The organism is Nitrospirota bacterium (assembly GCA_020851375.1).
In the GTDB taxonomy this organism is placed as follows: domain Bacteria; phylum Nitrospirota; class 9FT-COMBO-42-15; order HDB-SIOI813; family HDB-SIOI813; genus RBG-16-43-11.
This window is the reverse complement of sequence record JADZCV010000010.1, coordinates 1-57,671: the sequence shown is the minus strand read 5'-3', so window position 1 is coordinate 57,671 and position 57,671 is coordinate 1. Positions and strand designations below refer to the sequence as shown.

Below are 57,671 nucleotides of genomic sequence, written 5' to 3'. Positions count from 1 at the left end.
GTATGAAAATATCAGGTATATTGAAACCATTAAAAGATGTAAGGCCTGTCACAGAGCTTATCAGGACTCTGGACATGCTTTCTTCCAGTTGCCAGGAACCAAAGGCCACAGTATTGCCATCAGGCAATGCAAAAGATGCTGTAAACTCAAGCGATGAAATAATTGCAGATCTCAGGCTAACCAATAAGCTGCTCTACTACCAGGTCAGTAAGATTGAAACTGTACTGAATAATCTTAATGACGGGATAATGCTCCTCGATTCTTCCAACCGTGTTTTTGCAATTAACCACATTATGGAGCAGATTGTAAATTTAAAGAGAGGTGACATAAAGGGAAAGCATATCAAAGAGTGTCAGAACAATAATGAAATTCTTTCCTTCGTCCTTGAGAATACTGAATCAGCAGACAAACTGGTGGAAAAAACCATAGAACTTAATACAGGTTCAAGCAGCCTGCGGGTGTCGTTTAAGACGCTTATCAGGGATGATGGCAATACAGGCGGAAGTCTTCTGGTTGCCAAGGATGTAACTGCACATAAGCTGGCGGACAATGCAAAAGTAGAGTTTCTTTCGTATTTATCCGGGGAGATAACAACCCCTTTGAATCTGATAAGATCCTATTCAGCCAGGCTGCACGATGACAATAATAATTTCAGAGAGCTTACAGATGAATTCCTCCGCAATCTTGAAGGAGAGGCGGCAAGACTGTCAGTCCTTGTTAACAATGTCCTGCGGCTTTCAAAGATAGAGATGGGAGAGCTGGTTATTTCAAGGACTATGACAAGGACCAGGGACTTTATTGAAAATGTCTTTAACAAGGCAGTGGCTGAAAGTAATAAAAAGATTATTACAGGGACTCAGATACCGGAAGATCTGACTCCCGTAAGCATTGATAAGGAACTTATTGGGCTTGCTATAGAAAGTGTCTTAAGCAATGCAATCAAATATACGCCTGAAAACGGTGCAGTAAGGCTGCGTGCAGAAGAAGATTCAGAGAATGTCCTGATACATATTATTGATACCGGCATTGGCATCTCTGAAGATGACATAACTCACATATTTGAAAAATTTTACCGTTCATCTGATGAGATGGTCAGGAAACACAGGGGGGATGGACTTGGGCTTTCTATTGCCAGACAGATAGTGGAACTTCATGAGGGCGAGATAAGGGTAAGCAGTAAAAAGGGAGAGGGAAGTCACTTCACAATAGTACTGCCCGTGGGACAAGGCTATCTCCTCGGTTAGGAATCGCCTGAGTTTTCAGATGAACCGTCATGAGCCCTTCGACTGTTCGACAAGCTCACAGCTCAGGGCTCACCAGGGTTCATGAAAACGTCATTCCCGCGTAAGCGGGAATCCAGACCGGGGCCTGGTTCTGGATTCCCACTCCCCGCTTAAATCATGCGGGGACAGGTTCTGCGGGAATGACGGGTACACAGGAGCATTTTCAGGTGAAAATAAAGAAAACCAAGATAGGCGTCATAAGCTATATTGAGCCTGATACCCCTGTTGCAGATGAAGGGGTCAGTCAATTGAGGCAGGCCGTGGAAGAATGTTTTAAGGAAAGTGAATACAAGCTTGTTATAAACTTCCGTTCAGTTCCCTATATAGACAGCGAAGGGATAGAAACCCTTCTTGACATACTTGCCGAGGTCAGAAAGAAAGGCGGCAGCATAAAACTGGCGGATCCCAATCCCGTGTGCACTGATATACTCACTGCGACCAGACTCGATTCAATCTTCGAAATCTACACAAGTGCAGACAAGGCAGGCCGGAGTTTCCTATGATCACCTCACACCGAACCAGGTCAAAAAAACTTGGAGAACTGCTTGTCGAGAACGGACTTCTGTCAGAAGAGCAGTGTAAGAATGCCCTTGATGTGCAGAAAAAGACCGGGAAGCGTCTTGGCCAGGCAGTAATTGATCTCGGCTATGTTAAAGAAGAAGACCTGCTGCAGGTTTTGAGCAGGCAGATGTCCATACCGCATATATGGCTTAGAAAGGGGCTGGTGGATCCAAGGATTGTAAATGTAATACCAGGTGACAAGGCAAGGCTCTATAAGATTATGCCTATGTTCAGGATCAAAGACACCCTTATCGTGGCTACGTCTGACCCCCAGGCGATATTTGTTTTTGATGAGATCGAAAAGACCACAGGTCTTGCCGTACAGCCTGTACTTACCCGTTCAGGAGACATAGAAAAGGCTATTGCAGAGCACTACAAGGACAGTATTGAGATTGGTGATTTTGGTGCTGCATCCGGCGACGGCAGCAGGCAGCCGGATATTCAGCGTGGGAGGGACTTCCAGAAGATTGAAGAGCCGGAAGAGGGAAGCCCTATCATCAATGTCGTCAATAATATTATTCTTCGTGCCATCAGGGATAAGGCGAGCGATATCCATATTGAACCGGATAAGTCAAAGCTGCGTATCCGTTACAGGGTTGACGGCATGCTGTATGAGGTAATGACCCACACTATGGATGCTTATCCTGCAATAATTTCAAGACTGAAGGTAATGGCCAATCTTGATATTGCTGAGAGGCGTCTTCCCCAGGATGGAAGGATACAGGTTATGGTCGAGGGCAGGTCTGTTGATCTAAGGTTTTCATCCATGCCTGGTATTCTTGGAGAGAAGATTGTCCTCCGAATCCTCGACAAAAAAAATGTCATCCTTGACTTAAATCAGCTCGGTTTTTCAGGAGACACATTATCAAATTTCAAAAGGCTCCTGAAACGCCCATATGGACTCATCCTTGTTACGGGCCCTACCGGAAGCGGCAAGACAACGACCCTTTATGCAGCCATGAGTTTCCTGAATTCAATCGAGAAAAATATAGTTACTATTGAGGACCCTGTTGAATATCAGATGGAGATAATAAATCAGAATCAGGTAAGAGATGCCATAGGTCTTACCTTCTCAGTTATATTGAGGCACACTCTCCGCCAGGACCCGGATATAATAATGGTTGGTGAGATAAGGGACAGGGAGACGGCAGAGATAGCTATTCAGTCATCTCTTACAGGCCACCTCGTCCTTTCAACACTTCATACCAATGACAGTCCAAGTGCGATTACGAGATTGCTTGATATGGGCATAGAGCCGTACATGATATCTTCAGCCCTGACGGGTGTTATTGCACAGCGGCTTATCAGGACGATATGCCCGGAATGCAAGACCCTGATTTATCCCCCTTCTGCGGTGCTCGAAAGATATAACCTTGAGGCGGAAAAGGACATGCAGATCGCAAAGGGTAAGGGATGCCCTGCATGTTATGGTTCCGGCTACAAGGGACGTGCCGGGTTATATGAGTTATTGGAGGTAAATGAGTCCTTGCAGACAATGATATTATCCAATCCTTCCCTTGAAGAGATACGGAAGAGGCTGAGGGAGTGGAATCATTCAAACATGGAGACGGAGGGGCTAAACAAGGTCAGAGACCGTATAACCACCTTTGAAGAGGTGACGCGGGCGGTAAGTACAGGTATATAACATGGCAATATCAACCATAGAAGACAAGGACACAGTGAGGCAGCGGCATCCGGTGGATATATTCAGGAACCTGGACTTCTCTGCAATGAGGCTGAGAAAATCAGGGAGGGTGCCCTCAAGAGAAATCATATTTTTTGCGGATCAGCTCTCACTGATGCTTGCCACAGGGACGCCGTTAAATAAGAGCATTAATATAATCAGTACACAGATAAGGAATAGTGAATTAAGAATAATACTGCAGGGAATTGTAAGGGATATAGAAGATGGGAGGTTGTTGTCTGAGGCTATGAACAGGCATCCTGAGGTCTTTTCATCAGTTTACATCAGCATGATAAAGGCCGGGGAGAGCGGTGGTTTTCTCAAAGAGATGCTCGGGCAGATTGTATCGCTGGAGACGAAGAATCAGGAGTTTCTTTCTACAGTCAGGGCGGCAATGTATTATCCTGTCTTCCTGAGTGTATTTGCGTTGTCAGTTGTCTTGTTCATAGTAGTCTATGTGTTTCCAAAATTCGGCAGCATGTTTGATGAGATATATGACAGCCTTCCGCTGACCACCAAAGTGCTGATGGCATCAAGCAAATTTCTTGTATCATATTGGTATTTCATAATCATATTTATTGCCCTTTCGTGGTATGCGGCAGTTAAATTCATCTCAGGCGAGAAGGGGGGCATGTATTTGGATACTGTCAGGTTGAGGATGCCTGTGATAAGAGAGTTCTTTATCAAGTTGTACGTCTCGAGGCTTATGAGGACACTGGGCGCCCTCGTGAACGGTAATGTACCCCTTCTGGACTCCCTCTGCATCTCATCCGGTGTGGTCGGAAACAGGGTATTTGCTGAGTTGATTGGGAAGATATCGAAGAGCGTCGAAGACGGCAAGACCATATCTCAGCCTGTCTCAGAGAGTCCATATTTCCCGGAAACCGTAAAGCAGATGATAAGCACAGGGGAGGATACAGGCACACTCGATAAGGTTATGCCGAGACTTGCCGATTATTATGACAAGGATATAGAAAGGACGCTTAAAAGGATTACAACAATAATGGAGCCTGTCCTGCTCGTTGTAATGGGCGGCGTTATAGGGGTTATTGTGATCTCACTAATACTCCCTATTTTCAGGCTTACAAGGAGCATACACTGATTTTAACACGTAACCAAAGGAGGATATGCAATGTTTAAGAGGTTGAGCAATAAAAAGGGATTTACACTGGTTGAACTGCTTGTCGTGGTAATCATACTTGCCATACTTGCTGCAGTTGTAATACCACAGCTGAGGTCATCCTCTCAGGATGCAAAGCTTTCAGCCCTTGATTCAGACCTGAGCACGGCAAGGAGCGCCATTGAGCTTTACTACCACCAGCATAACAGTGTCTACCCTGGAGTTATCAAGCAGCACAAGGGAGTAGCACATACAAGCACTGAGGATGCCTTTGCAAAACAGCTTATTTACTGCTCTGATTCAGCCGGTAATACAACCGATACTTGTGACTCAACCACGTATAAGTTCGGTCCGTATTTAAAAAAGAGTGTTCCAAAGAATCCTCTGCCGAACAGCAATACGACTGAGGTACAGTCAACAGGCATAAAGGTGGATATTGTGACAGCTGCTATTGGTACAGCAACAGCCGATGATACTGCAAGCAAAGGGTGGTTGTTTGTACAGCAGACAGGGGAGTTCTTTGCAAACAATTCAACTTATGCAAGCAGGTAGGAGGACCGGAAGTACACACTTATCTGAAGGCTGGTAAAAGGGAGAAGGTGTGAGAAGGGGAGAAAAAGGATTCACCCTTATAGAGCTTGTCCTGGTCATAGTGATTCTTGGCATTGTAGCCAGCGTTGCAATACCATCCGTAAAGGGTGTTATGGATGAGGCGCTGCTCGATGAGGCAGTACAGGAAGTAGTCAATATGCTCAGATATGGAAGAGACCTTGCGATGCATAACAACACCTCAAGGATTATTGACTTTGATCCTGCCCAGGAGTCCTGCACCCTGTTAACAGGTTATGTCTCATCAGGGAATAATCTTCTGAGGTTCGACAATGAACAGAATCCCCCTGCGAGTGAGACGTGGGGCGTAAGAAATATAAGGGTGTCAAACGGAGACACAGTATTATTAGCAGACAATAATGGGTACGGCAATATCCCCGGAGGTGATACATCACATGTGGATCGCGTTGATTATAACTTTAATGGTTCTGGTGAGAATATTAAACTTGCCTACAGTCTGTATGATTCCGATACGGCGGAAGAAATAGCAATATATTTTAACGGCGCCAGGATTACTGACGCAGGCAAAGGAATAAACAGTAACTGGACAAAGACCAGGACGATAGACCTTCCGGTAGTGGTAACAGGGGATGCGTCTGTAATCAATGAGCTGGATAAGAAAGCCGCTTCTATCAATTTTAATACTTCTCCGAGGCTCAGTGGTGTGGATATAGTTTCGGCGCTGTTTGGAATGGGTGACGATATTATATTCCATTCCGACGGCTCACCATCTCAGGGAGGTACGGTTGTATTATTATTCAGGGGAAGGTCAAAGACCATCACTGTTGAATCAGTTACAGGCAGAATATCGGTCCAGTAAAAATCCTTGTCTCAACAATATTGGAATAACGCTGCTTGAAGTCCTGATAGCAACCCTTATCATCTCTGTCATTGTATTCCCTCTGTTTATTTCTTATACATCAGCATCCCGTTCAAATAGCAGCGCTGAAAAGGCTGCTGCTTCGGCCTATTACGCACAGGGCAGGCTCGAAGAGGTTGTTGCAATGAACTTTAGTGACATAAGTGTAAGCAGTCCGCAGGGAACCCCTGTGCCTGCATTATCCGATACCGTCACCATACAGGGGAGGACAGTGAACAGAAATGTTTATGTGGATTTGTATGACGGGGATGGTGATGCCGTCCCTGATGCAGATTTGAAAAAGATTACCGTAACTGTTGATGAAACATCCCTTGATACACTAATGGCAGATTATCCATATGATACATTTTAATAACGTCCCCCTTAATCTGTCTTTTTCAAAGGGTAAAATCAGCTTCCCCCTTTTGGAAAAGGGGGGTAAGGGGGGATTTGAAAGAATATTTTCAAGCGAAAAAGGAGTAACCCTGATTGAACTTGTTATCGTTATCCTTATCGTCTCCATTATTGCCGCAGGTTTAAGTGAATTGCTTTCAATCGGCCTTCTGTCATCAAGAGAAAACAGGGTCAAATCAGAGCTCCTTGATTCTGCCAATTATGCGATGAACAGGATGCTAAGCGCTGTACGGGAGACAGACGTCGTCCTTATACCAACGAATGCAAATGCAGTCCGGGATATCCTTGCAATCAGCGCCATGGTTGACAATGACAACGATGGCCGGATAGATGAGGATGGTAGCGGCGACATTGGCAATGACGGCCAGCCTGGACTTGCCGGTTTTGATGATGACGGCGACGGCAATACTGATGAAGGAGGGGCAGGGGCAAAACTTGATGACGACGAGGATGGGAGCACTGATGAAGATACCCAGGGAGATGGCCTCGATAATGATTCCGACAGCAATTATGATGAAGAATTAATTGCTGACATGAATAGCGACGGATGTCCTGGTGTCTGTTCACAGGATGATGATGGTGACGGCTCTGTTGACGAAGGGAGTGTAGCTGATGATGATGAGGATGGCGCCGTTGATGAAGACCCTGTTGACCCGCTTATATATTATGTAAGCAGTGGTTCACTATATGAAAGGAAGGTCGTCTGGAACCCATCTGCAGGGACTAATGTCATAACCAATAATAAGCTTACAGACAATGTTTCACAATTCAGGGTGGAACGCCTCCTCGGCGTGAACGGAAAGACTGTAATTAAGATAAGGATAGAACTGTCTTCCGGAAAAAGCGGCAATGTTGTATTTGAATCAGAGGCATATCCAAGAATGATGAGGGCAGTAACGCCATAAAAATCCCCCTTAATCCCCCTTTTTCAAAGGGGGAAAGTATTATCTATCTGTCTAAAAGGGGGACAGTATTCTCTATCTGTGTAAAATGGGGAAAGTAATTCTTCTCTGTATAAAAGGGGTAAATCAGTTCCCCCCTTTACTAAAGGGGGGAGAGGGGGGATTTGAACGGGGATTTTCAGGTGCACCGTCATGAGCCCTTCGACTGTCCGGCACGCTCACAGCTCAGGGCTCACAAAGGGTCATGAAAACGTCATTCCCGCGTAAGCGGGAATCCAGACCGGGGCCTGGTTCTGGATTCCCACTCCCCGCTTAAATCCTGCGGGGACAGGTTCCGTGGGAATGACGGGTACTTAGGAGTATTTTCAGGTGAAACAGGAAGGTTTTTCATTAGTCATAGTAGTTTTGCTGATAGCCATGCTCTCCTCGCTTGCCATAGTTGCAACGAAGATCGGCGGGTTAAGGGTTGCTTCCATGTACGGCGCTGTCAGGGAAAAACAGGCGTATTACATGGCTGATGCCGCATTTCAGCATGCACTGTTCAAGCTGAATCAGGACAGCACCTGGAGGGGTGACATTAATGATAAGCCTTTTGCCGGCGGCACATACAGCCTCAATGTAAGTCAGACGAGCTCTAATGATGATATCACTATCACTGCAACAGGTTCAGCAGGCGGGACTGAACGCACTATTGTCAGAACTATACCACCGCCGGACAAGCCATTTATAATTATCGCCTTTGCAGGAACAGGGACTCAGGGTTGGTCAGGTAATAACGGCCCGGCGCTGAATGCCAGGCTTAACAGGCCAAGGGGAGTTCACAGGAATGCTGCCGGCGATGTCTACATTGCAGACAGGAGCAATCATCAGATCAGATATATAAATGCCGTTTCAGATAATATACATGCCATGGCAGGGGTCGGGACAGTCTCAGGATATAATTGTAATAATTGTAATCCATTGACTGCCCGTTTGAATGCTCCGGAAGGTGTGTTCATTGATAGTACAGGCAATGTGTATATTGCTGACACAAGAAACCATATAATACGTAAGGTTGTGGCAGGAGGAAACATCATTAATGTGGCAGGCACCCCCGGCACACAAGGGTCAAGTGGCGACGGAGGCCTGGCTGCAAATGCGAGACTAAGGAGTCCTAAGGATGCGGTGTCTGACAGCAACGGTAATATTTATATAGCTGACACAGGCAATTGCCGAATAAGAAAGGTAAATGCGGCGACCTCGGTTATTACTAATTTTGCCGGAACAGGCACCTGTGGTTATAACGGAGATGGTGCAGCAGCGACATCAAGGCGGCTTAACAGTCCGGCACAGATTGTATTTGACAGTAATGAAAACCTCTATGTTGCTGACACAGGCAATAACAGGATAAGGAGGATTGATAAGATAACCGGGATAATTACAACAGTGGCAGGCGGCGGGGCCGGAGGCGATGGCGGAATGGCAGTTAATGCGCAGCTAAACGCCCCTGAAGGGATAACGATAAATAGCTTTGATACCATGTATATTGCTGATTCGGGCAACAACAGGATAAGAAGGGTGGATGGGGCAACCGGCATAATTACTGCTCATGCAGGGACAGGCACGCAGGGAAATACCGGAGATGGCGGGCTTGCGATAAATGCAAGGCTCAACAGGCCAAGAAGGGTAACCGCCTTTGATGATGTGGATGGCCACTTAATTATTGCCGATACCAATAATAACAGGATTCGTGAGGTTTCGAATGCGTATTAATAAGTACCACAGGCCTCAATATTCGCCAATAGGGATTGATATTGGGACACGGTCTATAAACATCGTGCAGTTGGCCGGTACATCAGACACTATTGTCATGCATGACGCTGACTCATTACTTCTCCCTCCGGATGAACTGGTCAGGGAAGATGTAATAATAAGTGTATTGTCTGACATGATGAAGCGCAATGACTTCAGGGGAAAGGATGTCGTATATCGTATGCACCCCTCCCTGGTCAGTATTGCACCTGTGAAGATATCAAAGAGGGATAACGAGACCATTGAGCAGTCAATATTGCGTGAAGCCAGGGAATATATTCCGTATCCGGTTTCTGAGGCTGTAATTGATTATCTGCAGTTAAAGAGCACGGAGGAAGCTGAGGGAAAATCCTTCAAGGTATTGCTTGTATTTGCCAGGAGGAGCGACATAATCAATCACATGAACATGCTCAGAAAGGCAGGTTTCCGTGTTCTGGCCATTGATATAGGTCCCAATGCATTGAACAGGACTATAAAAAGATTTAAATCATCGTCTGATAAGCGCATCCTGGTAATCAATATAGGTCATGCAAGCAGTTTCTCAACAATCCTGTGGGATGAGTCAATCCTGATAGACAGAAAAATGGGGTGGGGATTGAACAACATCACGGAAAAGCTTGCCTTGAATCTTGATGCAGGCAGCGATGAATCTGCAAGGATGCTCTATAAGTATGGGATTGACTGTATTTCTGTGCCTGCTGTTACGCTTGATCAAAACAGTTGTCTGATCCCTGACAGTGACATCCCGGCCCATTTATACGAAATAGTAATGCCGGCGCTTTCTGAACTTAACAGAGAGATTGAGAAGGTGCTCGTATATTGCACATCAGAGATGAAGGGGGCCATGATTGACACGATCTATCTTATGGGAAGCGGCGGACTACTCAAGCAACTTACAGAATATGTACACAAGATATTTGGTATTACAGTGAGTGTGTTCGAGCCTGCCGGGCTTTTTGGCGATCCAGGGAGATTAAAGGATATAGTGCGGGATAATTTCCCCGTATTTATGGTTCCCATAGGCCTGGCTCTAAGGGGTTACGATGCGTGAATATGACATTAACCTGATCCCGGATGATATACTCCGGCGAGAAGCGCTTATGCAGAGGATGAAGTCCTGGGTGTTTCTTGCAGCAGGAGTCGTGCTGTTTCTGATTGCACTAAACCTGGGTATTAAGATCATGAATAACCATGCATTAAAAAAGATTACTGCGCTTGAGTCAGCAGGTGAAATGGTTTCAGGAAAGATGATACAGGAAAATGAAGTGCAGGCCAGGGAATTAGAGTTATTAAAACTTAAGGATACGGTTGGCCATCTCTCGAAGCATAGCCCTGTAATGGCCGTATTCGCTTCTGTTGACAGGGCAATTAATTATAATACTGTATTGACACACTTAGAGTTCAGTTCACAGTTTCCAGCTTTGCAAAAGAGTGGCAAAGGGGCGGCTGGCAGCGGGAGTTATTTCAGCAATACAGCACCTGTCAGGGTGTCTGGCGGGAATGATAATATGCTGATAATGAGAGGTATGTCGCTGTCCAATTCTGATCTTGCGGTGATGCTGGCAAAGTTATCGGATAACAATATCTATTCATCGGTAAATCTCAAATATTCGCGTTCAGGTGATCTGGAGGATGGGATGCCCATAAGCTTTGAGATAGAATGCATGTTGAACGATATGATTTATGTGAGCCAGTAAAGATGCGAATACTGAAATACTTGAATATAAAGATACTGGATCTGACATCAGCGGGTGTAATATTAGTCGTCTGCCTCTTGTTTTTCTCACTATTTCTGAAAGATGACATCTCGAAATATATTTTACTGCGGCATAAGTTATCTTCACTCAGGAGCGCCGCAGAGCTGAGTCCGTCAATGTTAGAGGAGCAAATGAAGAAATTATCTGATGTCGCCTCCCTTGAATCTGAGATGAATGATTATATCCGAATATTCGACACGAAAAACAGGACGCCGGAAGTCCTCAGGTATATAACTGATATTAGCCGCCGGTACAGGATTGAGGTCTCCTCAGTAGAACCGGGTGAGGTTGTAAGAGGTGATAAGTTTACCAGGAGGATGTATACGACAATACTGTCCGGCGGATTCTATGATGTCTACAATTATATGTATCGGATAGAGGAGGACTGGAAGGCTGTAAAGATTGAGCGTGTTGTTATGGATAAAAACAGTGACAACAGAAGGATACAGGTCGTATTAACCATGGCAGTGTTATCAATATGAAAAGGGTGATTTTTATAATAGCGGCTTTTCTTCTGGTTTGTCCGGCATACCTGCAGACACACACCTGCGCAGAAGAGATTAAACCCGGGAATGCCCCGCAGATTTCCAGGAATCCCTTTGTCCTTACGCCATACAGGCCTGCAGAGCGGGATGATGCAGGGATGCAAAAAGAGACAAATGAGGGCAGTGTAATAAACATGAAGGTTAAGGGCATAATGATCGGCAGTGATTATGCTGTTGCCCTTATAGGTCACAGGCTTTTAAAGACCGGGGATGTTATCGGCGAGTTTACAGTTTCAGAAATATCACGTTCCGGTGTTACGTTGTTAAATGGAGACAGGGTTATTAATATCTATATGGAGTAAATAAATGGATAATTTCTTTAAAAGTGCTGTAATCATAGTATTCGCAGTCACATTTCTCCTTCCAGGGATATCAGAGGCAGTCTACAGTGAAGATGTGCTGACTGAGATACGCTTCCATGAAGCTGACCTTCAGGATGTAATCAGGACACTGTCGGAGCGGGGAGGCTTCAATATTGTTTCCGGTCCCAAAGTATCCGGCAGGGTCACGTATGACCTGAAGAATGTGACGGCCAGGCAGGCACTTGACGCAGCCCTCAGGATTAACGGGTATGGGATTGAGCGTATAGGAGATATTATGTTTGTAAGGCCTTTGGATATGTCCGGCGGTCAGCAGGAGACAAAAGCGGATAGCAGGGAATTACCGTCAGAGCAACAGGTATCCGGAATGCTTTACAGCAAGAGTTACAGGATAGTGTACAGTGATGTTTCCGAGATGGCATCTGCCGTGGGGGGGAACGTTTCGAGGTACGGTAAGGTCACAGTCAACAAGGCAAATAATGTTATTGTCGTTGAGGATACAGCTGAAAGGATGAAAAAGATTGATGAACTCATCAGGAACCTTGATGTTATTCCGCGGCAGGTCCTGATTGAGGCCAGGATCCTTGAGGTGCGTCTTGGAGATGATATGCAGCTTGGTGTGGACTGGAGCAATGTCTTTAAAGGCGGGGATGCCACATATAATCTTAGTGTCGAAAACTTTGCCCGCCGGCCTGCTACTTCAGGTTCTTCCGGCCTTTTTTTTGAGATAGTAACACCGCACTTTGATATGTTTCTGAACGCGCTTCAGGAAAAGGGTGACCTCAAGACCCTTGCCACCCCAAGGCTGCTTGCCCTCGACAACAGAGAGGCAGAAATAATTATCGGCGGAAGACTCGGGTTCAGGGTCACGACAACTGTGAATCAGGTCACGACTGAAAGCATAGAGTTTCTTGACGTTGGCACAATGCTGAAACTTACCCCCAGGATAAGCGATGACGGTTACATCCTTTTAAGCATACATCCTGAGGTGAGTGAAGGTGTTGTTGATCAGGGATTGCCGTCTGAAACAACGACAGAAGTTACTACAAGGGTCATAATAAAGGATGGGGAGTCCATCTTTATAGGCGGGCTGATAAGGGACAGAAAAGAAAAGACGATCCAGCAGGTGCCGCTGCTTGGAGCCATCCCATTTTTAGGGCCACTTTTCAGAAATACAACTGACAGCGTCTCAAGAACAGAAACGGTAGTAATGATTACACCGCATATTGTAGATGCAGGGAATTCTGCCATTATTCGGATGGACAAAGACAAGCTTGAGTCATTTGAACCAGACGGAATCCCTCAGTTGAAATAGAGAAACATAAAATATGTTGTCGCCGATGCAGCAACCGGTATAGTTAGATTATCATTTATCCTCACCGGAATTAGTTCTATTACAGCCCCTGTCACTGCCCCTGTAATTATTGCATAGACTGACAGTTTATCCCACAGTACATGAAGAAACAGACCGGCAATTACTGCTGCTGTAAGGAAGGCCAAACTTCCTTCAAGGCTCTTTTTCCCGATCCTGAGCCTCCCGAAATTGTATCCGATTATATAAGCAGAGGGATCGCCGACTGCAAGCACCGTCATCGAAAAAAGCGCTATCTCCTTTGGAAACAGGAGCAGGGCAATCATGGCCCCAAGCAGGTAGTAGAGTGAACCCGTGGGCCCGTGTCTCTCTTCACTCCTCATCATAATTCCAAAGAAGTGAATAAACATCCTGTTGATCTCTGGCAGAAATAGCCTGGACGATTCTATAGCAGCGGCTAAAAACAAGAGGATTAATACCAAATAGACATCTGCAGGTTCAGGAAGATATGAGACAACAAAAACAAGGGTGAGGCCTGCCAGTGAATGATAAAGCTGTCTTAAACCGGATATCCCTGCCATGTTCTGCATACTGTAAATTACTTGTTGAAAATTGACAAGACATTATTGTTGTTGCTATAGTGTCAACACGTCAACTGCAGGAGGTATGAAGAATGCTCAAAGCGTCTGAAAAGATCTGGATGGATGGGAAGCTTGTGAACTGGGGAGATGCCAATGTCCATGTCCTGACCCATACACTTCATTATGGAGTAGGCGCCTTCGAGGGCATAAGATGTTACAAGACAGGGGCAGGACCGGCCATTTTCCGCCTTGACGAGCACGTTGACAGGCTTTTTGCATCCGCCCATATCCTGCAGATAGATATACCGTATACGGCAGAGCAGATAGCGGATGCGATAAAGGATACCGTAAGGGTAAACAGGCTTGAGTCATGTTATATAAGGCCAATAGTCTTTATTGGTTATGGTTCAATGGGGTTGTATGTAGAGGATAATCCAATAAGTGTAGCCGTAGCTGTCTGGGATTGGGGCGCTTATCTTGGTGAAGAAGGGCTTGAGAAGGGTATCAGGGCCAAGATATCCTCTTTTACGAGACATCACGTCAATATATCCATGACCAGGGCCAAGGTGCCGGGTTATTATGTAAATTCGATACTTGCAAAAAAAGAGGTTAAGGCAGCAGGATATGATGAGGCCATTTTGCTGGATCCAGATGGTTATGTTGCAGAGGGGAGTGGTGAGAATATTTTTATAGCCCGGAAGGGAATACTGAAGACCACGCCGCTGACTTCTATTCTGGCAGGCATTACAAGGGAGTCCATTATAAAGGTCGCAGGGGATATGGGGATTAAAGTTATCGAAGAAAGGTTTTCGAGGGATGACCTCTACATAGCTGATGAGGCGTTCCTTACAGGCACGGCAGCAGAGCTCACACCCCTTCGTGAGGTTGATAATAGAGTTATAGGCAGTGGCAAGCCCGGTCTCCTTACAAAAAAACTACAGGATGCCTTTTTTGCCATAGTTCAGGGGAGGGACAGCCGGTATAAAGAATGGCTGACGCCTGTGTAGCATAAGGTTCATCCGCCACTTTAAGCCGGTCATAAAGGCCGGCGCTGCATTTGTTTACACCATTTTATAATCCTATCCATAATCAGCGTATTGCAGTTTGCCCTCTGCAGTGTTAGACTAAATTTACCCTTGGGAGTGTACCATGAAAGAGGCATTCCTCTACGAAAAGCTTGAAAATAAAAAAGTTGTCTGCAATCTCTGCGCACACAGATGCCGCCTCCCGGAGGGCAAAACCGGCATATGCGGCGTCAGAAAGAACATTGAAGGGGAACTTTATACACTTGTTTACGACAAACTAATATCCGCGCACACTGATCCCATAGAAAAAAAGCCACTATTCCATTTTCTCCCAGGTTCAACATCCTTCTCTGTAGCAACAGTGGGGTGTAATTTCAGATGCCTGCACTGCCAGAATCATGAAATATCACAGAAGCCCAGGGATGAGCATATTATACAGGGGAGTGATACGCCTCCTGCGGATATTGTTGAAACCGCAGTGAGGTACGGCTGCAGAAGTATTTCATACACTTATACAGAGCCTACCATTTTTTTTGAATTGGCATATGATACAGCCAGGATAGCCAGGGAAAAGGGGCTGAAGAATGTCTTTGTAACAAACGGCTATATGACAGGTGAGGCCCTTGAGATGATCTCTCCATATCTTGATGCCGCCAATGTAGATCTTAAATTCTTTAATGAAAAGATGCACAAAAGGATTTGCGGAGCATCAAGGGACCCTGTCCTGTACAGTATCAGGAAGATGAAGGAGCTTGGGATATGGGTAGAGGTAACCACACTCATAATTCCTGCAAAGAATGATTCTGATGAGGAATTACGGCAGATAGCGGAATTTATTAAGGGGGTCGGCCCTGAAATCCCGTGGCATGTGAGCGCATTTCATCCAGTATATAAAATGACTGACATCCCGCGCACCCCGGCTTCAACCCTCTACAGGGCACGAAACATAGGCTTGAACACAGGATTAAAATACGTATACACAGGCAACATACCCGGTGATGAGGGGGAGCATACATTATGTTATAACTGTAAGGCTGTTCTGATCCACCGTTTTGGTTTTGAACTTGTTGAAAATCATATTGTTGATTCGCGCTGTCCATTCTGCGGGGCCATCATAGATGGTGTGGATATGGACCGGAGAGAATATGAAGGCATACGAAACATTTGAACACAGGGCGGACATAGGGATAAGGGGTTTCGGCAAAAGGGTCGAAACAGCGTTTGAAAATGGGGCCAGGGCGATGTTTTCTGTGATCGTTGACATAGCTGATGTAAAGGCTCAGGAGAGAAAGGAAGTGTACTGTGAGGCCCCTGATAATGATTACCTGTTTGTCGAATGGTTAAACAGCCTTCTCTCAGTGGCTCATCTCAGCCGCATGGTATTCAGCAATTTCGAAGTTGAGTTAAGCGGCAATCAGCTAAAAGGCACTGCATGGGGTGAGCTGATAGACCCTGCGAGGCATAAGTTGATGACAGAGGTGAAGGCGGCAACATACAGTATGCTGAAGGTTGGCAGGGAAGATGATATGTATGTTGCCCAGTGTATTGTAGATGTTTAGACTTTAATCTCATGGTTCAGATATGGAAATAAAATCGCTTGTAAAGATTACTGATTTTATCTGGGAGATCCCTGCCGAAGGCGCGATGCGCGTCCCGGGCAGGATTTTTGCCAGCGAGACACTTGTTGAAGAATTGGATGACAACGTCGTGAAACAGATCAGGAATGTCGCATGTCTTCCCGGAATACAAGAGGCTTCTCTGGCAATGCCTGATGCCCACTGGGGGTACGGGTTTCCTATAGGCGGAGTCGGCGCTTTCGACCCAAATGAGGGTGGAATAATCTCAATGGGAGGCATAGGGTTTGATATCTCCTGCGGTGTAAGGACAATGCGTACAGGAATGACGCGGGAGGATATTCAGCCTCATCTGGAAAAGCTAAGCGACAGGCTCTTTGCAATAGTCCCTGCCGGTGTCGGCTCTGAGGGTAAAATCAGGTTGAGCCAGCAGCAGATAGATGAAGTGCTCGTCGGAGGGGCAGGGTGGGCAGTATCCAGGGGTTATGGCCGTAAAGAAGACCTTCTGTACATAGAGGAAGGGGGTGTAATGGATGGGGCTGACCCGTCCCATGTTTCCTCTACTGCCAAACAGAGACAGTTCAGGGAGGTGGGGACGCTTGGCTCAGGCAATCACTATCTGGAGATCCAGTATGTTGCAGAGGTATATGATGAGAAAATCGCCTCTGCGTTTGGATTATACAAAGACGACGTCGTTGTATCAGTGCATTGTGGTTCCCGGGCACTTGGACATCAGATTGGCACAGATTACCTGAAGACGCTTGCAGAGGCGTCACGAAAATATAACATACCCATCATTGACCGGGAGCTTGTTTGCGCGCCTATTGATTCTCCTGAAGGGCGCAGGTATTTTTCTGCGGTATGTGCAGGCATCAACTGTGCCCTTGCAAACAGGCAGGTCATCTCTCACCTTGTACGCGAGGCCTTTTCTGATGTTCTACCCAGGGCTCGGATTTCCATGCTCTACGATGTGAGCCATAATACATGCAAGGTTGAAGAGCATGTTGTCGGCAGTAAGATGAAGCGGTTATATATACACAGAAAGGGTTCAACGAGGGCATTCGGACCTGGACGGAAGGAGATCCCGGAGGATTACAGGTCAGTTGGACAGCCTGTCCTGATCGGCGGCACTATGGGCACATGTTCTTATATCCTTGCCGGAACAGAGGCAGGGATGTCTAAGGCCTTTGGTTCAGCCTGTCATGGTGCAGGAAGGGCGCTCAGCCGGACGCAGGCTAAAAAGAAATGGAGGGGCGATGCACTTCTAAGAGACCTGGCAGGCAGGGGTATCATCATAAGGGTGCATTCCTACTCAGGCGCAGCAGAAGAGGCCCCGGGCGCCTACAAAGACGTCACAGCCGTAGTTGACGCCACCCACAAGGCAGGTCTGGCAAGAAAAGTGGCGATGGTAAGACCAATGGCCTGCATCAAAGGCTGAGATAAATGGAGATAAATAGGGACAGCGACTATTTATTTGAAACAAATAAATAGTCGCTGTCCCTATTTATCTCAAATCCCCACAGTTGGTTTGGCAGGGTCTCCCTTGATATGCAGTGTATAATATCCTTCCCTGTCCCTTGTTGATGAAATAAAGGATAGTATCCCCTGATATTGAGCCTTCATCTTCTCACCTACTGAAAACCTGATTGCCAGGTCGAGACTGCCCTGTTCACTTCCTGATGCAAGTTTCACGCTGCCTGTTATTGAACCTTTGATGTCGCTGTTCTTGAATCGTATCTCTTTAAGTGAGATGGTGTTCTCTTTAATATTAACAGTCCCGTTAATTTCATCGAGTGGGATTTCCGGAATGGCAAAGCCCATGACCCTGAGTTTGCCAAACTTGCCGTCCCTTATCAAAATCCTGATCTGTCCCTCTGGTCTGTTTCCGGCAAGCCTTAAAACCAGGTCTCCATTTGCCTTCCCTTCAAGCGTCACAGGAACTGTCTTAAGAATGTCAACCCTCGACATATCAATGTTTGACCAGTCAGCCTTAAGAAGCCTGTTGCTGCTCCTCATAGTTATGGTTCCCCGGACAGTCCCTCCATATAGAGAAGCTGAGACGTTGGATACCGGGCTCATAGATGCGATACTCCCTAAAGGTATTTCCACTCCAAGGTTGTCAATCCGGACGATGGGATACGCTGTCGCAGCCCCTCTCTTCCTCAGTTCCATGCCCGTGAACCTGAGGCCGGCCGGAAACCGCCAGTTATAGCCTGAAGACCTGATATCCGTTGCCGTGGCCTTTTCAATCTCATAGATAATGCGTTTCCTTATCGTGTCCCTCGGAAACAGGATTATAAAAAAGAGTAGGAATGAAGCAAGACAAAAGAGGGTGTAAAGGACAATGCCCCTGATATTCCTTTTTATAAACAGTCCGGTATTATTTAATATTTTCAAGCTTGTCCCCTGCTACTTAACCTTTTCGTAGAATGAAACTACAACTGATGCATCCATCAGCCCAGGATCATCAAACCTGCTTTTCAAATGCATAGTCCTTACCTTCAGAGGATAGGCAGAGCCCTCAATGAGATAAAGATATGCAGTCATCTGTTCCAGCACAACGCGCTCTATCTTTACCTCAATAGATGACTCCCGGAAATTCTCTCCGATAGGAATGACGCGCGGTTTCATGGACACCACCCTGTCCCGAATCTTTGCCTGCGTGGACACATTTTCCATAAAGGTAAGAGGTGAGAACCCCTCTTTTGTCCGTGACGCCCCCTTTTCCAGGTCCGTATATTCCTTTTTAAGTACAGTATATTCTTCCTTCAATTGAAGCATATTCTTATATTGCTCTTCCTTCTGCTTTGTCATTCTGAGCAATGTTGAATACCTGTCCGACAAAGGTCCTACAACAGCCCCGTAAATGATTATGGCTATTGCCCCGATAGTACCGAAAAACAGGATAGCCCTTTCCCGGTGGTTTAATCTTGAATTAAGTTTTGTCAGATACTGGATTGAATTTTTCATAATTACATATCTGCAATTATCCTGAACTTTACCTTCTGTTGATCAGCTGATAATTTTGCGTCTGAGACATCCACCTTTTTAAAGAAACTCACTGATTCAAACTCTTTTTTTATCTTCTCGACTGATTCAAAACTGTCCGTCTCACCCTGGATCCTGACCTTGCTCTTGTCAATCATAATATCGTCAACATTGACCTGCAGATCTTTGGGCACCTTCTCAGATAATGTATTGAGGATGTCAAGGGAGGTAATTACGCCTTTTGTGCCGCCCCCAAGGGCTTCAACCTTCTTTCTCAATTCATCAACAGAACTTCTGAATTGCTGGTTCTCATCCACTATGTTCCTCGCTTCCGGGAATGTCTCTGTGAACACCCTTCGCATCTCAGCGCGAATTTCGTTATATCTTGCCTCCCTGTAACGGAAGTTTAAGTAGAAATCGGCAAGGCCGAGGATTGTTACTGCTATAACTGCAGCTATAATGTAGATGATGCGTCCTGTATTTACGGCGGACTCTTTTCTACTGACATGTTCACCCTTTTTGAAATTGATGCCGGAAGTGTGCTTCCTGCGGGTGCCGCACAGGGCCAGCCCAATGCCTGTGGACAGGGACAAACCAGCGTCCTCATCTGCCTGAAGCCTCTGAATAAAATCTCCTGGTATGCTGAATCTTTCCACATCCATGTGGAGTTCCAGAGAAAGGAACTTGTCCAGATTGCGAAGCCGCGCCCCTCCGCCTGATATATAAAGTTTTGATACCGTCTCATCGCTATTGATTTCATAGGCATGAAGACTCTGTATCAGTTCAGTGACAAGCGGCGCCAGCCCGCCCATGATGGCTGAAGAGAGGTCAGGGACAGAATTAGTCCCTGTTCCCACAGATGACTGCGAACCATTATTTCCGGAATCTTCCCCTGAAACGACCCTCGACAGTGATACTTCTGAACCAAGCTTCCTGCCCTCAGCCTCCTCAGTACTGCCTCCGCACGCATCCTTTATCGCTGCAGTGACATTATTTCCGCCCCTCAGGAATGTCCTTACAAGCGCGGGCTTGCCTTTAGAAACTATGCACAGATTGCTTCGTTCAGCGCCTATATCAAGCAGTGCCACGGTATCTTCCGTCCTGTACCACTGCATGAATGCGTGATACAGGGCAAGAGATTCCAGCTCTATTATCTTTGCATCAACAGATGCATCTTTCAATGTATCAATATGGTCCTGCAGGGTTTGCTTCTTCATAAGCGCTACGCATACAGATGTCCCGTTGCCGGGACTGGCGCCATTCCCTTTTGACAGGATTATCTGGTCTATGACCATTTCATCAAGGTGGAAGGGGGTCAGATTTTCAATTTCGTTTGGTATGACCCTGCTGATTTTTGATTCATCAGAGAACGGGAGCTGAAGATAGTGTACAGAGACGGTATTGCCCGGCACAGAGCTTACAACCATGTCAGGATTGAGGTTGCCTTCCTGAAAGATTGACCGGATAAGACCGCGGACATCTCCGTTAGCGAGGTTTTTATCAATATACGTGACAGGCTCAATCCTGCCGAATCCTTCCCTGAGAAGCACGGCCTTTATTGAGTGACTGCCTATGTCTAACCCTAAGATTTTACGGGACATAATTTTTTAACAGGGTTCCGGCCTTAAGTCCTGATATGATCATTAAAAATGCAATGATGATCATTTCGCCTGACGAAAGCTTAAGCATAACCCAACTAATTATTATAGCAGGAATTAATAATATCTTCACTATCACTTTTAATGCAGGGTTTCCGGATATTATCTCTGCTATCGGCGGACTGATCTGATAATATGAAGATACAAACCATCTGCCTGGTTTATTTGTAAGCAGGTACGCATCCCTGAAATCTCTCAGAATGCCCACATATGGATGGATAGATGTGCCGAATGCAGCCGTTGCAATGAAACACCTTGAATCGCCTGATACTCTGCATCCTCTTGGTTTTCCGGCAGCTGCAATCGCCGGACTTACAGCAGACAGGGTGGCATAACCTGGCGGTGTCAGGGCTGGGAGTGAAGCAGAAATTGTTCCACCGGTCACGGTATTGGTCAATACAGCAAGACCGCTTGCGTTGATTATTATGTCCGGAGGATCACTGCCCCATGCAGTTCCTGACTTTAGAACATATTTGCCATTGTCATCCTTCATAATGAGACGATACTGCTGTTTGCCGTTGATGCCATTATCTCCTGTTACTACAGTTGATGTGCTGGGCTTTATATCAATTGAAATAATATCTCCATTGTAAGCCGCCGTATAGGATACCGTGAGGTTAAAGTCCTCCTGAGTCGTAAATGAGTGGTTAATGGGGATGACAACGACGTTTTCGTATGGACCTCCTGCACCAAATCCGTTGACTGTTACAGAACCGGCGTTATTTGTATCCGTCACTATTTCAGTTATATCATATGCAGTTTTATCTGCATTAAAGCCCGTAACCATGACGCCAACATCACTGCCTCCATTAAAATCTATTGACAGATTCCCGCTGCCATGTGGCGCAGAAAAGGAATAATATTTCGAGGCAAGCTTTGGTAATGAGACACCTGTATAGGCTTTGGAAGCAGAAAAGCCGGGGATATCATCTTCGTAATAAACTTCAATCTTCCCGAGATTTGGGTCGGGATTTACTGTTTGCCATGACTTATACCACAGGGCATCTTCATAAGTCATAGTGGCATTGGCAACCCTTAGCTCCCCCAGTTCCTCCTCAAGCGTCACACCCCTGTCATTCAGTGCACTGATAACAGCTGAGAGGGCATTGACAGCCGGACCACTGTTCTTCATCCTGTTCCAGACATCATATACAAACTCAGAACCATATTTCTCTGTCAGGTGTTTTATCCAGATGGCTGTGCCGTAAGCATATAAGGACTGTGAGGGATCACCCGCGCATCCTGATCCTGAGTAGGTATCAAGCGGCAGATACGGGTGCTGAAACCAGTAGTATATATAATTGATATAGTCATTGACATCCGGGTATACATGGTCTTCCATCCAGGTGGCAGATGCCTCCATCCACCAGCCATTGGTGCATATGTCATCGCTTATCTGGAACTGGACAGTGTGGAAGAATTCATGTGCTGCAACAGCCTTCATGTCACCCGGGATATCACCATCAGGGTCAGTGTTAGGAGGGAAATACAGGGCGAAATCATTCTCAAAGATCATATAGACCCTGGCTGCGGTGTCGCCTTCGTCAATCTGTGTGTATCCATATGCATCTATATCCGCCAGATATACGTCAAGCAGGCAGTCACCCCCTTCTGTCCCGTCTGACGGGGGGGCGTCATAACCCATGACTTCTATTTCAGTTGTCCACACATGGTCAAGTATGTCTGCAAACCTCTCCACATAATCCGGTACCCCGTCTGCATCTGTGTCGTTTGCAGGGACAGCGTCCCCGCCCGAATTATCCGTTGTATAGTGGATCCTGAAACGTCCCTGAGGGCTTGCATAACTCTGAAGTGTTATGCCGGTTCCGTACAAGTCTGTCAGAGTAGCACTTCTTCCCTTTGCCAGAATCCTGCTGTTTTCACTGGACAGGAGGTGCCTGTTCTGCCTGGCCTCCATCAGGATAGTGGTCGCAGACTTGATTATTCCCCTTGACCTGTAAATTGAAGGGAGTGATTCAGGCCGCAGAATAGCATCAATCTTGTAATTCAGGGCCTCCTGTTGATTTATCTGCCCGGTCTTGTATGCCCTGTTAATAAGGTCAATGCTGTTTAAATCCCTTGCTGAGCCATAAGCCGGGGAGAAGACGAGCAGCAGCATAATTGCAGGCACCAGGGTCAACCCCTGTATTATCCGGGACCTGTTTCGCGATTTCCTAATGCTACATTTCACCCGAAAATCTCCGTTATTTACCACAAAGACACAAAGGACACAAAGATTTATATGTTAGACACGTCATCCAAACATACTCCTGTGTACCCGTCATTCCCGCGGAACCTGTCCCCGCAGGATTTAAGCGGGGAGTGGGAATCCAGAATCAGGCCGGTGTCTGGACTTCCGCTTACGCGGGAATGACGGGTACTTAAACCTTTGTGAGCCTGAGGCTCATTGCGGCCCACCCGAAAATGATCCTGCTCAATCAATCAGGACGATCCCTGACCTTATGTTCCTTATGACTGTCTTTCCAGCTACAGCCTCAACAACCTGTTTCTCCCCCGCGCCTTCTGCACGAAGCACATATCTTCCTGCAGGGACCTCAAGGATAAATTGACCGTCCTTATTAGTCCTTGATTCTGCCGCTATCCCGTCTCCTTCCAGCCAAATGCTTCTTTCCTGGCCGAAGCGGTTAATCCCGCTTTGATATCTTATCTTGCCTCCCTTTACAGGTTGATATACGACACCTGCGATATAGCCACTCTTCTCTGACTCAGCCCTTTTCATAGTGACCGGATACTCCCTGCTATCAAGCCTGTTCTTTTTGACATTAATAATTGACGGTACAAAACCGTCCCTGGTGAAGAAGAGTACTGCATAGAGTCCGTCAGAGACCGGCAATCGTGATATACTATACGCCCCTTTATCGTCACTCCTGATCCGCTGGATGGTAAAGCCGTCAAATATGCCGATTTCTGCATCGCTGACCGGCATATCATGTGTATCTTTAATTACCCCTGAAATAGTATACGGTGCTACGGGCGCCGCGAATCCTGCAAATAACAGCAGGCTCAGCAGCGCTGTCAGACTCCATCGCAGTTTAATCATTCAACCCTCCAGTAGATAATATCAGTTTTTTTATTATCCCTTTTTACTATGGCATTTATCTTTTTTCTGATATTGTTGACCTCTCCGGTTGATGTAATGGAAAAAAAGCTGCTCTTTAATGTTATGAATTGTCTTATGTGGCCAAGCGCCTCATCGCTCATCAGACCTCTCCCGTTTGTCCCGAAGCCCAGATCATTTACGTCCTCAAAGGGATTTTCCATCCTTGAATTTATTACATCATCAACTGTGCTGTCTGAAAGCAGGTGAGACAGTGCAAACACTGACCTCAGCACCTCTTTCTTCGCAGTATTGACATTTATCTTTCCGTCAGATGGTACGACTGTTACGAAGTTTTTCATTTTATCGAATGCCTCATTATCTGCATCCTTTATCAATCTTAATTCCTGCAATGAGTCAGGCAGGTTGTTTTTTGCCTCGTAAGGGTCTTCGAGGCTTTCATAATAACTGCTTTCTGCGCCTCCGCCAGGCCGGTCATTATTATTTGCATCAATCCAGTCGGATATGGCTTCAGTTATATCCTCTTTTAATTCGAGGCGATCAAGAAAATTATTCATCAATTCGTGCCATTTATCACCCGAATCACCGGCTAATTTATTTACGTTGATCTTACTGCTTTCATCTTCAATTTCAACCGAAACAAAACCATCCCCAAGCGGGATGGGCGGCAGCTTCTGTGCCCATGTTTCATTGAGGTTATCAACGTTTGGATTTTCCTTCAGATCCTCCTCAAGCACCGCAATTGCAAAAGTTACACCTGACTTCGCCAGATAATATGCCTTAATATCATCTCTGAAGTTTGCGGCTGCACGCGCTTCAATACGCATGCCTGAACTAAACTCCAGGATCAGCACTATAAGGAGTGTCAGTACAAGGAGCGTTATGACGAGGGCAATGCCCTTGTTATTTCTGAGCTGATATTCCACTCAGCGGTATCTCCATGATGGTTCTGAATGACTTCTCGATGCCATTTCCGTCTTTGGTGATCAGTGTGATCTCTACAGCCTCCGGCAATTTCTTTGTGACTCTTGAGTCCCAGCTCTCAAACCATACCCCTTCATCGAGATACCTGAAATCAAGCCCGGCAATCTCTTCGCACAACTCATATGTCCTTCCCCCGAAAGTGGGGTTGGGATCTATGCGGTTCTTCTCCCTTTTCATCAGGACAGAGGCGCCCTCATAGTCCTTTCTCAGAAAATATCCCACCTCCATCTGATCAGATTCCCTTGCATCACTGCTGCGCCGTATGTGTGAAAAAGATGTGAATTCAATCTGGTCGCTCGGATAGCTGGCCTCATAATCATCTGTCCCCACAAAAAATGTGTTGTCATTTGCGGCTGACAGGAATGCCATGCCAATGTCACTGGTTATCCTGCTGAATGCCGCACGTACGCCCCGAAGTCCTTCAACAGCAGATTCAGTTCGTCCTATGACACGCCGGGTCTGCACAAAACTTCCATATATAGTAACCATGATGATGCCAAGAATAGCGGTGGCTATCAGCACTTCCATCAATGTAAAACCGCTGTTACTTCTTTTCCCTGACATAATTGACTAATCCGATGCTCCTCTCTGAGCCCCCTTCTCCCCAAAGGACTTCAACTTTAACCTCTCTGATATTTTCATATGGAGTTTCTGAAACAGACGTCCTCCATCTGTATTGAGAATAATTATCCCCGAAATCACCGGTCTCTTCGCCTGTGTCTGGAAAAACTTCCTGTCCGGCCTCGCTGATCTTTTCAGACGCCAGCAAAGTGGCTATCGTTGCCTGTTTTGCATAATCAGCGCTAAGAACGCTCTGATTCCTTGAGTGCAGGAGGACTACAAAAGAGGTTGCGATGATTAGCAATGCAACCATGACCTCAAGCAAAGTGAAGCCATTATTTTCTAATGTTGAGTTTTGTTTCACTCGAAAATACTCCTAAGTACCCGTCAATCCCACGGAACCTGTCCCCGCAGGATTTAAGCGGGGAGTTGGAATCCAGAATCATGCCCACGGTCTGGATTCCCGCTTACGCGGGAATGACGTTTTCATGAACCCTGGTGAGCCTGAGTCTCATGACTGTTCACCTGGAAATGCTCCTATTCACCCGTCCTAAGTACCCGTCAATCCCACGGAACCTGTCCCCGCATGATTTAAGCGGGGAGTGGGAATCCAGAACCAGGCCTCGTTCTGGATTCCCGCCAACGCGGGAATGACATTTTCATGACCCTTTGTGAGCCCTGAGCTGTGAGCGTGCCGAACAGTCGAAGGGCTCATGACGGTTCACCTGAAAAGAACCGTTCAAATCCCCCCTACCCCCCTTTATTAAAGGGGGGGAACTAATTTCCCCCTTTGGAAAAGGGGGATTAAGGGGGATTTTCATGATCTTTTCACTCATCCGTCACTTCCACGTATCCTTCACTTATCCGTACCTTTCCTGTAAGCGGCGCTGTTACAAGGGTATAGTCTTTTTTCCCGTCTGATATATGTATGGTATTTTTTTCAACATATCCGTCAGGGAAAAACCTTATATACACTTTATCTTCTGTAATTTTCCCTCCAGTCTCCAGTATGATATCTTTTATATATATCCTGTCAGGCAAACTGATCTCTCCGGCTGATTCCGATATAATTGATGTGTCTTCATCTCTTATTTCAGCATAAGAGTATTTCCGGTTGGCAATATCAAAGACAATCTGATATGGCCTTTTTTTCATGATTGATTCATCATAGACTGATTGTATTGTGCCTGAGATTTTTCTTGCAGTTGTACGCAGTCTTGAATCTCCCAGATTATCCAGTCTGGGAACGACAAATACCAGAATGACGCCTATCAGCAGAATAATGATGGAAAGCTCGATAAGGGTATAGCCTCTATTCGATGTTCCAGCTCTGAATATCGGCATTCTTTCCTTCTCCCCCCTCCTCTCCGTCTGCAGCATATGAATAAAGATCAAAATCACCATGCACGCCAGGGCTTATGTATACATAGTTGTTGCCCCATGCGTCTTTGGGTATCTTGTCTATGTAGCCCCCTTCCTTCCAGTTCCTGGGGATCTCTCCAATCGCAGGTTTCTCTACCAGCGCCTGAAGACCCTGATCCGTAGTAGGGTAGTTGCCGCTGTCAAGTTTATACAGGTCAAGCGCAGACTGAAGGTTTTTTATCTGCACCGCTGTTTTGGTGCGCTTTGCCTCCTCAGTGCGTCCCATCAGCCTTGGCACGACAATGCCGGCAAGCAGGCCGATAATGATCAACACAACCATAATCTCAATGAGCGTAAAACCCTCATTCCTTCGTAAAATCCTTTTCATCCTGTCTCCTTTCACCTTAAAATTCCGTTTCAAATCCCCCCTTTCCCCCCTTTACTAAAGGGGGGAGCTGACATCCCCCTTTTATACAGAGAAGAATTACTTTCCCCCCCTTTGTAAACTGGGGTAACTGGTTTCCCCCTTTGAAAAAGGGGGATTTTTCATCTTACCACCTGGCTCATCTCAAAAATCGGCAATAGTATAGATAGCACTACAAAAAGCACAACCACTCCCATGAACAGCACCATTATGGGTTCCAGCAGGGCAGTGAGTCCGGATACTGTAGTATCAACCTCATTATCATACGCGTCGGACACCTTGGCCAGCATCCCTTCAAGCTCTCCGCTCTTCTCGCCTGCTGTCATCATCTGTATAACCATGGATGGGAATGCACCGCTCCTTTTGAGTGGTTCTGACAGTGGTTCTCCTTCTTTAACCCGGTCTTTTGCGTCTTCTATTATTTTTGACAATACTGTGTTGTTCACTACCGCCTTGACAATATCCATTGAGTTAATGAGGGGTATTCCGCTTGCGAGGAGCGTACTGAGTGTCCTTGTAAATCTTGATATTGCTATCAGCCGGACGATCTTGCCAAACAGCGGCATTCGCAGGATAAACCTGTCATAAGCAGTCCTTCCCCCCGGTGTCTTTACATACCTGACGAGTGAAAATATCAGAATGAATATCCCGCTTCCTGCGGCCCACCAGTATGACCTGAAGAAGCTGCTGATCGAAATAAGTATGAGGGTCGGGAGCGGCAGCGCCTGTCCTGTATCCTCGAATACCTTTGTGACCTGCGGTATGACATAGCTGAAAAGGAATCCGAGGACGCAGGTGCCAATAAACAGCATCATGACAGGGTATGTCATGGTCGCCCAGATCTTGTTCCTGAGCCTTACCTGGCTTTCCTGAAAATCAGCAAGGCGTGCGAGGACGACATCAAGCGCCCCGCTTGCCTCGCCTGCCTGTATCATATTGGTATAGAGGTCTGAAAAGACCTTAGGATGAGTCCTCATTGCCTCTGCAAGAGATTTTCCTTCCCTGACATCCTCACGTATCTTGGTTATAGTCCTTTTGAGTAATGGATCGTCAACATGGTCTATAGTGGCTGACAGGCCCTCCATAAGCGGAAGTCCTGCGGTAAGTAATGTGGCGAGCTGGCGGGTAAAGACCGTAACCTCCTGTTTCTTCACCCGTTTAAGTATACTTAGGGCTGCGGATCGTCCTTCCTCTGCCTTTCTGGCTGACTCCTCAGATACCTCTGTTGGGAAGATGCCTGATTTTCTTAATTTGAGTTTTGCACCCTGGCTGTTATCCGCATCAATAAAACCGTGGGTATCTTTACCGTCAGTTGTAAGTCCTTTATATTCGAATACAGGCATAGTAATAACAAAAGCAACTTAAGGTGATATAGACTGAAGGCTGAAGGTCATTCTTTCCTTCAGCCTTCAGTCTTCGGTCTTCAGTCTTCAGTCTTCAGTCTTCAATCTCTATCTACCTCTATTATTCAACAATATCTTCCTGAGTCACCCTTGACACCTCTTCAATGCTTGTGAGTCCTGCAAGCACCTTTGAAGCGCCGTCCCGTCTGAGGGTTATCATACCCCCTTCTATAGCCTTATTCTTGATTATCTGGGAGTTGACGTTTTGCTGAATAAGTCCCCTGATCTCATCATTTACAAGAAGTATCTCGTATATACCTGTGCGTCCTCTGTAGCCGGTGTGCATACACTTGTCACATCCTTCAGCAGCATAAATATGGCGTCCGGATAACTGATGTGAATCAATCCCCAGCTCTTCGAGCTCCGGCCTGGAAGGGGTGTATTCCTTTTTGCAGACCGGACAGAGAAGCCTTATGAGCCTCTGGGCAGCTATAGCAACAACTGATGATGAAACAAGGAACGGCTCAATTCCCATATCAATAAGCCTTGTGACTGCCCCGGCCGAGTCATTCGTATGCAGCGTGCTGAAGACAAGGTGTCCGGTCAGTGAGGCCTGAATTGCTATTTCAGATGTCTCAAGGTCCCTGATCTCACCTACCATGATTACATCAGGGTCCTGACGGAGTATGGACCTTAATCCTTTTGCAAACGTCAGTTCTATCTTGGGGTTTACCTGCATCTGGCCAATACCCTTTATCTGATATTCCACGGGGTCCTCGATAGTAATTATATTCTTGTCCGGAGAATTGATTTCCATGAGGGCGGCATAGAGAGTAGTGGTCTTGCCGCTGCCTGTAGGCCCTGTGACGAGAATGATACCGTGAGACAGGTGAATCAGTTTTTCAAATTTGTGCAGTATGTCATTGGAAAGGCCGATATCCCTGAGCCTGAGGAGATAGCCTGACTTATCCAGAAGCCTCATTACAATCCGTTCTCCAAAGGATGTGGGGATAATGGAGACGCGCACATCAATGTCCTTGCCTGCAATCTTCAGGCCGATCCTTCCATCCTGCGGAAGGCGTTTTTCTGCAATGTTCAAAGAGGCCATAATCTTTATTCTTGAGGCCACACTGGGTTGAAATCTCTTTGGCAGTGAAAGGATATTATGGAGGACTCCGTCAATCCTGAACCGTACTGCTATGTCCCGCTCAAAAGGTTCAAAATGGATATCACTCGCCCTGTCCTTTACCGACCTGAAGAGCAGTGAATTAATGAGTTTGATAATCGGGGCTTCATCAACTGCGTCAATGAGATCTATAGGCTCATCCAGACCTGCAGCGAGAGCTTCATCACCGAGATCTTCGATAACCTGCTCTGCCGCTTCCTTGTGTGTTTCGTATGCCATGTTTATGGCATTCAGGATCGTGATAGATTCGGTCAGGAACAATTCGATATCAGATCCCAGATATGTCCTTATGTCGTCTATCGGAGTAATATTCAATGGGTCGGATATGGCTACTCTTACCGTACTGTTCTCTTTGCGGAAGGGGATCATGACATGCCGTTTAAGGAACGATATTGGCACTGATGAGACCAGCTCCTTATCTATCTCTTCTTCTGTCAGATTCTGCAGATATGGTAAATGGAACTGGAGGCTTAATGCCCGCAGAAGGTCGGTCTCCCGTACATGTTTTGTATGAACGAGTATTTCGCCGATCCGGCCGCCTTTTTCACGCTGGATATTAAGGCATTCCTCTATCTCGCCATCCCCGATAGAGGATATGTTCCGCAAGATGTCTCCTAACAGTTCCCTCTTTCTTGTCATGACTATTCCGGCGGATTTAGGATGAAATTATCTTTGATATCAAATTTATATTTTTTCCTGAATGCCTCGCCTGTCTTTCTCTTATCCCGGCTTATCTCCTCCAGTGTCTCAACTTCTTTGATTATGTGAGGGGTGAGGAAGATCATAAGGTTTGTCTTTGACTTTTTCCTGCCCTCATACTTGAAGAGATAGCCGAGGAGCGGTATATCGCCAAGGAGCGGAACTTTTCTTTCCGTTATCGTGACATCGTCTTTAATGAGACCCGCTATCACTATGGTTTCCTGATCCCGTATCATAACAGAGGTCTCGGCAGACCTCTTGTTTGTTATCGGTACCTCCTGATCTGTACCGACCGGGATACTGCCGCTCAGGCTTGATATTTCCTGATATATATCGAGTTTAACAAGGTCGCTCTCTGTTGTGTGCGGGGTAATCTTCAGCTGGATACCGACATCCTTCCTTTCAATCGTGGCCTGGACATTGCCTCCTGCTGTCTGGCTCACCCCTGTTATAAATGGAACATTCTGACCGACGATGATCTTCGCCTCCTGATTATCCAGTGTGAGTATATTTGGGGTTGAGAGGACATTTACATCAGAGTCAGCCTGAAAGAGCCTTACAAGGGCGCCCACATTCAGGGTAGTTCCGTCAGGAAGGAAGCCATGCACACCGGCAGCCACGAGGCCGCTGACGCTGAGCGGGTTTACGGAAAAACTGGTTATTCCAGCCCCTGGCGGCGCAAGGGCAGTACCTCCCACAAACATAGTCTCTCCGGATTTTACATTCGCCGTGCTTCTCCACTCCATTCCGATTTCACGCGCCTTGTCAACTCCCATCTCTACTATGGCAGCTTCGACATAGACCTGTTTGCGCCTGATATCAAGCCGTTCTATGATAGACTTAATGCGTTCGTAGTCCTCGGGTGATGCCATTATTATCAGGGAGTTGGTCGCCTTGTCAGCAGTGACGGATATCCCGCCCTCGAAGTGGACAGTGGTATCCTGCGGCGTTTGTGCAGCCGCAGCAGCCCGTGGCGGGGCCTTGCTCGTCAGGGTAGCGAGCACCTTTGACATCTCCTCTGCGCTTGCATTCTGGAGGTAGTACACATATATACCGCCCTTTCCCTTTGGAGGCTCCTTGTCCAGCTCAGTAATTAACTCCAGGACCTTTGCCATATTGCTCTTGATATCAGTAAGTATCAGTGTATTAGTCTGCGGGTAGGGGATGCTTGAACCATCTTTGGATATAAGGGGCGCAATCAGCCTTGATATCTCGGAGGCGCTGATGTAATTAAGCCGCATTACACGCGTCTCATAATTTTCGTCCTGAGGTAGCGGTTTATCAGCGGTAACTATGCTTACACCGCTCTGTTTGGCTTCTCGTGACGGAAATAACTTTATTACCTTGTTTTCACCTACTGCTGTAAATCCCTTCATATCAAGGACAGTAAGAAATACCTGATAAGCCTCATCAACTGATATCTTCGTCGGTGATATTACAGTAACCTTTCCCTGCACCTTTTCATCCAGCACAAAGTTCTTGCCCGTAAGTTCACTGATAAATTTCACGAACGTCTGAAGGTCAACGTTGTTGAAGTCGAGGGTTACCATCCTGTCGCCGCCCTTTGCAGCAGAGCGTTTGCCTGAAGGCAATTGCGGGGGGGCTGCTGGTGATGCGATATCCTCTGTACCCGGGGCTTCAGCCTCCGGCGCTTTGGCTGCCCCCATGTCCCGGCCCTTTATTAATACAGGAGGTTTCAGGCTGTACGGGCTGCCGGACTGACCGTCAGGCGCAGGCGGCTCAGCAGCTGGAGAAGGGGCTGATGCAGGTGGGGGGAGGGCTCGGGGCGCTATTGCACGCGGCATGATCCGCTGCTGGACAGCCGAGGTCCCCTCAGACCCCTGCAAAATGGTCCCCTCTGTACCTGCTGTCTGTTCTTCAAGAAACATAGGAGGGAAAGGAGGGCTCATCTGAGCATGCAATGTCTGGGATGCAATAAGCAACAATGCGGGAACAATAGAGCACGTCAACAGCCGAAATTGCAAAATTTTCAGATTACACCTCCTACCTGATCTCGTAGTTTAAAGTCATCTTCTGTCCGGCTCGTACGAGGTCAATTACAAAACGGTCATTATCCTTAAGCATCTGATATACCTGAAATGCCTTTTCCGGGTCTTTGAGTTCTGTTCCGTTAATCCCATACAAAATGTCGCCGTTTCTGAGACCTGCCTTGTCGAATATACTGCCGGGAACTATAGAGAAAATCCTGAATCCGTCGGCTGCCCCTCCCGTAAAATTTGGCACGAGGCGTGCCTGGGTAAGCAGTTTGTTCATATCTTCTGTTGCCGCTGCTACGGCCTCCCTCTCAATAAGCATGGTGCCCTGCTGTGGCGTGTCCTGAGGGGCCGCAGGGAAAGCAGGACGTGGAGCCGGTGGTGAAGCTGTCCGCTGTGAGGCCATGGCATCCGGCGATGCAATTTCAACATCCTCTCTCTGCCCGTCTCGTTCTATTGTAATCCTGCTCCTGCTGATATCTGCAAGCCTGACGCCCGGGGTAATCGTATCGTTTATCCTGAATATCTTGTGTGCCTTTTGAAACGGGTCTTCAATAATGGCATAGGCAAAGTTGTCATCGCCGGCTACTGTGCCAATGAGGCGTATCGGGACTACCTGTTTTTCTTCCTTTGTTATGCCTGATGATCTTGAGGAAGGCGCCAGAAGCTCGGCTAAGGTCTTTGATTTAAAAATGTTCCTGTCAAGGATAGCCTTATACATCTCAATGGATTTGGTTTCCTTTACACCGGTGACAAGGGGCCCTGCTGAATACCCTTTTGAAAAAGGGGGTTCAATCTCCTGCGCTATCCTGAAAATAACTATATGAGTTATAAAGAAAACACCTGTGGCCAGGATAAGTAAGTTAAACGGTATGAAATAGTTTTTCATCTCATATTCCGAGATATTACAATAGAAAAGTGGTGAAAGTCAATAGAACCCCACCCCTTTGTCATCGCTTCTTACCAGCCCATGATCAACTGCAGGGCCTGGCGCTTGTCTTCATCCTGTCCAGCATAAACCCCTATCTCTTCTGTATAATTGGCGTAGCTTACCTTAAGCAGCCATATGTCAACCTCTGCACCGAAGGCCGGATATCCCCCGTTGAGTCCGCCCCGCAGGATGAAATGGTTCTTCAAAAAGCCCAGCTCAGCCCCTGCATGGAGCCTTTTGCCAAAGCTGTCATCCTGTTCAAATGCCTTTGAGATGTCCTGATAGTCAAGGGCCAGGATGCATGAGGAAGCAAGCGGTACCTTTGGTTGAATTGATATGCCGAGATTAACTCTCTGCGGTATCCTGCCTCCATCACCAAAATCGAGGTCAGTAATATCAAGGACTGACAGGCCAACCTGTGGCTTGATTTTCTGAATGACGGGCAGCGGCAGGTTATAGAGGACGCCCAGGTCAAGACTGATGTCAGATTTGTCAATCTTTTCCTTGTCAAAGTCAAAACTCTCACTGGCTATGTCTGCAATGGTAAAATTCTTGTTAAACCATGAGCGTGCTATATATTTTGCCCCGGCGCCAACCCGCAGTCCAGGCACAGGCAGTTCTATTGAAAATCCGGCTACGGGACCATACTCATACCCGCCGTGAAATTCCACGGCCCCTGCAGAAGAGAGCGGGGAGTGCAGCTTTATGTCAGCCCTTCCCTGTCCGAGCACACCAACGGCAAAATTCCTTACAGCGGCATGAGGGAAAAATGATATACGGACGTGAAGGGGTTCCCCCTGATGCCTGTCAATAATGTCAAATAATGCATCAGACCTCTCCTTTTCGGTATCAAGGTCCATCGCATCCAGTACATCCTGCGCCATATCAGTGACACCTGAATCAATCTCTGCAACCGGGTCGAATATATGAAGCTGAAAACCCATGTCATAGAGTGTCGCCGGGTTATAGAATAATGCCTCGGCATCCCGGCCTACTGCCGTATATGTGCTTCCCATTCCAAGGCTGCGCAGGCCTTTATACAGGAATGGATAATCATTAAAAGATGCCGCAGCGCCAAAAGCAGCAGCCCCGCCCATCAGAGTGACAATGAACAGCAGTGATATACATAGAGATAATAATTTCTTTACCATTTGATTTCCCCCTGATAAATATACATGTCCCTTTGCCTGAAACGTCCCTATGGGCCGCTTGTCCCATACTGGTTCTGAAGGTAGCTCTCCAGTTCTGCTGCAGTGACCTGACAGGTTGCGCTTCCGGCAGTGCAGTCTGCCCCGCCAATAGCCTCTATCTGGTCTTCGATGACCTGTCCCAGTTCAGTATCTGCCGTTCCGTCGCCGTCTGTGTCCCCAAAGGGGGAGTCATTGATGTTGTTTATTATGTACAGCGCGTCTCTTTCTATGACATCAAGTATTGGTGTGGGATCAAGGGTGCCGTCACCATCAGTGTCTACCAGGACGGTTGGAGAAGAGGCAATCAAACCGGCTATTGTATCAGCATCAGCAGCGCTTATTCCGTCAGTTACATCCACATCATTTTCGCCAACCTGGGCTAAGGCAATGACTACCTCTGCAACAGATGTAATCACGAGTTGTGAACATGCAGCTTCACTGCCGGCTTCACATTTTTCGGCCAACTGTACATTTGCTTTGTATATCTCATCGAGGTACGAGGGATCAAGGCCGGACAGTGAGCCGATGGCACTAATGTCTCCTGTAGTGGCAGAGTCAATAAGGCCGTTTAGTTGCCGGGCCACATCAAGCGGGTCAAGCCCTGCAGCGCCGAGGGCAGCGGCAGAACAATCCAGAGGATCAGCAGCCCCTTTATCACATGCGCTCAATACTGCCTGAAAATCTCCTGAGTCAAGGGACTTCAGGGCTGCGTATTGTTGTGCGTCATCTGTCTCCTTGTCTTCCATCCCTTTGAGAATATTCTGTCCGCAGCCTGATGCTGCCATCAGAACTATTATCAGGGATGAATATAGAAATGCCCTTTTCATCTTTAAATCCTCCTTTGATTAATAGGCTTCTGTGTGACCTCTCTTTTTGAACAGTCCGACAAGCAGGACCCCGGCAAGGAAGCCTCCTATATGTGCAAACCAGGCGACCCCGCCTCCCCTGCCTCCGGTTATCATCCCATTTAGTATCTGCACGAATATCCACAAACCTAAAACGAATACTGCAGGAACCTTTATTACCTGCATATAGAAACCAAACGGCACAAGTGTCAGCACCTTTGCCCGGGGGAACAGGACGAGGTAGGCGCCAAGGACACCGGAGATGGCTCCGCTTGCCCCAACCATAGGTACCGTAGAATCCGGGTTTACAAAAGTAAAGATATAGACTGCAGCTATTCCGCTGATCAAATAGAAGATTATAAATTTAAAATGCCCCATTGAGTCTTCTATGTTGTTCCCGAAAATCCAGAGGTAGAGCATATTGCCGGCTACATGAAAAAAGCCGCCATGAAGAAACATGGATGAAAATATGGTCAGATAGGGGGGTGGGTGTCCTGGAGGCGCTGACATGTTTATGATATAAAGCGGTTTTGCGCCATACGTATTCAGGAAAGACTCAAGTTGCGGCCCTATAGATATTTCGTAGACGAATATGACGATGTTTAATGCAATCAGACCTATGGTTACAATGGGGAAACTACCGGTTGGGTTATCATCCTTTAAAGGAATCATGTTAGTCTATCGGAAGCATACAGCTTAAAACTTATACTTAAAAATCCCGGCTGTGTAGAGTGGTTGTCCTCCTGTTTTGTTGTCAGCTACTACACTTACAGATGGTAAACTTACTGTTAAGCTGCCTTTGTTGACAGTAGCCACATATCTCACCTCAGATGCGACGCCAAAGATGGCCCCTGCAATTCCACCTATTGCAGCGCCGGTGCCGACATTGCCGCCCCAATCCGGGTCATCCTGCGTCAGCGATACTGCAGAGGCTATAAGGGCCCCGGCAGCCATACCATAGAATGTATCCATGAAGATAGTCCTCATGCCATTTTCTTCTGATCTGGCATCAGAAGGTGCAAATATAAAAGAAGCGAAAGCGATCAATACAGACAATGCAACAGCCCTGGTAATCTTCATCATAATTTCTCCTTAAAAGTCATTATTATTTAGGATTATCCTATATTATTGCAAAACAAGGGTCAAGGGGTATTTATACAACCGGCTGTATAAAAGATATACAGAATTTATTGTTGTAAATTGAGTAGTTATAATGTTCTGTATTCCACGGAACCTTAAGCGTGTATCATCATTACACAAAAAAGGGCGAGCAACGAAGATAAACGAAGGTTTGGTGGGGGTATCTGATATCATAATATTGCAATTAGTTGTGTGCTGGCTTAATATATCGTACAGATAATGTTGTACTTAATGCGGTTTATTCTGAATGACGTTATGTGGGGTTAAGAGCTGGTATAGATATTGCAACGTGAATGGAATAGCTTCAAATACCATATAAAAACGGAATCAAGGAGGTTCCCATGGCCCAGCTAATTGATGCTTTCAATCGTAGAATCACTTATATGAGGATTTCAGTAACTGACCGGTGTAATCTCCGGTGTGTTTACTGTGTCCCTTCCTGCGGTACCATCAGCAGTATGCCCTCCAAAGAACTCCTGACGTTTGATGAAATGCTCAAAATAGTTAAAGTCGCAGCAAAAATGGGACTCACAAAGGTGCGTATTACAGGTGGTGAGCCGCTGGTTCGCAGGGGTGTGGTCGAGTTTATTGCAGCGGTCAACAAGGTTGACGGCATCAGGGATATTGCAATGACTACCAATGGGGTTCTCCTTAAACAATATGCCCAGGCCCTTAAAAAGGCGGGTCTCAGAAGGCTTAATATCAGCCTCGATACTTTTGATCCAAAGAAGTTTATGGAAATAACCAAGGGTGATTGTTTTGACAGGGTGTGGGAAGGTATCCTGGAGGCTGAGCGCGTTGGATTTGATCCCATAAAAATTAATGTTGTCCCTTCAAAGGGATGCAATGATAATGAACTGGTTGATTTTGCAAAGTTGACGCTTACAAAGCCATTCCAGGTCAGATTCATAGAATTTATGCCTGTAGATGATTGGGAAGCGTGGAAGAAAAATTTCATTTCCAAGGCTGAGATGATGGAAAAGATAGAGTCAGCGCTTGGGAAGCTTGAGCCGGTCGTGGAAAAAGAAAGGTCAGGTCCGGCAAAGAATTACAGGCTGCACGGGGCCCCCGGACAGGTAGGCTTTATAAGCGCAATAAGTGAGCATTTCTGCGATACCTGTAACAGGGTTCGGCTTGGCGCTGACGGTAAGATCAAACATTGTCTTTTCTCAGAGTCTTTTATTGATTTCAGGGAGCCTCTCAGAAATGGTTGCGAGGATGCTGAGATTGAAAAGTTGTTATGTTCAGTGATGGAAACCAAACCTGAGGCACACAATATAGACATGAACGCCGAGTCTCAGAAATTCCTCCACTCGATGACACAGATAGGTGGATAGAATAGTCAAGTTGAAAGAAAAAGGGGGACAGATTTATTTTTCCGCTGCAGCGGAAAAATAAATCTGTCCCCCTTTTTCTTGTTGCTGTCCCCCTTTTTTCTGACACTTTATATTTTTTTATAGAAAATTTTCAATGAGTTCTGATATACTGGTATGAAACTTGTATTTTGATATATAAGAATGGTTACTTTTTAAAGGAGGATTCAAAGTGTCAGAGCTTACACATTTCAATGTAGAGGGCAGGGCAAAGATGGTGGATGTAAGTGAAAAGATTGTGACATCGAGGACTGCCATAGCAACAGGTAAGGTATATATGCTTCCTGAGACCTTGAAAAGGATACAGGATGGGAAGATTGCCAAAGGCGATGTCCTTGCAGTGGCCCAGGTCGCGGGTATAATGGGGGCAAAGAGGACACCCGATATAATCCCGATGTGTCATCCCCTTCTGTTATCAGGTGTGGATATATCCTTTACAGAGGATCCTGTTCCTGATGAAAACGGTCTTTGCTCCGTTGGAATTACCGCTACAGTCAGGGTAGGAGGCCAGACAGGCGTTGAGATGGAGGCGCTCACAGCCGCATCAATTGCAGCCCTTACCATATATGATATGTGCAAGGCTATAGATAAAGGGATGATTTTGAGCGAGATTTGCCTTGAGAAGAAGACCGGCGGCAAGTCAGGGACATATATCAGGGAGAAGGCGGTTAACAAATAGCAATGAGTAACTTGAGCAGGAGAGTCAGGCATAATTCATGATAAAGACAGAGAACTTAACCAAGATATTTTCATCAGGTACCAAGGCAGTAGATAACCTCAATATTACTGTCGAAGATGGGGAGATCTTTGGTTTTCTGGGTCCTAACGGTGCAGGCAAGAGCACTACTATAAAAATACTTACGACCCTTTCCCGTCCGACATCAGGACAGGCATGGGTTGGAGGACATAATGTCCTGACTGAACCTGTGAAGGTACGTTGTTCAATCGGATATGTGGCTCAGGAAACAGGAATAGACTATTTCCTGACAGGAAGGGAAAATCTCGTTCTCCAGGGCAGGATGTACAGGATGGACGGGAAGACTATCAGCAGGAGAATAGATGAACTGTTGGAATTGTTCAGCATAAAGGAGTGTGCCGACCAGCTCGTTTCTACTTATTCAGGCGGTATGAGGCGAAAACTTGACATTGCGACCGCCCTTATACACAATCCAAGTCTCGTATTTCTCGATGAACCTACGCTGGGGCTTGATCCGCACAGCAGGTCACAGTTATGGAATTACATCCGCATGCTGAACCGTGAACTGAAGGTCACTATATTCCTTACAACCCACTATCTGGATGAGGCGGATAAGCTCTCAAACAGGATTGGGATACTTCACAAGGGGAGCATCAAGATTGTTGATACCCCGGATAAACTGAAAGACAGTATTCGCGGAGATTCAGTAAATCTCGAACTTAAAGGGAACGCAAAGAGCAAGGCCATCTCCATATTGAAAGGCAACAGCAAGGTCAAGGAGATCCTTCTTGAAAATGAACATGTCAGGGTGTATGTCAACAATGGGAGCGAGGCCGTTCAGTGGATGATGAAGCTCCTTAATGAGAATGGCATAGACATTTCATCTCTTTCCATATCAAGGCCGAGCCTTGACGATGTCTATCTTAAGTACAGCGGCGCCAGCTTTAAAGAGGGTGATAGTGAAGAAGGCGGTGAGCCCTGGTGGGCCAAGTGGCAGAAGGGCGGCTGGGGAAAGAACTGGAAGGGTGGCGGGGATTGGGATCAGCAGGAGGTACAGGAAGGCCAGGAGGGCAGCCAGCAGGAATGGGGTAAAGAATGGGACGGCAGCGCCTCCGGCGGCCATAAAGAGGGTGAAAGCGGAAACGAAAACGGAAACGGTGAATGGGGCAAGTGGTCACCTGAGGAGATGAAGGAGTGGTGGAGCCGGCAGGCAAAAGCGGACAATGATACGCCAACTGAGAATGATTGGGGAAAGGGAGAATGGGAAATGGATAAGGATGATAAAGTTACATCATCAGAAAATGATGAGGTAAAAGATAAAGAAAATAAAGAGGAAGAGAGCAGTGAAGAGCCCTGGAAGAAATGGATGAATACGCCAGGGGCAGCAGAGTGGTGGGCTAAGCAGGGTAAAAAAGAGGGTTAATTATGGTTCAACTCTTTAGTGATACATGGTATCTCTTCAATAAATATTTAAGGATAACCCTTAGAATGCCTATGTGGGCGCTCTTTACTATTATTCAACCTCTCATATGGCTCCTTATTTTCGGCCAGTTATTTAAGAATATGGCATCCCTCCCGGGTTTTCCCCAGGGACGTTATATGGATTTTTTCCTGCCTGGTGCAATTATTATGACGGTGCTTTTTGGCACATCATGGTCCGGCGTCAGCCTTCTGCGAGAGATCAACTTTGGAACAGTTGAGAAGATGCTTGTTACCCCGGTCTCAAGGGTTTCAATAGTTATGAGCCGCGTCATACACACTGCAGTTACGGTTATTATACAATGTCTTATTATCATGATTATAGCGATTATATTTGGGGCAAGCGTGTCAGGGATTAAGGGTGCTTTCCTAAGTCTTGTCATCGTATTTCTCCTGTCGCTCGGTTTTTCAGGTATATCGAATGGCCTTGCCATGTGGTTAAAGAGAGAAGAGCCTTTGGTTATGCTTGGGAACATGATGACCCTGCCGCTGATGTTTTTATCATCTGCGATGGTGCCAAAGAGTTTTATGCCGGAATGGATAAAGGTCATTACCAGGATAAATCCTATAGATTATGCAGTGGAGACGACACGTGCCTTTTACAGCGGCGGGGCTTCGATGCATACGATACTTGTCGGTTTCCTGTTTTTGACGTTATTCGCAGTCTTGTCTATTTCATGGGCAACAGAGATGTTTGTGAATCAGAGTGAATAGGGGGGATCATATGGTAAAGGTTAAATTTTTTGCAATCATAAAAAACCTGGCAGGTAAGGAAGATGCCCAGATTGACGTGGGCGGATCAGTCAAGCTGAAAGACCTTGTTGGATTAATTGAAAAAGATTTTCCCAGGGTTGGTGAGATGTTGAAGACCAAGAGGGTTCTTATATCTGTCAATCAGGAGATAGGAACCGACGATATGCTGGTCAAAGATGGGGATGAGGTCGCCATCCTTCCGCCGTTTGCAGGAGGGGCGCCAGGGTCGCCCATGGTCAGGATACAAAAAGAAGACTTTTCAGTAGATGAAGAGATCAACAGGGTCAAGGCAAAATCCGGCGATGTCGGGGGGATAGTTGTATTCCTCGGTACAGGCAGGGGCACATCCCGCGGACGTTCCATCAGAAAGCTGGACTTTGAACACTATCCTGGAATGGCTGAAAAGAAATTGAATGAGATAAGGGAGAAGGCGCTCAAGGACTTTGATATAATAGAGGTCAACATAGTCCACAGGATAAGTGAAATAAGCATTGGAGAGAACATAGTCCTGATCGTCGTCGGCGCAGCCCACAGGGCTGATGCCTTCAAGGCGTGCAAATGGTGTATTGATGAACTAAAGCGCATTACACCGATCTGGAAGAAAGAGACAACCCCGGAGGGGGAGATATGGGTGGACGAGCATCCATAATGATGAAAACCGGCATGCTAAATACAGCCGTCCTGCTATTCATCTGTCTTTTCGCAGTTGATATGGCCGGCGCAGAGGTAAGCTACAGCATTCAGGCAAGTCCGGACACATATCAGCAGACAGATTCAGGCAAGGGCACTTATTGTGCTAAAGGGATAAATCCCATAACCGGCCTTCCGTGTTCGAATGGATTTGACCCTTCGAATATTACATGCAGCGATCAAAACGGAAATGGCTGGATTGATCAGGGTGAGTGCTCATGGGGAGACACCTCAACGCCGTGGTTTTCAGACTCAGCACTTAATACACAGAAGGGAAACGGGGTAACGCCCGGCGGCAGCGGAGCAGCGCTGGGGCAGACATCCACGACCGAAGTATTGCAGCCGCATTTTTCAGTAAGGTATTATAATGCGCCTTTAGCCCCTGGTACTACGGCTACATCGGGTGTCAGTTCACAGCCATCAGGAAGCCTCAGGAATCAGCACAATGAATTTGGATTTGAGGTGGTTGTAGACAAGAAAACAGACCCTCTTGAGCCTTATTACATGAAGTTCTATATTCCTTATACAACCGTGGATTCTACACAGTCAAATCAGTCAGGGACAGAAGGGAACATGGTGGGTAATGCTACAGGCATCTACTCCAAGGAAGTTACGGAAATGGACCCTAACACCCCGGGTGTTTTCTACAGATATACTGTCACCGGAACATACACAAGCACAGGCAATGCATATTCATCAAGTTCGAATTGCGTGACTGGGTGTACTACGGATGATGAGGCATCGTGGCGTGCTAAATGGCCATAAACGTAACAGTCAGTACGCCCCGGCTCAAATTCGATGTCCTTCCCTGCAACTGGACATTTTTGAGCGTTAACAACGGCAGAGCAGCAGGTAGGCCGGCCTGTCTTAATGGCCGGATTAAAAAGCAAACGTGACAGAATAAAGAGGAGTCAGGATAATGGGTTTTACACTTACAAAGGTCAGGACAAAGGCTGAGTCGTCGCCACTCGATAGTTTACTCAGGAAGACGGCCGCATTTCACGGGCATTTATGTGCAGGTACTGTTATCGGCACAAGGATGGCCCTTGCAGGATTAAGAGAGGTTGGCATTACAGACCCGGAGGGCTCTCAGCAGAAGGATTTTCTGGTGTTCGTTGAGACTGACCGCTGTCCCATTGATGCCATTTCTGTTGTAAGCGGCGCTAGGATCAGCAGGAGAAGCCTGAAGTTCCTTGACTGGGGGAAGGTTGCGGCGACATTTGTCAATACCAATACCGGCAAGGCCGTAAGGATTAGCTGTCCGGATTCAGCAAGAGAGCTGGTAGACAATTACGCATCAGGCGAATATCCGGATGACAAGCATGGAAGGACAGCGCGGGAGGTGGATGCCTACAAGATAATGCCTGAAGGGGAACTCTTTATTATTAAAAATGTAAAGGTAGCCAACTATAAATTCAGTAAAGAGAAGTTTAAGATTAAGTGTGAGCAGTGCGGCGAGATAGTAAATGACCATAAAGAGGTTGTTGTTGATGGCAGGGTAATGTGCAGGTCGTGCGGGGAGGGCAAGAGCTACTATAATGCGCTATAAGGAACCGTCAACAAGTATTATTTTCGTCAGGCACGGAAGCACTGATTATCCTGAAGACAGGATATATAAAGGAGATAACGGTCCGGCACTTAACGAGGGAGGACGCGCCCATGCGGCGAACCTGGGGACATGGGTAAAGGGGAGTGATGTTTCAGCCATTCTGGTAAGTCCTTCAGCGAGGACCAGAGAGACAGCCGCCCCTATTGTCAACTCTCTCGGAATAGAGTATAAGATATTCGATGAGCTGAAGGAAAGGTGCTTTGGGATCTGGGATGGGCTTACCTTTGGTGAAATAGCAGAGAAATACCCTGAAGGGCTGAGTAAGTGGAAGGCGGACCCTGCCAGCTACACCCCTGAAGGCGGTGAGACGATATACGACTTGCAAAAAAGGGTAAACAGTGTGCTACAATTGGCACTACAGGAGTACAGGGGAAAAAAGGTCATCATAGTTTCTCATACAGGCCCGATAAGGGTTGCTGTAACTGAGGCGCTCAATATACCACTGATTTATTACAGGCAGTTACAGATACATCCTGGTTCTGCAACGAGGGTTGACTATGGCAACAGCGCTGTCAACCTGATTTACCTCGGCCACCTGCCGGGAGGAAATAAGGTATAGGTACAGGGTGGACTATCCACCCCAAATGTTAACATCAACAGACGAAAGGAGAAACAACAATGTGCAGTACAGCAGGAGGACACAGTCACGCAGCGCATGGTACGCTTACCAATGAAGAGAAGGCAGCGGCCGATTTAAGGAATGACCTTGGAGAGGTGCTTCAGTTAGTAAACAAACTGGAACATCAGAGGGCGATAATGTCAGGAGCGGAGTTTTCTGCAGCTGATGACATAGTACACACCCTCGAACATATTATAGAAGAGCAGAAAGGCCATGCAGCTCTGCTGATTCAACTTATTAATGAGGTTGATATGGTACAGAGAAGCAAGTTCGAAGGTGAAGAGGAAGGCAATAATGGCCATGAACATGGACACGGACACGAACATCCGCATGGCCATGAGCACGCCCATAAGCATTAATTAAAGAAATTCCGGGAATAGAGGGATTTTCAGGTGAACCTTCATGAGCCAGGGCTCACAAAGGCAGATGAAAATCCCCCTTAGTCCCCCTTTATAAAGGGGGAAATCAGTTTCCACCCCTTACAAAGGGGGAAAGTAATTCTTCTCTTTATAAAAAAGGGAAATCAGCTCCCCCCTTTAATAAAGGGGGGAGAGGGGGGATTTGAACAGGGATTTTCGAGTGAACAAGGAGGGATGATGGGAGAGCAAACCAGGAAAGAGGGTGCATGGGATAGCAGCGGTCCGGATTTCATGGCAGTGATGAAGATTGCCTCTGCCTACTGGAGTTCCAGGGTATTGCATGCCGCAAACCGCCTCGAGCTGTTTACAAAGCTTGAAGGGCGCCAGGTTTCTGCTGAAGAGCTTGCGCGGGACTGCAATGCAGACAGGCGCGGCCTTGAGATATTACTGATAGCATGCACGTCACTTGACCTGTTGAAGAGGATAGATGACAAGTACTCAAACACAGAGGTGTCAAGCGCATTTCTGGTCAGGGGGCGGGAGAGATACCAGGGCGGTATTGTGTCAATGTTTGACGATTGGTATACTGCATGGCTCGGCCTCCCTGAATCAGTAGTCACCGGAAAGCCCTCAGTTCACAAGCCTCACGATATAAATGAAGATACAACAAGAAATTACATAATGGGTATGCACCACCGCGCCGTGGGCCAGGCATACCTGCTTGCAGACACTATTGACCTTGGCGGCAGAAAGCAGCTCTGCGACATTGCCGGCGGCCCGGGCACCTTTACTATTTTCCTATGCAACAAGACACCCGGACTTAAGGGTATCGTATTTGACCTTCCACAGACCCTGAAGATTACAAAAGAGATCATAAAGATGTTTAATGCAGAGGAAAAGGTTACGACCAGTCAGGGGGATTATCTAAAAGACAGCTTTGGTTCAGGGCATGATGCAGTTCTCTTCTCTTCAATGATGAACCAGGAATCACCTGAGGTAAATATAAGGTCTTTTAAGAAGGCATTTGATTCAATGGTAAGCGGAGGACTCCTGATAGTGCAGGAGCAGATGCTAAATGCTGACAAAACAGGTCCTGCGCTTTCAGCCCTGATCGGGGTTAATCAGCTTATCCATACACCTGCAGGCGCAGCATACTCAGACAAGGAGATTGCAGGGTGGCTTCAGGAGGCAGGTTTCAGGAATGTAGCACAAAAACCTCTTGCAGAGTGGAGCCCATTTACTGTAATTACAGCAATTAAGCCATAAAAAAGTAGTGAGCAATGAGAGATGAGCAATGAGTAGGAAATCAGAAGTCAGATAGATTAGTTCAGGCATCTTTGTGAACGGATAGAGGCAGTGTTAATCTATCCGTTTTTTTTGCTGATGAACCGTCATGAGCCCTTCGACTGTTCGGCACGCTCACAGGTCAGGGCTCACCAGGGTTCATGAAAACGTCATTCCCGCGAAAGCGGGAATCCAGACTGATGGCCTGATTCTGGATTCCCACTTGCGTGGGAATGACGGGTGAAAAATCCTGAGGGGACAGGTTCCGCGGGAATGACGGGTACTTAGGAGTATTTTCGAGTGAAAGGAGAACAAAATATGGGTATTAAGAAGGTGTTTGTTGCTGGTGTTTCTCTCATCATTGCGCTGGCAATGGTATGGCCGTCTGCCTCACAGGCGGCGCTTTCCGGCCTTGACATCATGAAAAAGGTGGATGAACTTCCACAGGGTGATGACCAGAAGTCAACTGTAACCCTGCGGCTTATCTCAGCACAGGGACAGGAGAGAAAGATCGTTACTTCCCGCTACTGGAAAAACTACAGAGGAAAGGACGGTTTTTACAGTAAGACACTGTTCTTTACTGATTTTCCTCCGGACGTCAAAGGCACAGGTTTTCTAATCTGGGATTATGCACAGGAAGGGAAAACAGACGGCCTCTGGTTATATCTCCCGTCCCTCAGAAAGGTCAGCACAGTGTCAAGCCGCGACCAGAACGATGCATTCATGGGATCAGACCTCACCTTTGCTGATATGGGACAGAGAAGGATTGATGAGGATGAACATAAGTTTCTCGGAGAGAAACCATGCGACAAGAACACCTGCTACGTTGTTGAAAGTACCCCCAGGGAGGAGGGAGCAGCCTACAGCAAGCGGACATTCTGGATACTGAAAGATGAATGGCGTGCCATCAGGATCGAATATTTTGACCATAAAAAGGAACCTCTTAAGACCCAGACCATACAGTGGCAGAAGAGCGGAGACCTGTGGATATGGAAGGATGCAACTGTAAAGAATTTACAGACAGGCCACTCTACAATATTTGAGATGAGCAATATTAAAATAAATAACGGGCTGCGTGACGACCTCTTTACCGAAAGATTGCTGAGAAGAGGAGAGGGGCCGTAATTTTTTGCTTCACGTGTCATCAATTAAATCAGTTTTAAGGGATAAACACAGGGTATTGTCTCATTGTTTATTTCTCATACTTTGCGTGCTTTTTCTTGTTGTTAATCCTGCTGTAAGCAGTGGTGAAGAGACAGCAGAAAAAGCGCCTGATGTTATTTCACCTGCGCCGGATGTGTCCGTTGAGACTCAGTCAAACCCATCGGACGGGAATACAGCCGGTACTGAAGCGACTAAAGAGACCCCGGTAGAAGGGCCGGAACAGAAGCCCTTAGAGGAAAGTCGTCCGGAAGGTCCTGCAATTTCCGAAATCCCCCCTCCCGTCCCCCCTTTAGAAAAGGGGGGTGAGGGGGGATTTGAAGAAGCGCTTCCCTTGCCTCCTCAGGAAGGGACTATGGTAATACCGGCAGAAGCCCCTCCGCCGTCACGCGGGTTACTTACAAGGATAAATGAAGATTTCCTTAAAAAAATTGAATTAAGGGGATATTTTAAGAGTGAGATTGCATACAGATATGTTACCCCTGCGGTCTTTTCCAAGATACTGAATATCTTACAGCTTGAACCTTCCTATTCATTTAACAGCGATGTCCGGCTGACAGCGAGAATATGGTCTTATTATGACCTTGCGTATGATGTCAACGATGTCGGGACGATAGCCCCCATGAAGGCGTTTGCCTTTATTGAACCTCCTGCTCCCGGCGAACCTGAACCGGATATAAAAAACCTGAGAGAAATTAAGGTTGATAATTACGGCATAGATGTCAGGGAATTATATGTTGATGTCTTTCTGCGTAATATGGACTTCAGGATAGGGAAGCAGATAATAAGATGGGGAATAGTTGAGGGCTGGCGTATTCTTGATGAGGTAAACCCCCTCGACTTTACAGAGCATATATTGCGGGATGTGTCTGACAGGTACATACCGCTCTGGATGGTAAAGGGGGATTATTATTTAGGTCCGCTGACAATCGAGGGCCTCTGGGTGCCGGATGTCAGGGGGCACAAGCCTGCCCCATTGCGGTCTGAGTGGTCACAGTTTCAGACACTTCCTGACCTCAAAAAGGTGCCGAGGAACCTGAAGAACAGCGAAGGCGGGCTCAGGGTTTCCGGCATGGTAAAGGGATATGAATTTGCAGTCGCATACTTCAACCAGTGGGATGACTTCCCTGCTGCCTTCAGGTCTGTCTCAGGTCTCGGTCTTGGGAACCTCGGCATATCGCCTGACGTGACATTTTTCCCTGTATTCAGGCGTCTTCAATCATACGGGGCAGGAGTTGCAAAGAGCTTTGGCAAGATAGTCCTTGAGGGAGAATTTGCATATGTGGATGGCAAATACTGGGGTACCTGCACAGAGTGTACATCGCCGGAGATAAAATTCGGGGAAATACAGCGCGACTATGTCAAGCACGTAGTTGGCGTGAAGACGGTTCTATACGGGACAGATATATCCGTGAACTTTTCACAGGATATAATCTTACATCACACGAAAGAGATACAGCAGGCCAGGCATGAGGACGCGGCATCCATATTTGCGAGGAAAGAGATTCGCTACGGGACTATGGTTCCGCAATTGCTTGCTATATCGCTGTTAAACAGGCATGAATATCTTTTCAGGCCAAAGCTTGAATACAGATATACAGATAAGGTAACATTGCTTTTTGGGGTTGATATATTCTCGGGAGATCCCGGCCCTGATCCTGGCAGGCTTAATTTCTTCGGATACTTTGACGATGACGACAGGGCGTATATGGAGATAAAGTACAGCTTTTAACAAGGAGTGATTACATGCTTCGCAAACACATAGAACGTATTGTCCGTTTCCCGGTGACCACTATCCTGCTGGCTGTGTTCATCACGGTCTTCTTTGCCTTTCAGATATCAGGACTCCATATGGTGCTTGATCCAAAGGCCCTGCTTCCTCAGGACCATCCGTATGTAAAGCTGAATAATGAGATAGAAAAGCAGTTCGGCGGGAGCCGTGTTGTGCTGATCGGGGTTGCGTCCAAAGATGGTGACATATTCAACCCGGCAGATATAGAAAAGATACGGAAGATAACTGAAGAGGTTAAGACACTGCCCGGCATACTGGAAAACAACGTTGTGAGCATTGCAGACCGCAAGGTAAAGGTGGTCAAGGCCGAGGGGGATTCGCTTGAAATCAACAGCCTTCTCGATGGGATAGAATACACACCTGAGGGCATGAAGAAATTAAAAGAGCGAGTCTATTCAAACCCTGCGTTTATTAACAGTCTGATATCCGCGGACGGGACTGTAGCAGCAATAATACTCGACTTCAGGGGGGGAGACAGCAACTGGCAGGAGAAGCAAGGCAAGGCAGAAGATAATACGAACAATGCCGGGAGGCTGACAAAGGTATATGACAGCCCGGTTCGTCACCCTGAACTTGCTTCAGGGTCTCAAACGAAGCAGGGACATGAGCTTCTGAAACAATTTCAGAATAACATGATGGATGATAATGGTAAATTAAGTATCGTGTCTTCTGCCTATGCCCAGGAAGACTGGAAGAAGTGGCAGAAAGGCGGGGGGGGCAAGGGGGGAGAGGGCAGTGCTCCTGCCGGAACCAGGCCGGCAGCAGAACAGCAGGGCGCGTCACCTCCGGTTGAGGATGCCGGACAGGGCGCAGGGACACAACAGGGCCAGGAAGGCAAGTGGCCGGCAGCGGGCGGCGGCGGAGATGCCAAATGGCCTGCCGGAGGTGATAGCGGCTGGCAGGCAGGTCAGGGTGCGGCTGACTGGGAGCAGTGGTATGTCAGCGACTCAAAGATATACAGCAAGGTTCTTGATATAGTAAACAAGTATAAGGATGCCAATACTGAAATATATGTTGGCGGTCTTCCTGTGGCGCTCTCATTCCTTGAGGCTGATTCGCTTAGAATGAGCCATTACATTTATCCTGTGGCTGTTGTCATAATAATGTTCATCCTCTATCTTGCCTTCAGGAGCATACAGGGGATGATACTGCCCATCATATGCGCCCTTCTCAGCGTAGTATGGGCTGTCGGCCTGATGGGGGTATTTAAGATACCACTTGATCCATGGAATATGATGACGCCCATACTTATCCTTGCTGTTGCTGCCGGGCATTCGGTGCAGATCTTGAAGAGATATTATGAAGAATTAGGGAAATATGGTGTGGCAGGTGAAAATCCCCCCATCCCCCCCTTTGAAAAAGGGGGGTTAGGGGGGATTGAAGGCAGCACCCACTGGGGAAGGGATGCCTCAAAACAGGCTGTCGTTGAATCCCTGACAAAGATCGGCCCTGTCATGATTACAGCAGGACTCGTTGCAGCAGCGAGCTTTGCGTCCCTGCTGACATTCAAACTAAAGACCTTCCAGTCCTTCGGTCTTTTTACGGCCTTTGGCATATTGAGCGCCCTTGTCCTTGAGATGACATTTATTCCTGCGGCAAGGTCATTGATGAAGCCGCCAAAGAAGGTCGCAGGCAGCAGGGAGCATACAGTGGAAGACGGGGGGCTTCTTGACAGATTCCTCCTTGCCATCTCGCGGCTGGTAACTACGCGCAGTTGGCTTGTCTGGATTGGCCTGATTGTAGTAGCAGCCATCTCTTTATACGGTATTAACAGGCTTACTGTCACAAACAGCCTTAAAAGCCTCTTCTTTGAGTCCACACAATTCAGGAAGGATGATGCAGCGCTGAACAAATACTTTGGTGGCACAGCGACATTCTACATTTACCTTGAAGGACAGGAGCCTGATTCACTTAAAGACCCGGCTGTTTTGCATGCAATAGAGAACCTGCAGAAGGAGATAGAGTCTGTCCCTGAGGTCGGAAAGACCCAGTCATATGTGGATTATGTAAAGGCCACAAACCAGAGCATGCACGGAGGTGATCCTGCGTACCGCACCATCCCTGACTCACGGGCCACTATTTCTGAATTCCTGTTCCTGTTCTCGCTTTCAGGCTCAAATGGAGAAATGAACCGCTTCCTCGACTATCAGTATCAGAAAAGCGTGATATGGGTGTTTCTGCGGGATGACAGCACTGAGCTTGGTCAGAAGCTGATTTCAATTGTAGATAAATATTCAGGGGGTGATAATGGGGAGGGCTTTCCGCCTGGTATTAAGGTTGGCGTTGCAGGCAGCATACCTGTAATGATGGCGCTTAACCAGACCATGGTAGCCGGAAAGATTTGGAACATACTTCAGATTGCAGGCATCGTATTTGTAATTACATCTATTGTGTTGAGGTCGCCGGTCGGTGGTATCCTCGTCTTACTGCCCCTTGGCATTGCAGTCCTTACTAACTTTGGTGTTCTGGGACTTTTCGGGATAGGGCTTGGTGTAGGCACAGCCGCCATCTCTGCAATGGCAGTCGGCTTCGGCGCTGACTACTCAATTTATCTTATTTACAGGCTCAGGGAAGAGGTCTCAGGACGAAGCAGACAGGAAGCAGGCAGCGCCGGCCCTTATGACCTGAAGGTGCATACTGATGAGGCTATAAGAAGGACCCTTCTGACTGCCGGAAAGGCGATAATATTTGTTGCACTGGCGTTGTCAGCAGGTGGATTGACCCTGCTCTTTACCGGTTACTACCTGCACATGGAAGGCTTCCTTATACCTGTTGCCATGATAACCAGTTCTCTGGCGACACTTATTATCCTGCCTGCAATAGTGAAGGTTATCAGGCCGGGATTTATTTACAAATGAACCGTCATGAGCCCTTCGACTGGTCATGAAAACGTCATTCCCGCGAAAGCGGGAATCCAGACCAGGGCCAGATTCTGGATTCCCACTTACGTGGGAATGACGGGGTAAAAAATCCTGCGGGGACAGGTTGCGTGGGACTGACGGGTGAATAGGAGCATTTTCAGGTGAACCGTATTTTATTCCTTATCTTCTGTATCATTTTTCTTGCGTATTCCCCATCGCCTGCCCTTGCAGACATACAGTGGAGTCTTTCAGTTGTTGATGGTTATTACAAACCGAGCCTGAACGAACTAAACTATGTATTGATACACCCGGAGGTTGAGCTTGGGCCGCGCAATACCGAGGCAAAACCTTCATCCTATCCTGTTATATACCAGGGGGTGAGTCCCGCCATGCCGGAGATGGGAATTGCCGCCCCCAGGATTGGCCTGCAGGTTCAGGCCGATGTCAATCCAAGATATGCCATAATATTTGGCGGGAGCACAGCTACCTTTGACTCTGTAAGCCGGGATGAGAGAAATTTTTTTGTTGGTTTCAACATCCCTTCAGCGAGGGAGACGAGATTTTCACTGTCGCTGAACCAATTCTGGTTAGGGGGAAAGAGATACTGGATATTTGAAAATAAATCAGATGACGCAGAGAAAAAGTCAGTAAAGGTGAAATCCGGAGATGATGGAAGTAAGCTAAAGAAGCCGGATCCAAGGATCTATGCCGGGATGGGCATCCTCGCAATTACAAGGGCCTACCTGACCACTGATGTCTGGCTGCATGTCTATGCCCCGGAGGAGGGGTTTGACTTCTACAAGGTCACGGAGACAGGGATCAGCGGCAGCGGCTATGCGACATATATAGGCGTTGGCGGCGAGTATTACCTCCGAAAGGGGATATCCATAGGCATGGACATAGACTATGTTATAGGAGGTATAGGAAAGTTGAAATTTGTTCGCTACTTTACTGTGGACCCGCTGGAACAGGATATTATCAGGAGTGGAGATGTAGTTACATATACTGACTTCAGGAGAGGCACTATGAAGCCTCTTTTTATTGATCTTGAAGGATGGGACCTGAAAGGGCAGGCAAGATTTTACTTTTAGACAATTCTTGTGTAATGATTGCACAGTACATATGAATTACGAGATTAAAAGGACACGTCGTTTGTTTATCATTATAAAACAATCAGTTAAAGCTGTTGATGTCTTAGGTTATTCCTTTTAATTGTATATAAAAGATACAACTTTTTATGTTTAAGCTGAGATTGTCCCTTGTTTATTGACTCATTTCCCTCTGTTTAGGTTCCCAGGGGTTAATTGCCTCTTTTCTCGTATTATCCTAACCTGTTCATTTTTCAACAATTTTTAATTTGTTGCCATTTATTTCCGGCCTGTTTTCGGAAAATGGTATACCCCTTGCAATATACACATAAACGTGTCTGCTGATTGAGGCTGGAAGGAAATGGCCTCAAATCTGCAAACTGACAATGAAAGGAGGTGAAACGAAATGAGAAAATTTATAGTTCCTCTTTTAGTAGCAGGTATGGTTACACTTTCAGCTTCTGCTTCAATGGCTGCAGCAGCCTTTACAGAGACGATAGCTCCAAGTGGAAACCACTACAAGTCTACTGATCTCGTAGAGCATGGTCATGCCACATGGCAGCTCAGTTCAGCAGTTCTGAAGAGTCTTGGTGATACCTGGGACGGCGATACATCTTTCGGTTATGTAACCGGTACAAACCCATTTAAAGCAGGTTGGTTCATAGATCCATGGACTGGTACTGACAGCAGCTTTGACGATAACACGTCATTCCTGTTGCCAGCTCCTTTATATTCAACTCCATGTCCGGATACTATGGATATAAATGGTGGCGCCTTTAATCCTGGGGATTGTATAGCAAACATCTATGCCTCAGATCCGCAGAGTGAGCACAGCGGTGGAGGTCATGGTTTTGATATGCTGGATGATCTTTATCAGTCTATAGGTGAAGATGACAGCGATGCATCTGCTACCAGGTATTTGGCTCAGGACCTGGATATCCTCGTGTTCGTTGGAAAGAATGCGATTATCCAGACCGCAAACGGCACTGTTGTCGGTGATGCAAACGGCGATGGTTTCCTCGATCCTTATACATGGCCTGTTGACGCAGCCACTGGTGTTGGTGTTTCGACCAGATATCACTATGTTATAGATCAGACCCTGGATCAGGATGTCGCAGACTGGACAAACACAGGCGGCGAGATCATGGGTATCTACGGTAAGTTGACACAGCTCTTCTTCATGGCTGGCCCGGTTAGCTCAACAGCAGCTTGCGCCAGCTCGGCGAGGGTTGGTGTTTACATGAACCCAGGCGAGTGTAACGAAGCTCTGAATGCACCAGCTCCTACAACTGATGCTATTTATGCAAGTATGGGCGGAGCAGCTAATGTATTCGATCAGTGGGTGGTTCAGGATGTTTGGGATTGGTCAGATAACCCGAACATGGATCCTTCCAAGGTTGGCAAGATCGAGTCTGTTGGTATGAAGCAGGGTTATAGCTCATGGTGGATGAGAAACAACCCAACGCCAGATTGGACCTACAACTGGAATTATGACGGCGGTCACGGAGATATTAATAAAACAGTATCAACCGGTCACGATCATATTGACCCGTAAAAGGTTTGATTGGATGGTTGTATCCTAATGGGGCCCCTGGAAACAGGGGCCCTTTTTTTTGTGAGGTCCTTTTATGCGATAGTCTTTGACGTAGCAGGCAAAATCCGATATAGTCATTATCTTTATGGCAAGACCACTAATTTTTCTGATTTTCTATCTCTTACTCCTCTTCCCCACCCTATACTTTCCTTACAGAGAGGGAGGCGCCCTGGATACAGCCTTTGCCCAGGAAACGTCTGCTTCCCCCCTGAATGAGGGAATACAGCTTCTCAATGAAGGGAAGCCTGACGAGGCGCTGAAGGCCTTTGAGAAGGCCTCGGCAGCTGACCCTGAAAATCCACTGCCACACTACTATGCTGGTGTGGCCTACCACCGAAACCGTCAACCCGTGCCTGCAATGAACAGTCTCAACAGGGCGCTGAGCCTGAGGCCGGGGATGCCGGAGGCCATTCTCGAGATAGGTAAGATCATGGAGGAACTTGGTCTTTTTGACAGGGCCAGGGAGGCATACAGGACTGTTGCCAGTGGGAAGGAAAATGCGGAACTGGTGCAGGAGGCTGAGGAGCGTATCAGGAGGCTTACGATCATGGAACATTCCCGTGCTGCTGCGAGGCTGTTCCAGGAAAAGCGATGGGAGGAGGCATTAAAGGAACTGGAGACTGTATTATCCCTTGCACCGGAGGATGCAGAGGCCCGTTATGCTTCAGGCATTGCCTATCAGCGTCTCGGGCAATTCAATAAGGCCGTCGAAGCATTTCAAAAGGTGACGGATATCAATCCTGCACATGTCAATGCCCTCATGCAGCAGGCCGGCACATATGACTTGATTGGAAATTATGAGAAGGCGATGGAAGTCTTCCGTAAGGTCATCTCCCTTAATCCTGACTCCCCGCAGGCGAAGGAGGCCGGAGAGCGGATCAGTGAGGATCAAAAAAAAATTGAGACTCGCCATCATTTTGAGGCGGCAGCTGATATGATACGTAAGGAACAGTGGCAAGAGGCCCTTCAGGAGACACGAGCTGTCCTGACAGTGGAGCCTGCTAACCCGTCTGCCCTATTTAACCTTGGTCTGATCCAGTATAACTTGAAACAAAATGATGATGCCATAGAGGCGCTGAAAAAGGCCATTGAGGCAGACCCCAAACTCCAGAAGGCATACTTCCAGCTGGGTGTAATCTATGACGACCTGGGCAGATTGAGTGATGCGATCAGTGCATACGAACAGGTGCTGACCATTGGTGAACAGGGCACAGAAGCGGAAAAGGCAAAGGCCAGGATAGACATCATCAAACCGCTCCTTGAGGTAGAAGAAAGGGCCGGGGCAGCCAAAGAGCTGATAACTAAGGAGGATGTTTCAGGGGCCATTAAGGAAATGGAGGCCCTTATTGCAATTAAGCGGGATGACGCCAGACTCCACCTGTCTCTGGCTGTACTCTACATCAAGGGAAGCCGTGTCAGGGATGCTGCATTTACACTGGAGAAGGCCGTGACGCTTTCACCGAAGGATCCCGAGATACGCTTTCTCCTTGGCCAGGTATATGATGGATTAAGGGAATATAAAAAATCAATGGAGGCATACAGCGCTGCAATTGACCTGGAAAAGGAGGCCCCCCGCGTGGAAGAGGCCCGCAGCCGCCTTCGCGCAGTTACCATCCGGTTCCATTTTGATCAGGGGAAGAGACTGTTAACCGCAGGTAACTATGAGGCTGCTCTTACAGAGATGCAGGCCATCCTTGAGATGACACCGGATGATCCGGTAGCCCTCTTCAATTCGGGTGTCCTGTATGAGAGACTCAACCGGACGGAAGAGGCTGAGGTTGCCTTGAAGAAGACCATATCGAGGGCCCCGGATTATGTCCAGGCATATCTCCAGCTTGGGGCTGTCCTTGAGAGGCTTAGGAAATTCCAGGAGGCCCGTGAGGCATTTAAAATGGTTATTGAGATACAGAAGGAGGGAACTGAGACCCGCGTTGCCCGGTCAAGACTGGATCAGATGAAGGAGGTGGAGGATTTGTCTGACCGTCTTAAGAAATCGTTTGAGCGTATGGAAAATAAGGACTGGGAAGGGGCGAGGAAGGAGATGGAAACTGTCCTGGCCCTCTATCCTAAAAACTATATCGCATACTATTATCTGGGCGTTATTCTGGAAAACCTTGACATTAAAGATGAAGCCAGAGTTGCACTTAAGAAGGCGATAGAGATAAATCCCGGCTTTACCAAGGCCTACATAGTACTTGGAAACCTTTATGTCAGAGAGGAGGAGTATGAGGAGGCGAGAAAGATATTCAAAGATTTAACAGCCGTTGCAGAGGGATCTCCGGATGCAGAGGTTGCTGAGGAAAGACTCAAACAGCTCCGTGACTGGCATGGGAGTTTTTCCATGACGCACAGCTTTAACTCCAATATTGCCTTCAGGGCTAACGCAGAGTCCACTGTCCAATCAACCTACGGCCTCGGTCTTAACTACACCATCTTTCGCCCGAAAAACGGGAGCCTCTTTGCTGGACTTTCTGGCAATCAGTCAGTCTATTATGATACCCAGTTAGAGGGCAATGGTTACACGCTACAGGTGAATGGGGTGCAAAGGCTCCAGCAGGACAGAACAATCTCCGGTTCTATTTCAAGCAGCAGATCCTTTTTTGAGGGGAGACTGACTTATGTGAATAATGAACTTTCTCTTGTGGCGACTACAGAACCGCGATACATTCCCACTATAGCTGCCCTTAGCTATAAGGGCTCCCGGGGCTGGTCTCCTGTAAATAAGACCAGTAATTCGGAACAGCACAACCTGACGCTCACCGTTTCGCAGAAGCTTTCTGTTCGGGACAATCTGTCCGGGAGTTACAGTTTTAGCGTTTACAAGAACCTTGATGCAATTGCCAGTAATTACGCCAACCGGACAAATGCCATTTCTGTGAGTTACAGCCGGCCAATAGTGGCTCACCTTGGATTGAGTCTCGGCTATTCAATTAGTCTTGTGGATTACAGTAATCCTGATTCAACGACATTCTTTCAACGTTTCCGTCGAAATGTCAACCAGTCATATTCCGGAGGGCTCACCCTTAGTTTTACGGAATATGTCAACTTTTCTCTTGGTTACAACTTCTCTTATGTCCTAAGCCATACCAACCTCGCCCCTCTGACATCCGAGGAACAGCAGAAACTGGAAGATCTCCTGGCCTCCCCTGTTCCAACAGTAGGCGGCGGCGGTGGATATTACCAGCATAATATAGGAATTTCCATCTCAACCCCTTTCTGATTGATCCTTTTCTTTTGCCGGATATCTGTATTATAATGCGATGATGCCGGCGCTATCTTCAGAAAGGACAATGTTATCCGGGGTCTTGTTCTATCCATGGATTACCCTTTTTGTGTTCCTTATCCTGGGCAGTCTGCTCTATTTAAATGCACTGGACAATCCATTCCAGTATGATGATTCTGAAGTTGTTGTGGAAAACCGGAACATCCGGGATACCGCTAATATCCTGAGCTTTTTCGAAGATCCTGGCCTGAGCGCCAATGACCCTAAGGTTGCCGGTCATTACCGCCCGCTTGTGATCTCGAGTTATGCAATAAACTATGCCTTTGGCGGTCTGAGTCCTGTGGGGTATCACCTGGTCAATCTGATTT

Annotated in this window: 54 protein-coding genes; 35 read left to right on the top strand and 19 right to left on the bottom strand. The window is 47.0% G+C overall.

Going from position 1 to position 57,671, the window contains the following annotated elements; translation table 11 throughout:
- Positions 1-2 precede the first annotated feature (2 nt).
- The 14 genes from IT393_02580 to IT393_02515 all read left to right on the top strand — a co-directional run bounded on the left by IT393_02580 (position 3) and on the right by IT393_02515 (position 13,160).
- Entirely contained in the window at positions 3-1,244 is a 1,242-nt protein-coding gene (locus IT393_02580) for a hypothetical protein (GenBank protein MCC7201537.1), read from the top strand.
- A 206-nt stretch (positions 1,245-1,450) separates the two neighbouring features.
- Positions 1,451-1,786 carry an STAS domain-containing protein gene (locus IT393_02575; GenBank protein MCC7201536.1) on the top strand — a complete coding sequence of 112 codons (336 nt, stop codon included), beginning with the start codon at positions 1,451-1,453 and terminating at the stop codon, positions 1,784-1,786.
- Positions 1,783-3,489 carry a Flp pilus assembly complex ATPase component TadA gene (tadA, locus tag IT393_02570; protein MCC7201535.1) on the top strand — a complete coding sequence of 569 codons (1,707 nt, stop codon included), beginning with the start codon at positions 1,783-1,785 and terminating at the stop codon, positions 3,487-3,489. The genes IT393_02575 and tadA overlap by 4 nt, the downstream gene beginning before the upstream one ends.
- Position 3,490: 1 nt before the next feature.
- The gene (locus tag IT393_02565) at positions 3,491-4,630 is read left to right on the top strand and encodes a type II secretion system F family protein (GenBank protein MCC7201534.1); all 1,140 of its coding nucleotides are present in this window, start codon (positions 3,491-3,493) and stop codon (positions 4,628-4,630) included.
- Positions 4,631-4,660: 30 nt separating this feature from the next.
- A complete protein-coding gene (locus IT393_02560) occupies positions 4,661-5,200 on the top strand; it encodes a type II secretion system protein (protein ID MCC7201533.1) in 540 nt (179 codons plus the stop codon).
- Positions 5,201-5,249: 49 nt separating this feature from the next.
- Positions 5,250-6,077: a prepilin-type N-terminal cleavage/methylation domain-containing protein gene (locus tag IT393_02555; GenBank protein ID MCC7201532.1), complete on the top strand. Its 828-nt coding sequence runs from the start codon at positions 5,250-5,252 to the stop codon at positions 6,075-6,077.
- Positions 6,043-6,489, top strand: coding sequence for a hypothetical protein (locus IT393_02550; GenBank protein ID MCC7201531.1), 447 nt, complete (start codon positions 6,043-6,045; stop codon positions 6,487-6,489). The genes IT393_02555 and IT393_02550 overlap by 35 nt, the downstream gene beginning before the upstream one ends.
- Complete coding sequence (locus tag IT393_02545; protein MCC7201530.1) at positions 6,476-7,435, top strand: prepilin-type N-terminal cleavage/methylation domain-containing protein; 960 nt, start codon at positions 6,476-6,478, stop codon at positions 7,433-7,435. The genes IT393_02550 and IT393_02545 overlap by 14 nt, the downstream gene beginning before the upstream one ends.
- A 366-nt stretch (positions 7,436-7,801) precedes the next feature.
- Positions 7,802-9,184 carry a hypothetical protein gene (locus IT393_02540; protein MCC7201529.1) on the top strand — a complete coding sequence of 461 codons (1,383 nt, stop codon included), beginning with the start codon at positions 7,802-7,804 and terminating at the stop codon, positions 9,182-9,184.
- Entirely contained in the window at positions 9,174-10,274 is a 1,101-nt protein-coding gene (gene pilM / locus IT393_02535) for a type IV pilus assembly protein PilM (GenBank protein MCC7201528.1), read from the top strand. The genes IT393_02540 and pilM (IT393_02535) overlap by 11 nt, the downstream gene beginning before the upstream one ends.
- Positions 10,267-10,920, top strand: coding sequence for a hypothetical protein (locus tag IT393_02530; protein MCC7201527.1), 654 nt, complete (start codon positions 10,267-10,269; stop codon positions 10,918-10,920). The genes pilM (IT393_02535) and IT393_02530 overlap by 8 nt, the downstream gene beginning before the upstream one ends.
- Before the next feature lie 2 nt (positions 10,921-10,922).
- Entirely contained in the window at positions 10,923-11,462 is a 540-nt protein-coding gene (locus IT393_02525; protein MCC7201526.1) for a hypothetical protein, read from the top strand.
- On the top strand, positions 11,459-11,827 hold the full coding sequence (locus IT393_02520; GenBank protein MCC7201525.1) for a hypothetical protein: 369 nt from the start codon (positions 11,459-11,461) through the stop codon (positions 11,825-11,827). Before IT393_02525 ends, IT393_02520 begins: the two co-directional genes overlap by 4 nt.
- A 4-nt stretch (positions 11,828-11,831) precedes the next feature.
- Positions 11,832-13,160 carry a hypothetical protein gene (locus tag IT393_02515; protein ID MCC7201524.1) on the top strand — a complete coding sequence of 443 codons (1,329 nt, stop codon included), beginning with the start codon at positions 11,832-11,834 and terminating at the stop codon, positions 13,158-13,160.
- On the opposite strand, the gene IT393_02510 is transcribed toward IT393_02515, so the two are convergent.
- Positions 13,148-13,747: a hypothetical protein gene (locus IT393_02510; GenBank protein ID MCC7201523.1), complete on the bottom strand. Its 600-nt coding sequence runs from the start codon at positions 13,745-13,747 to the stop codon at positions 13,148-13,150. The genes IT393_02515 and IT393_02510 overlap by 13 nt on opposite strands.
- Before the next feature lie 83 nt (positions 13,748-13,830).
- Between IT393_02510 and IT393_02505 the strand changes: the two genes are divergently transcribed.
- The 4 genes from IT393_02505 to IT393_02490 all read left to right on the top strand — a co-directional run bounded on the left by IT393_02505 (position 13,831) and on the right by IT393_02490 (position 17,775).
- Positions 13,831-14,745: a branched-chain amino acid transaminase gene (locus IT393_02505; GenBank protein MCC7201522.1), complete on the top strand. Its 915-nt coding sequence runs from the start codon at positions 13,831-13,833 to the stop codon at positions 14,743-14,745.
- A gap of 142 nt (positions 14,746-14,887) precedes the next feature.
- Positions 14,888-15,931: an AmmeMemoRadiSam system radical SAM enzyme gene (amrS, locus tag IT393_02500; GenBank protein ID MCC7201521.1), complete on the top strand. Its 1,044-nt coding sequence runs from the start codon at positions 14,888-14,890 to the stop codon at positions 15,929-15,931.
- Complete coding sequence (locus tag IT393_02495; GenBank protein ID MCC7201520.1) at positions 15,909-16,322, top strand: archease; 414 nt, start codon at positions 15,909-15,911, stop codon at positions 16,320-16,322. The genes amrS and IT393_02495 overlap by 23 nt, the downstream gene beginning before the upstream one ends.
- Positions 16,323-16,344: 22 nt before the next feature.
- The gene (locus IT393_02490) at positions 16,345-17,775 is read left to right on the top strand and encodes an RtcB family protein (GenBank protein ID MCC7201519.1); all 1,431 of its coding nucleotides are present in this window, start codon (positions 16,345-16,347) and stop codon (positions 17,773-17,775) included.
- 71 nt (positions 17,776-17,846) lie between these two features.
- On the opposite strand, the gene gspN is transcribed toward IT393_02490, so the two are convergent.
- The 18 genes from gspN to IT393_02400 form a co-directional block, all read right to left on the bottom strand.
- Positions 17,847-18,734 carry a type II secretion system protein GspN gene (gene gspN / locus IT393_02485; protein MCC7201518.1) on the bottom strand — a complete coding sequence of 296 codons (888 nt, stop codon included), beginning with the start codon at positions 18,732-18,734 and terminating at the stop codon, positions 17,847-17,849.
- Positions 18,735-18,746: 12 nt separating this feature from the next.
- Entirely contained in the window at positions 18,747-19,307 is a 561-nt protein-coding gene (locus tag IT393_02480; GenBank protein MCC7201517.1) for a type II secretion system protein M, read from the bottom strand.
- 2 nt (positions 19,308-19,309) lie between these two features.
- Positions 19,310-20,926 carry a pilus assembly protein PilM gene (gene pilM / locus IT393_02475; GenBank protein MCC7201516.1) on the bottom strand — a complete coding sequence of 539 codons (1,617 nt, stop codon included), beginning with the start codon at positions 20,924-20,926 and terminating at the stop codon, positions 19,310-19,312.
- Entirely contained in the window at positions 20,916-23,114 is a 2,199-nt protein-coding gene (locus IT393_02470) for a hypothetical protein (GenBank protein MCC7201515.1), read from the bottom strand. The genes pilM (IT393_02475) and IT393_02470 overlap by 11 nt, the downstream gene beginning before the upstream one ends.
- Positions 23,115-23,417: 303 nt before the next feature.
- Entirely contained in the window at positions 23,418-24,044 is a 627-nt protein-coding gene (locus tag IT393_02465; protein MCC7201514.1) for a carboxypeptidase regulatory-like domain-containing protein, read from the bottom strand.
- A complete protein-coding gene (gspK, locus tag IT393_02460) occupies positions 24,041-24,988 on the bottom strand; it encodes a type II secretion system minor pseudopilin GspK (protein MCC7201513.1) in 948 nt (315 codons plus the stop codon). The genes IT393_02465 and gspK overlap by 4 nt, the downstream gene beginning before the upstream one ends.
- Positions 24,966-25,610 (bottom strand): prepilin-type N-terminal cleavage/methylation domain-containing protein, encoded by a 645-nt coding sequence (locus IT393_02455; protein MCC7201512.1) that lies wholly within the window; start codon positions 25,608-25,610, stop codon positions 24,966-24,968. The genes gspK and IT393_02455 overlap by 23 nt, the downstream gene beginning before the upstream one ends.
- Positions 25,591-25,971: a type II secretion system minor pseudopilin GspI gene (gspI, locus tag IT393_02450; protein MCC7201511.1), complete on the bottom strand. Its 381-nt coding sequence runs from the start codon at positions 25,969-25,971 to the stop codon at positions 25,591-25,593. Before gspI ends, IT393_02455 begins: the two co-directional genes overlap by 20 nt.
- A gap of 464 nt (positions 25,972-26,435) precedes the next feature.
- Positions 26,436-26,951, bottom strand: coding sequence for a hypothetical protein (locus IT393_02445; GenBank protein ID MCC7201510.1), 516 nt, complete (start codon positions 26,949-26,951; stop codon positions 26,436-26,438).
- Entirely contained in the window at positions 26,920-27,357 is a 438-nt protein-coding gene (gene gspG, locus IT393_02440) for a type II secretion system major pseudopilin GspG (protein MCC7201509.1), read from the bottom strand. Before gspG ends, IT393_02445 begins: the two co-directional genes overlap by 32 nt.
- Positions 27,358-27,515: 158 nt before the next feature.
- Positions 27,516-28,736: a type II secretion system inner membrane protein GspF gene (gene gspF / locus IT393_02435; protein MCC7201508.1), complete on the bottom strand. Its 1,221-nt coding sequence runs from the start codon at positions 28,734-28,736 to the stop codon at positions 27,516-27,518.
- A 121-nt stretch (positions 28,737-28,857) separates the two neighbouring features.
- On the bottom strand, positions 28,858-30,561 hold the full coding sequence (gene gspE / locus IT393_02430) for a type II secretion system ATPase GspE (protein ID MCC7201507.1): 1,704 nt from the start codon (positions 30,559-30,561) through the stop codon (positions 28,858-28,860).
- 2 nt (positions 30,562-30,563) lie between these two features.
- The gene (gene gspD / locus IT393_02425; GenBank protein MCC7201506.1) at positions 30,564-32,510 is read right to left on the bottom strand and encodes a type II secretion system secretin GspD; all 1,947 of its coding nucleotides are present in this window, start codon (positions 32,508-32,510) and stop codon (positions 30,564-30,566) included.
- A gap of 115 nt (positions 32,511-32,625) precedes the next feature.
- Positions 32,626-33,504, bottom strand: a complete 879-nt coding sequence (locus IT393_02420) for a PDZ domain-containing protein (protein ID MCC7201505.1) — start codon at positions 33,502-33,504, stop codon at positions 32,626-32,628.
- A gap of 71 nt (positions 33,505-33,575) precedes the next feature.
- Positions 33,576-34,697: a hypothetical protein gene (locus tag IT393_02415; GenBank protein ID MCC7201504.1), complete on the bottom strand. Its 1,122-nt coding sequence runs from the start codon at positions 34,695-34,697 to the stop codon at positions 33,576-33,578.
- 47 nt (positions 34,698-34,744) lie between these two features.
- On the bottom strand, positions 34,745-35,563 hold the full coding sequence (locus IT393_02410; GenBank protein ID MCC7201503.1) for a hypothetical protein: 819 nt from the start codon (positions 35,561-35,563) through the stop codon (positions 34,745-34,747).
- Between the two features lie 18 nt (positions 35,564-35,581).
- On the bottom strand, positions 35,582-36,253 hold the full coding sequence (locus tag IT393_02405) for a rhomboid family intramembrane serine protease (GenBank protein MCC7201502.1): 672 nt from the start codon (positions 36,251-36,253) through the stop codon (positions 35,582-35,584).
- Positions 36,254-36,277: 24 nt separating this feature from the next.
- Entirely contained in the window at positions 36,278-36,661 is a 384-nt protein-coding gene (locus IT393_02400; protein ID MCC7201501.1) for a hypothetical protein, read from the bottom strand.
- A gap of 401 nt (positions 36,662-37,062) precedes the next feature.
- On the opposite strand from IT393_02400, the gene moaA reads away from it, so the two are divergent.
- From moaA to IT393_02315, 17 genes are all read left to right on the top strand, one after another.
- Positions 37,063-38,058, top strand: coding sequence for a GTP 3',8-cyclase MoaA (gene moaA, locus IT393_02395; protein ID MCC7201500.1), 996 nt, complete (start codon positions 37,063-37,065; stop codon positions 38,056-38,058).
- A 208-nt stretch (positions 38,059-38,266) separates the two neighbouring features.
- Positions 38,267-38,773, top strand: a complete 507-nt coding sequence (gene moaC, locus IT393_02390) for a cyclic pyranopterin monophosphate synthase MoaC (protein ID MCC7201499.1) — start codon at positions 38,267-38,269, stop codon at positions 38,771-38,773.
- A gap of 37 nt (positions 38,774-38,810) precedes the next feature.
- Positions 38,811-40,214 (top strand): ATP-binding cassette domain-containing protein, encoded by a 1,404-nt coding sequence (locus tag IT393_02385; GenBank protein ID MCC7201498.1) that lies wholly within the window; start codon positions 38,811-38,813, stop codon positions 40,212-40,214.
- 2 nt (positions 40,215-40,216) lie between these two features.
- A complete protein-coding gene (locus tag IT393_02380; protein ID MCC7201497.1) occupies positions 40,217-40,984 on the top strand; it encodes an ABC transporter permease in 768 nt (255 codons plus the stop codon).
- Positions 40,985-40,994: 10 nt separating this feature from the next.
- Positions 40,995-41,672 carry a molybdenum cofactor biosynthesis protein MoaE gene (locus tag IT393_02375; GenBank protein MCC7201496.1) on the top strand — a complete coding sequence of 226 codons (678 nt, stop codon included), beginning with the start codon at positions 40,995-40,997 and terminating at the stop codon, positions 41,670-41,672.
- Positions 41,651-42,478, top strand: coding sequence for a hypothetical protein (locus IT393_02370; GenBank protein ID MCC7201495.1), 828 nt, complete (start codon positions 41,651-41,653; stop codon positions 42,476-42,478). Before IT393_02375 ends, IT393_02370 begins: the two co-directional genes overlap by 22 nt.
- 154 nt (positions 42,479-42,632) lie before the next feature.
- The gene (locus IT393_02365; protein MCC7201494.1) at positions 42,633-43,262 is read left to right on the top strand and encodes a TraR/DksA C4-type zinc finger protein; all 630 of its coding nucleotides are present in this window, start codon (positions 42,633-42,635) and stop codon (positions 43,260-43,262) included.
- The gene (locus IT393_02360) at positions 43,252-43,881 is read left to right on the top strand and encodes a histidine phosphatase family protein (GenBank protein MCC7201493.1); all 630 of its coding nucleotides are present in this window, start codon (positions 43,252-43,254) and stop codon (positions 43,879-43,881) included. Before IT393_02365 ends, IT393_02360 begins: the two co-directional genes overlap by 11 nt.
- A 59-nt stretch (positions 43,882-43,940) precedes the next feature.
- Positions 43,941-44,300, top strand: a complete 360-nt coding sequence (locus IT393_02355; GenBank protein ID MCC7201492.1) for a hypothetical protein — start codon at positions 43,941-43,943, stop codon at positions 44,298-44,300.
- A gap of 237 nt (positions 44,301-44,537) precedes the next feature.
- Positions 44,538-45,566, top strand: a complete 1,029-nt coding sequence (locus IT393_02350; protein MCC7201491.1) for a hypothetical protein — start codon at positions 44,538-44,540, stop codon at positions 45,564-45,566.
- A 318-nt stretch (positions 45,567-45,884) separates the two neighbouring features.
- Positions 45,885-46,709, top strand: coding sequence for an outer membrane lipoprotein-sorting protein (locus IT393_02345; protein MCC7201490.1), 825 nt, complete (start codon positions 45,885-45,887; stop codon positions 46,707-46,709).
- An 85-nt stretch (positions 46,710-46,794) separates the two neighbouring features.
- Positions 46,795-48,477 carry a hypothetical protein gene (locus IT393_02340; protein MCC7201489.1) on the top strand — a complete coding sequence of 561 codons (1,683 nt, stop codon included), beginning with the start codon at positions 46,795-46,797 and terminating at the stop codon, positions 48,475-48,477.
- A 14-nt stretch (positions 48,478-48,491) separates the two neighbouring features.
- Positions 48,492-51,395: an MMPL family transporter gene (locus tag IT393_02335; GenBank protein ID MCC7201488.1), complete on the top strand. Its 2,904-nt coding sequence runs from the start codon at positions 48,492-48,494 to the stop codon at positions 51,393-51,395.
- Between the two features lie 164 nt (positions 51,396-51,559).
- Entirely contained in the window at positions 51,560-52,489 is a 930-nt protein-coding gene (locus IT393_02330) for a hypothetical protein (GenBank protein ID MCC7201487.1), read from the top strand.
- Positions 52,490-52,892: 403 nt separating this feature from the next.
- Positions 52,893-54,041: a hypothetical protein gene (locus tag IT393_02325; protein MCC7201486.1), complete on the top strand. Its 1,149-nt coding sequence runs from the start codon at positions 52,893-52,895 to the stop codon at positions 54,039-54,041.
- 124 nt (positions 54,042-54,165) lie between these two features.
- Positions 54,166-57,300 carry a tetratricopeptide repeat protein gene (locus IT393_02320; protein MCC7201485.1) on the top strand — a complete coding sequence of 1,045 codons (3,135 nt, stop codon included), beginning with the start codon at positions 54,166-54,168 and terminating at the stop codon, positions 57,298-57,300.
- A gap of 43 nt (positions 57,301-57,343) precedes the next feature.
- The coding region (locus tag IT393_02315) for a hypothetical protein (GenBank protein MCC7201484.1) at positions 57,344-57,671 on the top strand (328 nt) is incomplete at its 3' end.

Bases quoted from the DNA above. Each gene is read 5' to 3' on its own strand.
- IT393_02520 (MCC7201525.1), top strand. From the start codon at position 11,459: ATGAAAAGGGTGATTTTTATAATAGCGGCTTTTCTTCTGGTTTGTCCG.
- IT393_02320 (MCC7201485.1), top strand. From the start codon at position 54,166: ATGGCAAGACCACTAATTTTTCTGATTTTCTATCTCTTACTCCTCTTC.
- IT393_02410 (MCC7201503.1), bottom strand. From the start codon at position 35,563: ATGAAAAGGGCATTTCTATATTCATCCCTGATAATAGTTCTGATGGCA.
- IT393_02365 (MCC7201494.1), top strand. From the start codon at position 42,633: ATGGGTTTTACACTTACAAAGGTCAGGACAAAGGCTGAGTCGTCGCCA.
- IT393_02565 (MCC7201534.1), top strand. From the start codon at position 3,491: ATGGCAATATCAACCATAGAAGACAAGGACACAGTGAGGCAGCGGCAT.
- IT393_02335 (MCC7201488.1), top strand. From the start codon at position 48,492: ATGCTTCGCAAACACATAGAACGTATTGTCCGTTTCCCGGTGACCACT.
- IT393_02350 (MCC7201491.1), top strand. From the start codon at position 44,538: ATGGGAGAGCAAACCAGGAAAGAGGGTGCATGGGATAGCAGCGGTCCG.
- IT393_02490 (MCC7201519.1), top strand. From the start codon at position 16,345: ATGGAAATAAAATCGCTTGTAAAGATTACTGATTTTATCTGGGAGATC.
- gspD (MCC7201506.1), bottom strand. From the start codon at position 32,510: ATGTTTCTTGAAGAACAGACAGCAGGTACAGAGGGGACCATTTTGCAG.
- IT393_02400 (MCC7201501.1), bottom strand. From the start codon at position 36,661: ATGAAGATTACCAGGGCTGTTGCATTGTCTGTATTGATCGCTTTCGCT.
- pilM (MCC7201516.1), bottom strand. From the start codon at position 20,926: ATGTCCCGTAAAATCTTAGGGTTAGACATAGGCAGTCACTCAATAAAG.
- IT393_02420 (MCC7201505.1), bottom strand. From the start codon at position 33,504: ATGAAAAACTATTTCATACCGTTTAACTTACTTATCCTGGCCACAGGT.
- amrS (MCC7201521.1), top strand. From the start codon at position 14,888: ATGAAAGAGGCATTCCTCTACGAAAAGCTTGAAAATAAAAAAGTTGTC.
- IT393_02455 (MCC7201512.1), bottom strand. From the start codon at position 25,610: ATGTCAGGGAAAAGAAGTAACAGCGGTTTTACATTGATGGAAGTGCTG.
- IT393_02580 (MCC7201537.1), top strand. From the start codon at position 3: ATGAAAATATCAGGTATATTGAAACCATTAAAAGATGTAAGGCCTGTC.
- IT393_02465 (MCC7201514.1), bottom strand. From the start codon at position 24,044: ATGATTAAACTGCGATGGAGTCTGACAGCGCTGCTGAGCCTGCTGTTA.
- IT393_02405 (MCC7201502.1), bottom strand. From the start codon at position 36,253: ATGATTCCTTTAAAGGATGATAACCCAACCGGTAGTTTCCCCATTGTA.
- IT393_02355 (MCC7201492.1), top strand. From the start codon at position 43,941: ATGTGCAGTACAGCAGGAGGACACAGTCACGCAGCGCATGGTACGCTT.
- IT393_02545 (MCC7201530.1), top strand. From the start codon at position 6,476: ATGATACATTTTAATAACGTCCCCCTTAATCTGTCTTTTTCAAAGGGT.
- IT393_02560 (MCC7201533.1), top strand. From the start codon at position 4,661: ATGTTTAAGAGGTTGAGCAATAAAAAGGGATTTACACTGGTTGAACTG.
- tadA (MCC7201535.1), top strand. From the start codon at position 1,783: ATGATCACCTCACACCGAACCAGGTCAAAAAAACTTGGAGAACTGCTT.
- IT393_02495 (MCC7201520.1), top strand. From the start codon at position 15,909: ATGAAGGCATACGAAACATTTGAACACAGGGCGGACATAGGGATAAGG.
- pilM (MCC7201528.1), top strand. From the start codon at position 9,174: ATGCGTATTAATAAGTACCACAGGCCTCAATATTCGCCAATAGGGATT.
- moaA (MCC7201500.1), top strand. From the start codon at position 37,063: ATGGCCCAGCTAATTGATGCTTTCAATCGTAGAATCACTTATATGAGG.
- IT393_02380 (MCC7201497.1), top strand. From the start codon at position 40,217: ATGGTTCAACTCTTTAGTGATACATGGTATCTCTTCAATAAATATTTA.
- gspG (MCC7201509.1), bottom strand. From the start codon at position 27,357: ATGAAAAGGATTTTACGAAGGAATGAGGGTTTTACGCTCATTGAGATT.
- IT393_02360 (MCC7201493.1), top strand. From the start codon at position 43,252: ATGCGCTATAAGGAACCGTCAACAAGTATTATTTTCGTCAGGCACGGA.
- IT393_02530 (MCC7201527.1), top strand. From the start codon at position 10,267: ATGCGTGAATATGACATTAACCTGATCCCGGATGATATACTCCGGCGA.
- IT393_02325 (MCC7201486.1), top strand. From the start codon at position 52,893: ATGAGAAAATTTATAGTTCCTCTTTTAGTAGCAGGTATGGTTACACTT.
- gspE (MCC7201507.1), bottom strand. From the start codon at position 30,561: ATGACAAGAAAGAGGGAACTGTTAGGAGACATCTTGCGGAACATATCC.
- IT393_02525 (MCC7201526.1), top strand. From the start codon at position 10,923: ATGCGAATACTGAAATACTTGAATATAAAGATACTGGATCTGACATCA.
- IT393_02505 (MCC7201522.1), top strand. From the start codon at position 13,831: ATGCTCAAAGCGTCTGAAAAGATCTGGATGGATGGGAAGCTTGTGAAC.
- IT393_02385 (MCC7201498.1), top strand. From the start codon at position 38,811: ATGATAAAGACAGAGAACTTAACCAAGATATTTTCATCAGGTACCAAG.
- IT393_02445 (MCC7201510.1), bottom strand. From the start codon at position 26,951: ATGCCGATATTCAGAGCTGGAACATCGAATAGAGGCTATACCCTTATC.
- IT393_02370 (MCC7201495.1), top strand. From the start codon at position 41,651: ATGGGTGGACGAGCATCCATAATGATGAAAACCGGCATGCTAAATACA.
- IT393_02415 (MCC7201504.1), bottom strand. From the start codon at position 34,697: ATGGTAAAGAAATTATTATCTCTATGTATATCACTGCTGTTCATTGTC.
- IT393_02510 (MCC7201523.1), bottom strand. From the start codon at position 13,747: ATGCAGAACATGGCAGGGATATCCGGTTTAAGACAGCTTTATCATTCA.
- IT393_02515 (MCC7201524.1), top strand. From the start codon at position 11,832: ATGGATAATTTCTTTAAAAGTGCTGTAATCATAGTATTCGCAGTCACA.
- gspF (MCC7201508.1), bottom strand. From the start codon at position 28,736: ATGCCTGTATTCGAATATAAAGGACTTACAACTGACGGTAAAGATACC.
- IT393_02375 (MCC7201496.1), top strand. From the start codon at position 40,995: ATGGTAAAGGTTAAATTTTTTGCAATCATAAAAAACCTGGCAGGTAAG.
- IT393_02480 (MCC7201517.1), bottom strand. From the start codon at position 19,307: ATGAAAAATTCAATCCAGTATCTGACAAAACTTAATTCAAGATTAAAC.